Raw genomic sequence first — 42736 nt, forward strand, 5'->3', positions numbered from 1 at the left:
ACTTCCTTTAGCCATTTATGCGTCGTTGGTTTCAGTTCATTATTGATTTTCTTACGAATTTCGCTCTCTTTGACTGTGCGCTTCTCGTCGTTATAAATACGTTCACTTTCAGCCAAGAAATAATTGTAAGCCCATCTCGCAGTCCCCGCAGACTTCCAAAACAAAACCTCTTGTTCTTTAGTTGGTTTTAATCTTATCTTTGTCGCCACTATCATTGTTTTTCACCTCGTCAATCAATCGTTAGCTTTCTTAGACCGTTGACTGGATAATCTATTTTGTAAAGACCGTGACAATGAGTTACAACATTTACACCAACACGTTTAGCAAATTTCCCAATGGACATTAATTCCATGCGTACCACCTCTCTTTCACTAAGATACAATCACATTACCCTAATTAGAGAGGTTGCTAACATTTTTATATGTGTATATATTTTTCTTGTTCACATGAAGGCGCAACCCTTCATGCAGTCTTTCTCTCACGAGTAGACCTCTTATGCTTTCACATAAGCGCAGACTATATCTTCATCTTATCTTCTAAATAAGAGCCACATTTTTCTTCCGCCATTCGCTTGCGGTTTTACTCTCCCTCAAGGAGATAGTCGTTGAACGTCTTCCTTGTCTCATGAGAGATTTAGGAGTTCGCTGCTAAACATCCATTGTCAAAGCACTTAGCGCTACCGTTTTCCGTTGTCACGATGATCCTTTACGGACACTGAGTAATTTTTTTCAGCTTATGCCATCCTTGTTGTTTTTTCTGCTTTCGCACCGTTACGTCTGCCGTTTCCAGCTCCGCTTTGGTCACAAGGCTTTAGGAGTTAAAAGCAATTAACGTGGAGTTCGCACCAATCGCTTGATACGAAGGGTATTCTGTTAAAAAATCTATGCTTCTATACAGGTTTGTATAGGTTTGTCTAAATTTGTCGTAACAGTTTAGTTACCCATGTACGAATAGTAGGTGGAGAGGCTAATTGCCCAACTAGCTGACATAAAGTATCGTCTGTTGCAAAGGATTCTAGTGGCGATCTTTGCTTTGCGCTAATGGATTGATCGTAAAAACGCCAAATTGGCTGTTGTAATATACTTTTCATGATTGGAGCTCCTCTATTTACATCTCTTCTCTTTAGAATACATTATCTATGGAAGGTGTCAAATTCGTGAAATGCAATCATGAACTTAGGGAATTTGTACAAACTATGATAAACTAAAATTTGAATGGTATTCACTTATAAAGGAGTGTTTTTAATAATGAATGAAGCAGCAATTACTTTAGATGGTTGGTACGCTTTACATGATTTTCGCTCAATCGACTGGGCTTCATGGAAACTAGTTTCTGCTGAGGAACGCCAAGCAGCAGTAAAAGAATTCATTGCATATTTAGAAAAATTAAACGAAGCTGATATCGCTAAAACAGGTGCCCATGCATTTTACGCAATCGTTGGTCAAAAAGCTGACTTTATGATTATGACTTTACGTGAAACAATGGAAGAGCTACAAGAGCTTGAAGCTGAATTTAATAAATTAGCGATTGCTGATTTTACAATTCCTACATATTCATATGTGTCTGTTGTAGAGCTTTCTAACTATTTAGCAGGTGATTCAGACGAAGATCCTTACCAAAATCCACATGTGCGTGCTCGTTTATATCCTGAACTTCCACGTGCTAAGCATGTATGCTTCTATCCAATGGATAAGCGTCGTCAAGGCAATGATAACTGGTATATGCTTTCAATGGACGAACGCAAATCGCTAATGCGTTCTCACGGTATGATTGGACGTGGCTATGCTGGTAAAGTTAAACAAATCATTACTGGTTCTGTTGGCTTCGACGATCACGAATGGGGCGTAACACTATTCGCAGATGACGTACTACAATTCAAAAAATTAGTATATGAAATGCGTTTTGATGAAGTTTCAGCTCGCTACGGTGAGTTCGGTGCATTCTTCGTTGGGAACCTTCTTGATAACGAAAAACTAGTGAAATTCTTAACTGTCTAATTGAGAATGCTTTTAAATATAAAAATGCGAGTCCTTAGTAGCGGACTCGTATTTTTTTTACAATTCATTTTCTTCGCTGTTCTCTGATTCCAATATTAAAATAATTGTATGAATAAAAAAACCAGTTAGAATCATAAGGAAAACTAAATACCAATTATATGGTTGATGATAGTATTCTGCTATACCAATGGCCATGAATGCACTTATAATTATTGCTACAAACGTACCAAAAATATGCATTATAACACTCCTTCATGAAAGCAAAAAATAATTTTCTACTTTAGTATGTCACAGTTCATTTTTAATATACTTGCAAAACATTAGATTTCACCTACTTAATCAAAAAAAATTAACAAAAAAATAAGAAAGCGTCACCCACTAACGATGACACTTTCTTATTTTCATATTGCTGCAATGTACCTCAAGACCTTTCATCCTTAACCTTCAAAATTAGTATAATCGTATTGATAAAAAACCCAACTACGATTATTAATATAAAGAGATACCAATGGAGTGGCTGTCCGTAGAAACTCCCCACTAAAAATGCCAGCACAGCACTCAACAAAATACCTACCCAAACACCAATCTCCATACCTTGTCACCTCACATGTATTCAATACACATGCAATTTCCTATCTCACGTTCCCCATTATATTTTCTATTCTCTATTTACCCATTTTTATAAAATTGAGGATGAAATTTGCAAAAACGTATGAGTGGAAGCTGGGATACTCCTTGGGGATTCAGCGTCACATGGAGTGAGCGCAAGTAGAGAAACGAAGGTTAAAAGCAACACGACCCATGCAAATCAACCCCACGTTATGATAATGAAAAAAATTATTTAAAAACTTGGCCCTCTTTTACAAAAGACTCGTTATTACTAATATATGCCTAGCATTTTTAAATTGTGAATTTCTTTCAATCAATTATGCCTCGGCATAATTGCTCCGGAATCGGCTTTGTGCTTGCACAAAGCCGATTCCGTGACATCCGCCGGAGGCTTTAACTTCTTTCAGCAGGTGTTTAGACATCCACTGAAACAGTAACTTAAACCCGCATTCATCTCACCACCTGCTGACGCTTCGCTTTCGGTACAAAAGACATCTGCTGAAAAAAGTTAAAATTGAACATGTCTACAATACCATCATGCATATACTGTCTGCGAGGAGGAGTGAAAGTCGCCGTTAAAAAGACGAATGATGCACAAACATCCATGCTAGCAAGGCTTATGCACGCTGAGGCAGAAGGGGAAGGAAATTTAGGTATGTTGATGATCGGCAATGTGGGCGTCAATCGTGTACGAGCAGATTGTTTAAATTTTTCGGATGTTCGTACAATTGAACTAATGGTTTTTCAGCGTCCTGGGGGCTTTGAAGCGACACAAAAAGGCTTCTTTTATCAACGAGCACGTGATCAAGACCTTCGATTAGCAAAGAGAGTTATTGAAGGCGAAAGATTTTATCCAGCGACTCGTTCGCTATGGTTTTTCAGACCTGAGGGAGATTATCCAGCACAATGGTATGGTCAGTGGAACACGGGAAGATTCAAAGCACATTGCTTCTTCTCGCCAACCGAAGAAGATTGTCCTCAAATCTAAAAGAAAGAAGGTTGATAACTTATGATGCCTTATTATTGGACACCGACAACGCAACAACAAATGCCTCCACAGGTAATGCCTCCACAGACGACTGGAGCACGACCATCTGGACGGGAGCAATCGTATATTGAAAATATTCTACGTTTGAATCGTGGAAAACCTGGTACTTTCCATTTTTCCTTTGAGCATGCGGTTGAGCCAGGAAAAAACACGAAAATTGTACGAGGCGTTGTAGAAGCTGCTGGTCGAGATCACGTTATTTTACGTGAACTCAAATCGGATCATCGTTTCCTATTCCCAATGATTTACTTTGATTTTGCTGAATATGATGAAGAAATGGCTTATTTTAACCAAAATCCATAATTGAAATGAGTTGTTATACATTCATATTTTCTTATATGGTAAAATTCCACTCCTCTATATGCGAGTAAGATAAGAGCAAAAGGATGCTTCTTCGTTACGTTTTACTTATGCTGCGTAGCATCGTAAGATTCCCTTGACGCTCAATTGGGCTTCGTGTTCTTGCTTGCGCGGCAAATGTTTTTCGTATGAAACGAGGAATCTACGTGGATATTTGCCATTAGATCAAAAAAATTGGCATGTTAGGATACTTCCTAGTATGCCAATTTTTATTGAAAGCCTATGCCTTATGGAACTATTGATTTTCTTGTAAAAACTGCAATGTTGCTTTCCCTAATGTTTTGGCAGCAATCAACATTGCACGTTCATCAAAGTCAAAGCGTGCATGATGATGAGGATATGCTACTTCCCACTCCGGCTTTTTTGCACCCGTGAAGAAAAATGTACCTGGTACATTCTCTAAATAATACGCAAAGTCCTCACCAATCATAAATGGTGGGCACGTTATAATATTTTCTACTCCTGGTATATTTGCTGCAAGTTGTGCAATAAATTCTGTTTCTTTCGCATGGTTGTAAACAGGTGGATAGCCTCTTGTATAACGATAATCATAGCTTGCACCAAAGGCCAAACAAGTGGCATTTAACACTGCCTCAAGCTCTTGCTCCAATTGTCTTCGTACCTGCTCCTCAAAAGTACGGACTGTTCCAGCTAATATTACCCGTTCGGCAATAACATTGAAAGGATTAATCGCCTCAAAATGACCAATTGTTAAGACGGCCGATTTTAATGGATCAATACGTCGAGATATAAGCTGCTGTGCATTGATTACAAACTGTGATGCAAGAGTAACAGCATCAATAGAATGATGGGGCTCAGCACCATGACCACCTTTACCTTGAATCGTAATTTCCACCTTATCCGCAGCAGCCATAATTGCTCCATCTCTCACCAATATATCTCCCAATGGTGTTGGTGCCCATAAATGTGTACCGAAAATAACATCTACTCCGTCTAGACAGCCATCTTCAATCATAGGCTTTGCTCCACCTGGCGCCATTTCTTCTGCATGCTGATGAATAAATACTATATTGCCTGCAATGTCATCCTTTATTGCATTAAGTGCTTTAGCAAGCCCTAGTAATGTTGCAGTATGACCATCATGTCCACATGCATGCATTTTACCATCTACTTTTGACTTATAAGGGGCGTCATTTTCCTCCTGAATTGCCAATGCATCAAAATCAGCGCGCAACGCCACTGTTTTACCCGGCTTCCCTCCACGTAAAGTAGCAACAACACCACGTTCACCTACATGCTCACGAACCTCATGCCCTAACGCTCGATGAAAAGCAGCTACATACGACGGTGTCTCCACTTCCTCAAAGGATAATTCCGGATATTCATGTAGATGGCGACGAATCGCTACCATTTCATCATAGTTATGATCTAGTAAAGTAAAAAGCTTCTCCATATCCTAAAACCTCACTTCCTATTTGTCGAACCTATTTGATAATAACAGTGTACTATAAATCCTTACAAAAACAATAGGAATTAAAACTACCAATCTATAGAAATTATATTGTTGATTAGGAAGAAAAATTCTTTTGATCCTTTACAAGTAGTTACCTCTTTAAAAAGCAAAAACTCCCTCACACATAGTGTAAAGGAGTAACTTTGTAGAAATATCTATTGATTTTTTTATCGAGCATGTTTTAGGGCAGATACTATAATTAGCGTCCAGCCAGCTAAAAATAGAACACCACCAATTGGTGTGATGGCACCTAGAACTTTAACGCCGCTGATTGCCAGTACATATAAGCTTCCTGAAAAGAAAACAATACCTAGGTTAAAAAAGATTCCAGCTAAATTCAACTGCTTTACTTCACCTAGAAGTTTCGAGCTCATCAATATGCCAATTATAAGTAGACCCGTGGCATGAAACATTTGGTACTGAACAGCTGTCTCCCAAATCCCACGACCATAATCGTCTAGAACTCCTTTTAAAGCGTGTGCACCGAATGCACCCAATGCCACTGCTAAAAAGCCGTGGAGTGCACCTGTCACGATAAATTTTTTCATGTCATTTCCCCTACCTTTAATCATGATTAAAAGTCAAAAATTGAATCACCATTTGCTCCATCTTCTTCTTCAATTTTTGCTGTATATAAACTTGTTTGCTTCGGCTCCGTTACTAGCATTTGTGGCAGATGTTTTGACTGCGCTTTAGAGATGCCATCAGGTGAGTCTAATACTACATCACATAATGCTCGGATTGCTGTTAAGGTTTCACGAATTTGTTGTTCGTTTCCAGTATTTTTGACACCAGATAATTGTTTTTCAAGTTGTTGAATAACGGCTTGATAAGGAATCATTGCATTCTCCCACTTTCTACTTTTGGCACAAACTTTAGACAGTCCGTGCCAGAGGATTGTTTAACGACAACGGATGGTATTTGCTTCGTTTTAAAGCCGTATGCTACACAGGCCCGTGGCGTTTGTGGGTCCCATGTTACTTTGAAATATTGACATTTGAAACAATTTACCTTCATCGTTGTTCCTCACTTTCTTCTATTATTAACTGTAACATGAAACGGTAAGTGTATAAAGAATATGATTTGCAATCTAAGCTAGAGACCAATCAATTGGTTGCTCTCCCCATTCCACTAACTGCGCATTGATCTTCGAATATGGTTTACTACCGAAAAAACCTCGATAAGCACTAAGTGGACTTGGATGAGGTGCTTCTAAAATTAAATGCGGTGTAGAGTATTTACGAATTAATAGTTTTTTACGTTGTGCTGGTTTACCCCAAAGCACAAAAATAATGGGTTTATCTCTTGATGCTAATTTATCGATTACAGCATCCGTAAATTGCTCCCATCCTTGTTCCTTATGAGAATTCGCCTGTCCTGCTCGAACAGTTAATACAGTATTCAATAACATTACACCCTGCTGTGCCCATTTTGTTAATGTTCCGTTTTGAGGGATTGGACAGCCAAGATCATCCTGTAACTCCTTTAGCATATTTCGTAGGCTTGGTGGGTGTGGGATTCCCGGCATGACCGAAAAACTTAATCCATGCGCTTGATTTGGTCCATGATAAGGATCCTGACCTAAAATTACGACCTTTACGTCATGATAAGTCGTCGTATAAAATGCATTCATTACGTCATTCATCGGTGGATAAATTGTTTGTGTTGCATATTCATCTGCTACAAATTGACGTAGCTTTGTATAGTATGTTTTTTCTATTTCTTCTACAAGTATTTCTTGCCAGTCATTCGGGAATGCTTGTTTCATCGTAATATAAGCCCCTTTCTCTTCTTACAACGGTACAAAAAAATAATGTTGAATTCAAGCATCAGAAAAAGAAGTTAAACTGACCTTGTAAAAATATATAATTCTGACTATTTTTATGGAATCAGAATAAGACTATACTAGATGGTAATTATCAATTATGCCTCGGCATAATTGCGTCCGGATTCGGCTTTGTGCCTGCACAAAGAAGTACCTTTCCGAATCTGTGACATCCGCCGGAGCTTTAACTTATTTCAGCGGATGTTTGGACACCCACTGAAATAAGTTAAAACTTTCATCTATAAAGGAGATCTTCCACATGGCTCTTAAAAAAACTTTAACGATTGCTGGTTCAGATACATCCGGTGGCGCAGGTATGCAAGCCGATCTTAAAACATTCCAGGAGCACGGCACATATGGCATGGTGGCATTAACGGTTGTCGTAACAATGGATCCAAATGGTTGGACTCATAACGTAACTCCATTACCAACAGAGCTTTTGCAAAAACAAATTGATACTGCTCTTTCAACAGGCATTGACGCAATAAAAACTGGTATGCTGTCAACTGAAGAAATTATTCGTATCGCAGGTGATGCTATCGCAAAATCTGGTACGACAAATGTTGTCATTGACCCTGTAATGGTATGCAAGGGAGAAGATGAAGTGTTGAACCCCGGTAACACAGATGCAATGATTCAATATCTTTTACCATTAGCTGCAGTTACAACACCTAACCTGTTTGAGGCTGGGCAATTAGCTGGCACTGGAACACCAAAAACAATCGAGGAAATGAAAACAACTGCTCGTAAAATTCACGAGCTTGGTGCTAAAGCTGTTGTCATTAAAGGTGGAAAAGCGTTAGCTACTGAAAAAGCAACTGACTTATTCTTCGACGGTGAAAAATTCTACTTATTAGAATCTGAAAAAGTTGCTTCTACTTATAATCATGGAGCTGGCTGTACATTTGCTGCTTCAGTAACAGCAAACCTTGCAAACGGTCTTTCAGTAAAAGAGGCTGTAATTGAAGCAAAAGAATTCGTTTCAGCTGCAATCGCTCACGGTTGGGCGTTAAATGACTATGTAGGACCAGTTATGCACGGTGCAAAATCTCGTTTTGGCGCACCAGAAGTAACAGTGATAGAAATTTAAATATAAAGAGGCATCTGATTACTTATCAGATGCCTCTTTTACATATAGTAGTTCTTCATCATTACGAGCAATCCCATGGATCGTTCATCGATATGAATTGAGCCAATGCCTTACTTTCCTTTTTACGCTCTGCACGTGCTTTTGCTCGTTCAGCTGCAGTCTCATGTAGCTTTGTCTCCTCTACAGTTTCTGGAATGATAGATGGAACTGGGGTTGGTTTATTATTTTCATCTAATGCAACAAAGGTTAATAACGCTGTTGCCGCTACCTTACGTTCTCCCGTTTTCAAATTCTCAGAAATGACCTTTACGAAAACTTCCATTGAAGATGTCCCTGTCCACGTTACATAAGATTCGAAATAGACAGAATCGGTCTGGCGTATTGGATGCAGAAAATCTACAGAATCCGTTGAGGCCGTCACACAATCTCTACGACTATGCTTAGCAGCTGAAATTGAAGCTACTTGATCGATGTCACTCATTAATCGACCACCAAACAGTGTATTATGATTATTAATATCATTCGGAAAAACTCGACTTGTACGCATAACTCTAGATTCTTTACAATATTTAAAGTTCTTGTCCACATCTATTCCCCCTAAACAACTGTTCATTTCTACTATATTGCTCTATTTGCCCATAAAAATCAAACAATTTATTAGAAAATTAAGTTTTTTTAATTTTGACTGTGGTTTTTTTATTAATTCTTTGGACAAGATACGCTACTACTTCATATGCCATATATTAGCTGTATATGGGAGGGAGAAAAATGGCAAGACGTAGACAACAACAAGACCCAAATCCAAATACACAAGCAAGTTTCCTAGGTGCTCAAGAAGCAGGTCTCCTAGGTGAAGACACAGGTGTCCAAAGTGGAAATATAACCTCTACGAAAGTAGAATTAATATCTTCAATGGTTTTGACAATAGGGTATTCATTAGCAACCCTCTCCAACATTTTAGCATTGCAGGAAGAAGAGGCAATAGAACAATCAAGAACATCCGACGCGCAAAATCAAAATGTTTTATTTAGACAAATGCATAGACATCTATCACATCTCAACACTCGTCTAGATTCCATTGAACGAAAACTCAACCGATATTAATAAATACATACCCCAAAAACCGTTCATTATAAAAAGCCGCGATTCTCCGTCATAAAAGAGAATCGCGGCCTTTTTTACTATACTATGATAATGAGCTTTCAGTCTTCTTCCCTTTTTACAGCTATACATAACAATGTTGAAGGAACGTCATCTATTGTACCAAGATAGAATTCGTTATTACCTAGTTTAAAATTCCCTTCAACATTATGCGCTGCCTTTCCGTCATTTAAGGAAGAAATCATGGTTAGTATCTTTTCATTTGTGAAACCGCATACAATACAAAACGACACATTTTGTACAAAATTGCTTTCACACTCATTATATTGATATATTTCTATATTTTTTTCAAGAATATTGCTCGAAAAATCTTCATAGATTTAAAGATGCAATCAATTAAAAGAGCTTTATTACTTCTTCATACTCTTCCGTTGTGAATACTCTAGAGTTCGTAATGAAATGCATATTTTCAACACTATCTAAAGAAAAACTTGCACCTCTGCCCTCAATCGCATGAATAATCAATTGCGTATGCTTAAAATATTCATATTGCGCTCTATGAATGTAAAAGGGAACGTCATCTATTGTACCAAGATAGATATCGTTTTCACCAATTTTAAAATCTCCTTCTACATAACACATCGGTACAGAGCCATCACAGCAACCCCCAGATTGATAAAACATGATAGCGCCATGCCTACTCTTAATTAGCTCTATCAAATTTAAAGCCTCTTTTGTTGCAATCACTCGTTCTACCATGTCGTTATTCATCCTTTAGTATTAGAAAAATCCTTGTGCTTCTTTTTTGTAGCTCACTAAAAGACATTTAGTTTGTTGGTAGTGATCTAACATCATTGCGTGGTTTTCACGACCGATACCAGAAAGTTTGAATCCACCAAATGCAGCACCCGCTGGATATTGATGATAAGTGTTTGTCCAAACACGACCAGCTTGAATAGCTCGACCTGCACGGTAAGCAATGTCACCAGAACGTGACCAAACACCAGCACCTAAACCATATTCTGTATCATTTGCAATTTCCATTGCTTCATCGAAATCTTTGAATGTAGTCACGCCAAGCACTGGGCCAAAGATTTCTTCTTGGAAGATTCGCATTTTATTGTGACCTTTGAAAACTGTTGGTTTAATATAGTTACCTCCTGCAAGGTCGCCTTCAAGAATATTTTCTTCTCCACCTATTAAGCACTCGGCACCTTCTTCTTTACCAAGTTTTAGGTAAGAAAGGATTTTTTGTTTTTGTTCGTTAGAAGCTTGAGCACCCATCATGACTTCTGTATCTAATGGATTACCAATTTTAATAGCTTTTACGCGTTCTAATGCAAGTTCAATGAATTTATCGTAAATGGATTCTTGAACAAGTGCACGTGAAGGACAAGTACAAATTTCACCTGAGTTTAATGCGAACATCACAAAGCCCTCAATTGCTTTATTTAAATATTCATCATCTGAAGTCATTACGTCCTCAAAGAATACGTTTGGTGATTTACCACCTAGCTCTAATGTTACAGGAATAATATTTTCAGTTGCATATTGCATAATTTGGCGACCAACAGCTGTTGAACCAGTAAAAGCAACTTTTGCAATTCGTTTGTTCGTTGCAAGTGGTTTACCAACTTCAACACCAAAGCCGTTGACAATGTTAAGTACGCCTTTTGGTAGGATATCTTGAATTGTTTCTATTAACACTAATAATGAAACTGGCGTTTGCTCAGCTGGTTTCATCACGATACAGTTACCTGCTGCAAGTGCAGGAGCAATTTTCCAAGCAGCCATTAAGATCGGGAAGTTCCAAGGTATGATTTGGCCAACTACACCTAGTGGCTCTTGGAAGTGGTATGCAACAGTGTCGTTATCTAATTGTGTTGTACGGCCTTCTTGTGCACGGATAACACCTGCAAAATAACGGAAGTGATCAATTGCTAAAGGAATATCTGCGTTTAAAGTTTCGCGAACTGCTTTACCATTATCCCATGTTTCTGCAACAGCAATCATTTCTAAGTTTTCTTCAATGCGATCTGCGATTTTATTTAAAATAGATGCACGCTCAGTTGCACTTGTTTTACCCCATGCATCTTTTGCTGCGTGTGCTGCATCAAGGGCAAGCTCAATATCTTCAACTGTTGAACGAGCTGCTTTTGTGAAAACTTGACCTGTTACAGGTGTTTTATTTTCAAAATATTGACCTTTTACTGGAGGAACCCATTCGCCACCGATAAAGTTATCATATTTTTCTTTGAAATTTACTACTGCGCCTGGAGTATTAGGATTTGCATAGATCATAGTATCAATCTCCTCATATTTTATTTATGAAACCGCATACAAATTATAACGACACCATTCATATCAATCTGTTTCATGTGTCCTATATTGATACATTAAAATAGTTTTTTCAAGCAATCACACCTAATAATAGCAAAATAATAGTTTTTCAAAATAAAGAATTTTCTGTTTTTTTATCAATAACATTAATGATTAGCTTGGCAACAAAAGCCTTTCAATTTCCCTTTGTTATCTTTTTTGACTATACTTAAAATAGAAATAATCGAGAGGAGTGTTAAGATGCAAGAAGTACAAGTAAAGACGTTGCAGGAATTATTGAATTCTTTCGCCAACAAAGACGTTTATATTCATCTTGAGACGACGAACGGTTCTTATGCAGCACACTTTGATGAGAAATTTTTTAATGCTGGTGCTTTTATTCGCAATGCTAAAATCAACTATGAACTTGCTAAAGTGGTAGATGATTCACCCCATCGTGTCGGATTAAAAATGGCACATGGCTGGGTTTATGCTCAAGGCATCACACATTTTGAATTAGATGATTTAGGCCGTTTATTAATGGCTGGACTAGACTACTCGGGTAAATTGGCGATTGCACTTGAAATTAGCGAAACGCCGTTTACTTACTAAGGGGGACGACTTTTTGAATTTACAACCACAACGTCATATTTTAATTGTTTACCCTCACCCAGATGATGAGGCTTTTTCAGTTGCTGGAACAATTGCCTACTATACTAAGAAAATGAATACACCTGTTACATATGCCTGTTTAACTTTAGGCGAGATGGGGCGTAATTTAGGAAATCCACCTTTTGCAACACGTGAATCCTTGCCAGAAATTCGACGTAAGGAGCTTATCACAGCAGCAGAGGCTATGGGAATACAAGATTTACGTATGCTTGGTTTCCGTGATAAAACGATTGAATTTGAAGACGATGAAAAAATGGTAAAGCTTGTTGAAGGTTTAATAGAGGAGTTAATGCCTTCTCTTATCATTACATTCTTACCTGGTTTTGCAGTGCATCCTGACCACGAGGCAACAGCACGTGCTGTAGTAGAAGCTGTTCGTCGAATGCCAAAAGCCGCACGTCCACAAGTGTTCGGCTGTGCCTTTGCAAATGATACAATTGAAAAAAATGGTGAGCCACATGTTGTCGTCGATATTCGTGAAATGAAGACAGATAAAATTAAAGCATTACAAGCACACGCATCCCAAACAGCTTGGATGATGCAAGAAACAGAAAAACGTATTGATGACGGTGAGCCAATGAGTGAAAGCTGGCTTAATATTGAAAAATTCTATATTGTAAATCCTGATCAATATGTAAAATAATGTGCTACAGTGCTCGTTTACTTCCGACAAGCGCTTTAGCTTAGGCGAAAACGATGCCCTCTATAATAACGATAAAACGGTTCTGTCCTCTTTCCTAATTGAGAACAGAACCGTTTTATATTATGCGACCTTCATTTTTTTTAAGAAATGAATAATGAAAGTGATAGCAAAAATAATAATTAATACAATAAAAAACATATAATGTGGAACGTCAATACCGATGACACTGGCTAGCATTTTCAGTGCTATAATTCCAATAATAATAAATGCTGTTGCCTCTAATTCTGGTATTTTTTCAATAATGATTAAAAATAAGCCTGCAATCGTTCTCATCATTAAAATACCTAACATTCCCCCGATTAATAATATCCAAATTTGATTGGATATCGCAAAAGCGGCAAAAATCGCGTCAATTGAAAAGGCAATATCCATCAGTTCTACAGAAATAACCGTTGCCCAAAACGTTCCAAAAAGACGAACCAACAACCCTGTTTTTTTCATCTCCTTGGCACTATCCGCTTCTCCTATCTGTAAGAAATGAGCGACACATAGCCAACCTAAATACAAGGCTCCTAGCAATTTAATAAACCAAAATTCTACCAAATAAACACCTATACCGATAAATAAAAATCGAAAAAAATAAGCTCCCAACATACCGTACATTAATGCTCGTTTGCGTTGTTTGTTTGGCAAATGCTTCACTAACACTGCTAATACAAGTGCGTTATCTGCCGAGAGTAAACCTTCTATTATAATTAGTGTTGATATTAACCCCCAAGATACAGGGTCAGTTAAGATCTCTTTCCACATTTCCCAATTGAAAAATTGAATGTATGTAGATAGAATTCCTTGAATGATTTCCAATACATACCCTCCTACTTGTCCCAAGGTATTCTAGTATATGCTTGACCATTTTCGTTATGAGGAAATGTGTACATCCTTTATTTCTCCCAAAAATTCTCGAAGAAATCAATTTTGCATTAATCAGACACCGAAAATTTAGAATTTACTAAAAATTAATGACAAAAAGCTTATAAAATGTGCTATCATAGATAAATGTTTTATACGCATACGGAGGATGAATATTATGGAAGCTGCTGACACTAGAACTGTGCAAGTAGAAAATATCTTGATTGCACATCATTTCTTAAAAGACGTAGTGGTACACACACCACTACAAAAAAATGACTATCTATCCGAGAAATACGGAGCTAATATTTATTTTAAACGCGAAGATTTACAGCATGTACGCTCATTTAAACTTCGTGGTGCCTATTATAAGATTAAAAAAATTGAAGAAGAGGCTCGTAAAGTTGGCGTTGTTTGTGCAAGTGCGGGCAATCATGCCCAAGGTGTTGCCTACGCCTGTGCACAACTGAAAATTCAAGCAAGTATTTTTATGCCTCAAACAACACCTAAGCAAAAAATTGACCAAGTGCGTATGTTTGGTCGTGAATTTGTAGAAATTATTTTAGCTGGTGATACCTTTGATGATTCTGCAGAAAGTGCATTTGCTTACTGTGATGAACACGATAAAATCTTTATTCACCCATTTGATGATTTTGATGTCATCGCTGGACAAGGAACGGTCGCAGTTGAAATTATGAATGACATGGAGGAACCCATTGATTACGTGTTTGGTAGTATTGGTGGCGGTGGCTTAATGTCAGGTGTTTCTGCCTATGTGAAAAACCTTTCTCCTAATAGTAAAATTATCGGTGTAGAGCCTGCTGGGGCGGGCAGTATGAAGGCTGCATTTGCAGAAGGCGGTGCAGTGGCACTTGATTGGATTGACAAATTCGTAGATGGTGCTGCGGTAAAATGCGTCGGTAATCACACATATGATGTTTGTCGTCGCTACTTAGACGACATCGTACTAGTACCAGAAGGAAAAGTATGTACAACAATTTTAGATCTTTACAATAAACATGCCATTATTGCAGAGCCTGCTGGAGCATTATCAGTAGCAGCACTCGACTCTTATAAAGAGGAGATTAAAGGCAAATCAGTCGTTATCATCATTAGTGGTGGTAATAATGACATCGGTCGTATGCAGGAGATTAAAGAAAAATCTTTAATTCACGAAGGCTTACTCTACTACTTCATCGTCAGCTTCCCACAGCGTGCAGGCGCGCTTCGCCAATTCCTAACAAGCGTTGTAGGACCAAATGATGACATTACAACTTTCGAATATACAAAGAAAAACAACAAAGAAAGTGGTCCTGCCCTAGTCGGTATCGAGCTTGGCAACCGTGAAGACTACGAAGGATTACTAGCACGCATGAATGAATTCGGCTTCAAATACAAAGAAGTAAACAACGACATCCAACTATTCGGCCTACTAGTCTAAAATAAAGAGTCACACTTTTACTATATAAGTGTGGCTTTTTTAGGTTTATCGGGATAAATTTGTGATTTATCGGAACAATTTTGTGTTTTATCGGAACAATTTCGAGATTTATCGGAATGTTTCATCAACTTATCGGAACATTAGATAAAAACAGTCTATCTGACCGCTCTGATAGACTATACTATTTAATAATATACTTTCGATTCTTCTTTGCGCCTACTTCTTGAAGCTGTAACGACTTCAATATTTTATAAACTGTTTTAACGCAAGAGATACCGAAAAAATCTTGAAATAAACTGTTGGATATCAATTCTCCATACATATAACGGTAATCTTTCAGTGCATCATTGAATGCTTGATTATCTACCTCACCACACTTCTCACACTGCCACTTACCTTGACGATATTGCATGACAAATCGATAATCGCACTTAGAGCATAATACACCTTTCTTTAGTTCATCCATCCTCATATCGCATGTCCATTGTGTAGGTTTATGCATCTTTAGAATATGTGTTGAGAGTTCTCTTAAAACTTTTTCACTTAGATAGACTTGTTGATGTTGCGTGAACAGCTGTTCTACCTTCTCAGCCAACCCACTCACATGAATAATCGGTTGCGCAGACAAACTTGGTGTCATAATCATATTCGGATTTGCAGAGACGATCATATAAACAATAGGTATATGATAGCCAGCCTTTTGAAAAATCTGATGTAAAAACCTAGCATGTCGCTTCACTTGATCAAAGGGATTTCTAAAGCCATCTACTTTGCCATCAGAAGTAATTCGAATAAACTGATGATTATCTTCCATATATTCTACATGACCAACGATATTTTTAATTTCCACTATTAAAACAAAATTCCGTGACATCAATAATGTATCTATTTGATGGATTGATTCACCTTCAGCTTTAAGCTGTACATCATGCAATAAATAATGCGCATGCTCCAAATAGATTTCCTGCCATTCTCGATCTACTCTTTGCTCGCCTGCATACCCTGCTCTTGTTCTATTTAACATTTCTTGATAGTAAGTAGACTTTGGGTGAGATTTCGGTAACCGCCTTCCAAGCATTTCTAATGCGAGTTGCTTCGATGAGACTTCGCGCTTTTTCAGTAGCATATTTTCACCTCCTTTAGCTAGATTATAATGGACTTTATCGAAAGAGTTTGCTTATTTATCGAGAACTTTTGATTGTTTATCGACCAACTTTTTTAGTTTATCTACCAACTTTTTTAATTTATCACCCAACTTCCCAAAAATATCGACATCTAGCGAAAAAACGCCCACACCTATGTGTGAGCGTTTTATCATTTATTATCCTAGTAGCGCACGGTCTGAGTTCATTTTCTCACCGCGGATACGTTCGAACTCGGCCATTAAATCTGGGATGGTTAATTCATGCTTGCGATCCTCGCCAACCTCTAAAATGATTTGACCTTTATCCATCATAATTAGGCGATTTCCTAAGTCTAATGCTTGTTGCATATTGTGCGTGACCATCAATGTCGTTAAGTTGTCTTTCTCAACTAAATATTTTGTAATACGTGTGATTAACTCTGCACGAGATGGGTCAAGTGCCGCCGTATGCTCGTCTAGCAATAAAATCGAAGGCTTCGTAAATGTTGCCATTAAAAGAGACAAAGCTTGACGCTCCCCTCCCGAAAGTAAGCCAACTTTTGCAGACAATCGATTTTCCAGATTTAAGCCCAACATCTGCAATGATTCCTTGAAAAATTCTCGACGCTTTTTATCAACACCGATTCGCATGCCTCTTCTCTTATTACGTGAATAAGCTAATGCTAAATTTTCCTCAATCGTCATTGTTGGTGCTGTGCCAGCCATCGGATCCTGGAATACGCGGCCGATATAGTGAGAACGCTTATATTCTGGTAAAGTAGTAACCTCATTCCCATCAATTGAAACCGTGCCGAAGTCTGGTGTTAACGCGCCAGAAATCATATTCATCATGGTCGATTTACCAGCACCATTACTGCCGATAATTGTGACGAAATCCCCGGGCTTTAAGTGCAAATTAATTTCTGCAAGTGCTATTTTTTCATCAGGTGTACCTTCATTAAAAATCTTATTAATGCCGTTTAATTTAAGCAAGGCCTTTCCCTCCCTGCTCAACCGTCTTTACTTGTGTCCTCTCTGCTGCGCGCTTCACCTTACGTTTGCGCTCCTTACTCTTATTGATAAATTGAGGTAAAACCAACGCTATAATAACAATGATAGCCGTTATTAATTTCATATCTCCTGAATCAAGGAAATCTACTCGTAATGCTAATGCTAAAATAATGCGATAAATAATGGCTCCAGCAATGACAGCGAAAGTTGTGCGCATAATCGTTTTTGTACCGAAAATTGCTTCGCCGATAATAACAGATGCAAGACCAATCACAATCATCCCTATCCCCATACTGACATCTGAGAACTTCGAATATTGTGCGATTAGAGCTCCCGAAAATGCAACAAGTGCGTTAGAAAGCCCTAGCCCAAGAATAATAAGTGTATCTGTATTTGCCGAGAAGCTACGAATCATACGCTTATTATCACCAGTTGCTCGAATAGCCAGTCCGACCTCTGTTTTTAAGAACCAGTCTACAATGAACTTAATTAAAATCGTGATGATTAATACTACGATCACCGTACTCCATGTTGATGGTAGTTGCTGAACGCCGATGCCTTTTAATAAGTTATTTAATGCCGTATCGATACCTAAATTACTCCAAAATGCTTGAAACTTTGAAAATAAAGTCTCTGAATTCAATAGTGGAATATTCGGACGACCTATCGTATTTTCTGTAGTTGATCCCATTATACGTAGGTTAATAGAATACAAAGCAATCATCATTAAAATCCCTGATAACAGAGGATTAATTTTCCCTTTTGTGTGAAGAATTCCTGTCATACATCCAGCAATAAATCCAGCAACAATTGCCACTAAAGTCGCTAAGATTGGGTGGTAGCCAAGCAGAATCATCGTTGCCGCTGTAGCCGCCCCTGTTACAAAGCTTCCATCAACCGTTAAATCCGGAAAATCTAACACGCGGAATGTTAAATACACACCAAGTGCCATAATTGCATAGATGATTCCCTGCTCCATCGCGCCAAATATTGCTAAAAACATAGTTGAATCATCTCCTAATAATTTCTTAAAATATAATGGCTCACCACCATAACTTGTAGTTGATTTCCGTTCCGACTGGGCGCTTTCCTAGGGGCGTCCGATGAGCCGCTTCACTCGCTTCGCTCGCTCCAGGGTCTCATCTGTGACGCTGATCCCCAAGGAGTCGCCCAGTCTCCACTCCAATCAACTTATCCACATGACATACAACTTTCAATGAAAACCATAATTTTCATATAAATTAGTGTTCTAATAAGATGCCACTAAAAAAGATTGCCCAACACACTTGTGGATCAATGCATAATTCTTAAATGTATCCTATCCACTAACGAGCGGTGATTCTTCCTCATAAATGATTTCCTTTTTTATTCTAAAAGTAGATAAAGCGGGGGTAGTTTTAGTTCTCCCCCGCTTCGCTCCATAAGATGATCATGTCAGATCATTACTTTTCTAAAAGCTCTGCACCCCAAGAATCTTTAATGTCGATTCCTAAATTATCGGCTACTTTTTTATTGATTAATAGTTTTAGCTTTTGTGGATATTGCGCTGGTATATCGGCAGGTTTTGCTTCACCTTTTAGAATCTTCACAGCCATTTGCCCCGCTTCATAACCGATGTCATAATATTCAAAACCATATGCCGCTAAGCCACCACGTGCCACAGAGTCAAGCTCTCCAACAACTAGTGGTAATTTATTGGCATTCGCTACATCAATTACAGACTCAAGAGCCGAAACTACTGTATTATCAGTAATGATATAGAATGCATCTGCTTTACCGATCAATGATTCAGCAGCTTGTTTTACTTCCGCTGAAGTTGCTGCAGATGCCTCAACTACTGTTAGGCCTTGCTCACCCATGACCTTTTTCACTTCTTTTATTTGTGCTACTGAGTTTTGCTCACCAGCGTTGTAAACCATACCTACTTTTTTCGCGCCTAGTTCCTTTAAGAATGCCACTGTTTTCGAAATAGTATCAGGATGTAAATCGATCGTTCCTGTTACATTTTTCCCTGGTTTCTCCATAGAATCTATTAACTGTGCGCCAACAGCATCTGTTACAGAAGTGAAGACAATTGGAATTTCACTAGTAGCTGTCGCTGCCGCTTGTGCAGATGGTGTAGAATTAGCAAAGATTAAATCTACATTGGCACTTACTAGATTGTTTGCAATCGTCGTGTTAAGGCTATTATCTCCTTGCGCTATTTGTGGATCGTACTCAACTTTTAATCCTGAATCTTCAATCGCCTTTTTAAAGCCATCAGTTGCAGCATTTAAAGATGGATGCTCAACAATTTGAGTAATCCCGATTTTATATGTTTTGTCACTTGCATTGCCGCTCTCACTTGCATTATTCGTTTCTTTCCCCTTCGAATCCGATGAACTAGAGCCACTGCTACCACAAGCAGCAAGCATTAAAACTAACCCAAATAACAGGAACGAAAGCTTTTTTAAATTGCTTTTCACAAATAATCCCCCCGATATTATCTCTGATATTTATCACACTTTATCCAAACGAAGTGTGAACGTATCGCTATATTATCGTTATTATCGAGGTTCGTCAACAACATTATGAATGTTCTGACTTTTAAAATTTGCTAAATATTTTATCTTTTCATTTAATTTGTCGCTTTAAACCGCTAAACTACGCTGTTTGTATAAATTGATTTCTTTTTCTAACATAACAAAAATTTTTTTGACAATTTTGCGAAGTTATTTGATTTTTAAAGTAGTTTATGAAAAACCTAAAAAACCTGATTAGAAATGTCAGGTCCTCATAACAATTATCATTCACTCTTACTTTTTCAAGATATCTACTAACCAACTACTTTGGGGTAACGGGATATCTGGGAAGCATACGTGCGTTTGAGCAACACCTTGAATGGCTGAATAAAAACAACCTGCAAGTGCTTTAGAATCACCATCTCGTATTACTCCCTAATAAGATTTGATTGATATCTACAAATAATATTCCTTTTCAGTCTCCTTTTTTACATTTAATGCATATGATGCAAATGAGACTAGTGCTGTTCCCAAAAGGAGGAATACCATGAATAATGATGGAATGGATTTAAATCATCAACCTTCTTATTCAAAAGAGAAGCAAAATGCAAAAACAGGAGATATTGACACAATCATTTCTAATCTTTGTGACAGTCTATTCGAATTTGCTCTAGATTTTGCCTTAAATGCCTTAGAATATACAAAAGACCTAGATGAAGAACTAGAATATACGGATGAATTTAAAAAACAACTAGACGATCTAATTATTGAAATAGAAGAAATTAAAAATATTTTAGATGAGTAATTTCAAATCAGAACCCCTTACTACTTTCGCTCTAAGATATCCTCAAATATTAAAAAGTAGAGGTGTCTAAATGCAAAATCCCCAAGATATTTGTACAAAATTTGCTCAGATTGCAAACGGTAAAGCTTCTGTCAAACATGGCGTATGCTCAGTAAAACTTAATCGCAATCTTAATGTGAAGATTCAAGGTCGCCCAAGTCGTAGTGCACTTCATGCTGGAATAACATTCGAATCACTTGATATATATGGAAATGCACTTAACTTAGGTGAAGTTGTAGTACTAGAAAAGGAAATACCTTCATTTGTTAAGGTACTTGCAGAAAATAATTTGATTATAAGTGCTGTTCATAATCACTGGATATATTCGGACCCCGCTATTTTATACGTTCACTTTCAATCAATAGAGCCCCCATTAATCTTTGCTCAAAAATTTGCTCAAGCATTTAGTCTATTAAAAAACTACTGAAATGTTCACTTTAAAAGAACTGCTTAGAACAGTTCTTTTTTGATATGACTGGACTCTCCTTTAGTGCTTGCTTCTATAGTCCAATTTCAGCCCATCTATAAAGAAAAGTAGTACAAGCCCCCTTCTTATGGATTCAAAATTCGAATCCTGGTCACGCACACACATCTAATTAACGAGCAACGAACAAGAGCTAAATAATACCGTTAGCACTAAGAATTTCTACACTTTTTTTACTCATCGCTATTTACAAATAAGCATGAACATTGATATGATTGCATTTGCTTCACGTGGTTCGTAACCATCCCACGTAAAAAAACTAAGGAGAAATGAATATGAAAATAAAATTTTTAGCAACGAGCGGCATTATTGCAGCGCTCTACATTGCTGTTACATTATTAGTCGCACCATTCGGCTTTACAGAAGTGCAGTTCCGACTATCTGAAATGTTTAACCATCTAGTTGCCTTTAACCCTCGTTTTGCCGTTGGAATTATTATTGGTGTATTTATCTCCAATATATTTTCACCAAACGGCATTATCGATTTGTATTTTGGTGTAGCCCATTCAATGATTACCCTTGGGTTGTTCATTCTTATTTGTAAATTTGTCAAAAATATTTGGGCTCGTTTAGTCATCAATACATTGTTATTTACATGCACAATGTTCATCATTGCCTTAGAATTAAACATAGCATTAGAATTACCATTCTTTTGGACATGGTTGACTGTTGCTGCAGGTGAATTTGTTGTCTTAGCGGTTGGTGCACCGATTATGTATATATTGAATAAACGCTTAAACTTCAAAAATTTAATTTAAAAGACGGATCTTATTAGATTCGTTTTTTTATTTTCTTGATCCTTGACACTATTCTGAAAATACTTTACAATTCATTTCAATAAATGCTAGGAAAAAGAATAGTAGCAAGCGGTCGTACTTAAAGAGAGCTGATGGTTGGTGCAAATCAGTAGTACATACTTGTGAATGGACTTTGGAGCAGCCTCATCAAATGTGAGGACGAATTTATTCCCCGTTACCGGAGTACGAAAGCGCGCAATTTTTGCGAATGAAGGTGGCACCACGGTTACTCGTCCTTTTTACAGAAGGATTGAAGTGGCTTTTTTTTATGGAAAAATTAGAAAAGAGGAGTCGAGAAAAGATGAGTACAGTAGCAGAGAAAAAAGGATATTTCGGTGAATTTGGAGGTAGCTTTGTTCCTAATGAGCTTCAAAATGTATTAACTATTTTAGATGAAAACTTCCAAAATTATAAAGACGATGAAGACTTTAATAAAGAGCTAGATTATTATTTCCGTGAATATGTTGGGCGCAAATCTCCACTTTATTTTGCTGAAAATTTAACAAAACAATTAGGTGGCGCAAAAATTTATTTAAAGCGTGAAGATCTTAACCATACAGGTTCTCATAAAATTAACAACGTTCTAGGTCAGATTTTATTGGCAAAGCGCATGGGTGCTAATCGTATTATTGCCGAAACAGGTGCGGGTCAGCATGGTGTAGCAACAGCAACTGCTTGTGCAATGTTTGGGATGGATTGCACAATTTATATGGGCTTAGAGGATACAAAGCGTCAAGCATTAAACGTCTTCCGTATGGAGCTTCTTGGTGCAAAGGTAGTAGCAGTTGATAAAGGTCAAGGGCGACTAAAGGATGCAGTAGATGCAGCATTTGCTGATTTAGTAGAAAACTACGAGACAACTTTCTATTTACTAGGTTCTGCTGTTGGACCTCACCCATTCCCTTCAATGGTGAAGCATTTCCAATCAGTTATTAGCCGTGAAAGTCGCGAACAAATTTTAGAAAAAGAAGGAAAGCTACCAGCAGCAGTACTTGCTTGTGTCGGCGGCGGTAGTAATGCGATTGGTGCATTTGCAGAATATATTGCAGATGAAAATGTTCGCCTCATCGGTATTGAACCCGATAAGGCAGCAACATTAAATGAAGGAACACCGGGTGAATTACACGGCTTCAAATGTTTAGTCCTGCAAGATGCAGAGGGCAATCCATTACCAACCTATTCGATTGCCGCTGGATTAGATTATCCTGGAGCTGGTCCAGAGCATAGCTATTTAAAAACAATTGGTCGTGGAGAATATGTAACGGTGACGAATGAAGAGGTGCTTGAAGCATTCCAAGTGCTGTCAAAAGTTGAAGGAATTATTCCTGCACTTGAAAGCTCGCACGCAGTTGCTCATGCACTAAAGCTTGCGCCAACATTGTCTCCGGAAGAAAGCATTATTATCAATATCTCTGGCCGCGGAGACAAAGACGTGGAACAAGTATTTCAAATGTTAAATAAATGATGAAAAAATGAAAGAGCGACTTCCCTTAATGGAAATCGCTCTTTTAACTATACGAATGAACTTAATTTCGGATAAATTTCTGCCACATTATCGCGAAGCTTAGCTTTCAGGAATTTCCCAACCGATGTTTTTGGAATTTCATCTAAAAATACCACATCATCCGGCACCCACCATTTTGCAAATTGATTTTCTAAAAACGCAAGAAGCTCCGAGTCGGTTGCTGACTTTCCTTCCTTCAATACAACGCATGCTAGCGGACGTTCTTGCCATTTGGCATGCGGAATTGCGATAACCGCGGCTTCCAAAACAGCATCATGCGTCATTAACGCATTTTCTAAATCAACTGAGGAGATCCACTCCCCGCCTGATTTAATTAAATCTTTTGTACGATCTGATATTTTAATAAAGCCATCCTCTGATCGCACCGCAATGTCCCCTGTATATAACCAGCCATCACGATAGGCATCATTTGTACGTTCATCATTATAGTACTCGTGTGAAATCCATGGACCTCTTAAGCGTAATTCACCCATTGTCTCTCCATCCCAAGGTACTTCTCCATTATCATTAATAATACTCGATTCAATACCGGCCATCGTCATCCCTTGCATAGCTCGCGATTCAATTTTCTTTTCAATTGGCCAGTCATCCATCCAAGACATATAATTCGATAACGCTACAATCGGTGTTGTTTCAGTCATGCCATATACGACTATATATGGAATGCCATATTGCTCTTCAAATGTACGAATAAGTCGAGTAGGTGAAGCAGAGCCACCACAACAAATAGCTCGTAGCGAACTTATATCTCGCTCACGCTTCTCCTGTTCCTGCAACGCACCGATCCAAATTGTCGGTACTCCAGCTGTTAATGTAATCTTCTCCTGCTCCACTAAATCCAAAATAATTGCCGATGTAAATTGTGGACCTGGCAGTACTTGTGTCGCACCCACATTGACACTTGCAAACGGTAGACCCCATGCATTTGCATGAAACATCGGTACAATTGGCATCACGACATCACGCTCGGAAATGCCCATTGAATCAGACATACTCAGCATCATACTGTGTAACACTAGACCTCGATGTGAATAAACAACACCCTTTGGATTTCCTGTTGTAGCACTTGTATAGCACATGCCAGCAGGCTCCTCTTCCCCTATATCCTCTGGGAACTGATAGTTTTCATCTGCTGCTGCTAATAAATCCTCATATGATAATGCATTCGGTAATGTCGTTTCTGGTAAAGTATCCTCATCTGTCATAATAATATAATGTTTTACTGTCTTGAGCTCAGGCGCAATGTTTTCAATAATTGGTAGCAAGTCCACATCAATTATTAAAATCTCATCTTCTGCATGATTAATAATATAAATTAAATGCTCTTCTGATAAACGTATATTCACCATGTGCAAAATGGCGCCAGAACATGGTACCGCAAAATAAGCCTCTAAGTGGCGATGCTGATTCCAGGCAAAGGAGCCAATCTTCATTCCTCTTGTCATCCCCAGCTTTGTGAGCGCATCTGCTAAGCGACGTGTCCTTTTCGCCCATTCCCCATATGTTAAACGATGAATCTTCTGCGGGCTCGTCCTTGAAACAATAGTCTTTCTAGCAAAATAGCTTTCTGCTCTTTTAAAAAAGCTTGTTAATACTAACGGCGTTTGCATCATAAATACCATCCATCCTTTCGTCTTGTGAACTCCCTATCTTTGCCCTTGTGAAATATTAATAAAAAAATTAATCAAAAACTATTAATATTCTGAATATAATTATATTTAAAAACCATAAATTTAGCTATATATTCCAATAATTTTCTTTTTATTGTAAACTTTTTCTAGAATAACTCATTCACATAACGTGGAGTTGATTTCCGTTCCGACCGGGCGCTTTCCTGGGGGCGTCCAGTCTCCACTCCAATCAACTTATTTGCACGGAATATATTTCAAAATGACACCTTAACCTTCCGATGATGAACCAGAATATATTAGAAAATCCACTTGTATGGTCCATCACCATAACGTGGGTTGACTTCCGTTCCGACTAGGCGCTTTGTTGTTGCTGTCGCTACGCTTTCGCACAGAGCTTCCTGGCAGTTGGAACGAAGATCAAATGTCATTTCAAACTTGATTACCTGTCAAATAAAAAAAGACGAAGAAAACTAAATTCTTCGTCCGCTTTTTAGGTATTTTTATTTATGAACAGGCTTTCGTTTGTAGCTTGATTTTTAATTTTTCTAGCATATCAACTGTCATTTTTGCTAAGTCGTACTGTGCTTTAAAGCCCCATTCTTTCTGTGCCGCTTCTATATTTAAAGAATCTGGCCAACTATCTGCTATCGCTTGGCGTACTGGATCTACATTATAATCCATATGGAAATGTGGTAAATGCTTTTTAATTTCCGCCGCAATTTCAGATGGCTCGAAGCTCATTGCAGTGATATTAAAGGCATTGCGATGTATTAGTTTACTACTATCGGCTTCCATTAAATCTACAATAGCCTGCAATGCATCTGGCATGTACATCATGTCCATCTTCGTACCTTCTTGAATATAAGATGTGTACTTACCTTGCTCGATCGCCTCATAGAAGATCTCTACTGCATAGTCTGTCGTACCACCTCCTGGAGGAGTTACGTATGAAATTAACCCTGGGAAGCGTACACCGCGAGTATCTACACCAAAACGATTGAAATAATAATCACATAATAGCTCACCAGCAACTTTATTTACCCCATACATTGTTGTTGGACGCTGTAATGTATCCTGTGGCGTATTATCCTTCGGTGTCGATGGACCGAACGCTCCTATTGAGCTTGGCGTAAAAAATTGCAAGTTTAACTCACGCGAAACCTCCAACGCATTCATTAAACCACCCATATTTAAATTCCACGCCAGCAATGGATTTCTTTCTGCTGTCGCAGATAATAACGCCGCTAAATGCATCATTGTATCTGCACCAAAATCCTTCGCTAAATCATGCATTCTTTGTCCATCCGTCACGTCCAATACTTCAAATGGACCCTTAGAATGCTCAAGCTTCCGAATATCTGTCGCTAATATATTGTCCTCTCCATAAACACTACGAAGTTTTTCTACAAGCTCAGAACCTATTTGACCTAGTGCTCCTGTAACCATTATCTTTTTCATTTCTCCAAACCTCCACCTATGAACAATTGTACTTTTGGAATGTACAATAATATATAAACAAACATTGATTTAATAACACTTCCGATGAATTTCATTATAATTTGTTCACATTAAAAATACAACCACAATATTTTTAATTTTAAAAACAAGAACGTAAAATCCTTTATCATCAGTATATGAGACCTATAAAATATTGTGCTAACAAAACAAATAAAATACATATGTACTTCTCAAGAAGACACTTATTTATTTCCCCACATAGGCTCAGTAATAATTTTGTTCAATGAAATGATTCTTGCATCCACTAGCCAAAAAAAGAACCTTCTTTGTATACAAAGGAGATTCTATTTGTTCTAAATTGAGAAACGCTTTACGGCTATTTGTAAAACTTTTGATACCTTATGTAGCTCTCTAATATAATCATGGAATTGCTGCTGCTCGTTTAATTGATCGGCTGTTAAAGTAGCTACATGTTTAGTTGATGCTGCATTCGTATCTGAAAATGATGTTAACATCACCGCATCTTCACTAACCTTTTTCGTATGGTTGGCAATTTCTTGAACGGTTGCAGATACTTCCATTATATATGGCTTAATTGTATGTACTTTTTCTAAAATCTGATCAAAGCTTGTTGCTGTATCCCCTGTAACTTGCACACCCTTTTCAGTTGCAACTAACACACCCTCCATCATTTGCACAGCATAGTTAGAATCTAAATGAATGTTTTGTACAATGGACGTAATCGTTTGTGTTGAATGAACGGTTTGCTCCGCAAGCTTGCGAACTTCATTGGCCACAACCGCAAATCCTTTACCATGCTCCCCTGCTCTAGCAGCCTCAATAGATGCATTTAAAGCTAGGAGGTTTGTTTGCGCAGTAATTTTTTCAATCACCTCAACCATTTGATCGATTGTAGATGCTCTCTCAACAAGATTAAAAATGGCTGAATTCGATTGTTCAACTGCACGTTTAATAGCCTGTATTTGTGTTAAATTTGCCTGTACAATTTCCGTACCACTTCCTGCGTCACGTGCAGTTTTATGAGCAAAATTTTCTACAACCTGTACTTTTTCTAAAATTACTTGCACACCATTTAGCACTTCCTCTAGAGATGCTGTATTGGAAGCTAATTTTTGGGTAGAAGCAGCAGTTGAATCTGAAATGGACTGCACATCCTTTGCAATTTTGCGCGTCGTGTTAGACGATTGCTCGGAGGATTCTTCCAGTTTCCCTGTCATTTCTTCAACCTCATGTGCACTATTTGATACTGTATGAAGTAGTCTTTTCACCTCTGTTACCATTTGATTGTAAGACAATACTACCTCGCCAAGCTCATCCTGCGCCACATAGCTGGCATTCGCTGTGAAATCACCCTGCTCTGCCCGCTTTAATAATGACTTCAATTGACGTGTTGGTATATTCACAGCTTTTGTTGCTATAAATCCTATACAGATTACTAATAAAACAACAAATAAACATACTCCTCCTAATAGCCAATAACCAAATTGCACATCTTTCTGGTATGTCTGCTGCTGTTCCTCAGCTCTCTGAACCAAATAGCTTTGAGTTTCTTCTAATAATGAATGACTTTGCTTGCTTACAGGTAAATACGACTGAACATAAAATTGTTGTTGTTCATTTTGACCCAATTGCTTATAGCCATCAATCAATTCTACTTGCTGTGCTAGTAAAGTCTTAAATTTCTTCATCTGATAGTTCATCTTTTTATCAATCTCTAGACTTTCTAAATGATTGAAAGACTGCTCAGCATTTTTTAAAATGATAGTCATTTCTTGATAAGCTCCAGCTGAATCCACTAAATAATCTAATTGTCGTTGTGATTCCTCTAGTTGATTTAACCATCCGATCGGTACAAGTCCTTCTGTATAACTTTTACTTGCATGCCATGACATTTTCCGTAAATAATCAACACTAAAAATACCTAGCAACACGTTCGATAGTACACAAACAATCATCAGAACAAGTAACTTGTCCTTCACCATTATGTATCGAAAAAAATGCATCATCCTTGGCTCCTTCTCCAACTCTTACCAATAATGATAGTATGAAGATATAAAGCCAGTGTTATGTTTTTGTAAAGATTGTACGAAGAGTTGTGAAATTTATCCCATTACCCCTAATATAATAGGCGTATATCCTCCTCGGGGTAACGTGATATTAGTCCTCATAAAATACCTTCAGTAACGTGCAAATTCATCTACTCTTTCCCCGAGCTTCCGTACATAAATCAATCAAACGTCATCTTGGTAATCCTACGATTTCACTCATATCGCATCCAATGTAAAATTAACAAAATAGTAAAATTGGTTTATAATTTCTAATAATCATAATAATCATTCATCTTGCAACCTTCTACATTTCCAATCGTTGTCTATTAATAGTACCGTTTCCAATTGTTTTCTGTTGCGAAAGCGAAGCGGCAGCAACAAATGTTTTCTGTGCGAAAGCGAAGCGGCAGCAACAATTACGCTATTGATCAAAAGGGGGTGTTTGATTGTTACAGATCAATAAACTAGATAAAAGTTTAGTCATTAGCTTAGCATTGCTCGGTATCATTAGTTGTCTTTTTGTTCATTCCAGTAGTACGGTGTTTGAGCAGTATACAAGCTCGTTTATTAAAAAGCAGTTTTTTTATTACCTAATCGGATTTTTAATTATGTATGGAGTAGCAATGCTCGATATTGAGCAACTAAAAAAAATTGGCTGGCCATTTTATTGGGCGATGGTCTTATTAACATTTGGCTTATTTATTGCACCTGAAAGTATAGCCCGGACTGTAAACGAGGCAAAACGCTGGTACCAAATCCCTGTGTTAGGATCTATTCAGCCGTCAGAGTTTTTAAAGTTCGCGTTTTTAATCGTTGTCAGTAAGGTCATTGTTGCACATCGAGAGAAATATGAGCGCCCTACCTTTTTAACGGATATGCGGCTCCTCTTCATCATTGCTGTTATCACTATTCCACCTACGCTTGCTGTTTACAAGCAACCTGATACGGGCATGGTCTTGATTTATATGTCGATGATTGTACCGATGATTTTCTTTTCAGGTATACAAAGAAAATTGCTGATAATCTTTACAGCCATTCCCGTATCCATTCTCAGCGTTGTGGCTATTCTTTATGTAAAGTTTAATGATTTTTTCACAGATAAAATTTTAAATAAATTATCAGGACATCAAATTTCTCGAATTTATGGATGGTTGCAGCCTCATGAATATCCGGACTCATCTTTTCAAACTAGGCAGGGATTTTCAGCAATTGGTTCAGGACAGTTTACCGGAAAAGGTTACATGAAAAATGATGTCTATGTCGTGGAAAAGCATACAGATTTCATTTTTGCCAACATTGCTGAAGAGGTCGGGTTCATTGGAGCGGCATTTGTTATTACTCTTTTATTTTTTGTTATTTACCGTATTGTTCTCATTACAGTAGAAGCAAAGGATCCATTTATGACGCTGATGGGGGCAGGGATCGCTAGTTTATTAGCCTTCCAAATTACACAAAATATCGGTATGACAATTGGACTTTTACCTGTAACAGGTATGACATTGCCATTTTTAAGCTATGGCGGAAGTTCACTCATATCAAATTTCATGTTAATCGGCATTGTGATGATTATCTATAATTCTTATAACGGCTACATGTTTAAAACAACAAAAGAGTAGGTGAAGGTGTGTATGAACGATACTTTAAAAAAGAGAATTTTTATCTTCATTCAGTAGAAGATCCCTACCTTTGAAAGTGGTGAGCTGAATACGGATGTGGTTCCTTTTTAGCGAGCATCCAACACCTACTGAATGAAGATAAATCCTCCGGACGCAATTACGCCAAGGCGAAATTGATTATTATTCTTTCTAACAGGAGTTGTTTTGTTCATACTCATAGTTCGCCTCGCCTTTCTCATGCTATAAAACAATCAAAAAGCTGTCTCTTAATTTTGAACAAGAGACAGCTTTGGATTTAAATTTTATGAATACTATCAATGACAACTTTTATGATTGTATCAAGATCCTCTTGTACAATATTAAGTGGTGGAGATAATGTTAACACGTTATTAAAGCCTGCAACAGTAGCACCATTTTTACCTATAATAACACCCTGCTCTTTGCATGCGGCAATAACAGCATTTACTTTATCTACTGGTAAAGTTTCCTTCGACGTTTTATCTGAAACTAATTCGATGCCAATTAATAAACCTTTGCCTCGAACATCCCCAACATTCGGGTGATTACCCAATGCTTGCTGAAGTGCTTGCAAAGTAGCAGCTCCAACTTCACTAGATTTTTCGAATAATGCTTCTCGCTGAAGAATCTCAATATTTTTCAATGCGACCGCACATGCAACTGGTGATCCGCCAAATGTATTAACATGACGGAAATAACCGTACGCATCAGAGCCAGTAAATGCCTCATAAACTTCCCGTTTTACCGCTGTAGCTGATAATGGTAAATAGGCACTTGTTATCCCTTTTGCCATTGTAATAATATCTGGCTTTACACCGTAGTTCATGAATCCAAATGGCTTTCCTGTTCGACCGAAGCCACAAATTACTTCGTCTACAATCATTAAAGCCCCATGTTTTTTACACACTTCCTCAATGCCCCTTAAGTAGTTCTCCGAAGGCATAATGACGCCCCCACCTGTAATAATTGGCTCTAAAATCATTGCCGCTACTGTTTCACTTAGCTCCCATGTCATCGTCTTATCTACTGCCTTGACGCTTGCTAAATCTGTTGGGGCAAGTGTATCACTTTCATGTTCCCTATATTGATCAGGTGGTGCTACATGGATAAAGCCAGGAGATAATGGTTCATATTTATATTTTCGTTCCGCTTGCCCTGTCGCAGCCAATGCTCCAAAAGAACTTCCGTGATATGCACGGTAGCGAGAAATAATTTTATAACGAGAGCTTTCCCCTTTTTGTTGATGATACTGACGCGCAATTTTAAACGCAGTTTCGTTCGCCTCTGACCCACTATTAGAGAAGAAAATAACATAATCTCCACCGAGCATTTCATTAATCTTTTCAGCCAATTCAACTGCTGGTAAATGTCCCTGTGATAAAGGCGCATATGCGTTTTTCATCATTTGCTCATGTGCAACATCTGCTAATTCCTTACGTCCATAGCCTACATTTACACACCATAATCCCGCCATTGCATCGATGTATTCAACACCATCTGTATCAACAATCCTCGCACCATTTGATTTTTCTACTACATAGGTCGCTTGTGGATTGTAGGGTTTCATTGAATGCCAGACATATTGTTCATCTTTCTTTAAAATATCACTATTAAGATTTACTTGAACCATATCTATACACCCCTTTAAGTTTTTTCACTTATTCGCATCGTTATTGCTTGGGAACGCAAATGAACTTGTCGTATCCTCTGTTTCATCTGGCCAGCGTTCAGAAATCGTTTTTGCTTTCGTAAAGAATCGTGCTTGGTCTGGGCCAAACATATGCCCTTCTCCAAACTTAGATCGCTTCCATCCGCCAAAATTGTGATAGCCAACTGGAATTGGAATCGGTACATTAACGCCTACCATACCTACTTCAATTTCTTCTTGGAATTTACGCGCTGCCGAACCGCTGCTCGTAAACATCGTGACACCATTCCCAAGTTCATGGTCATTAATTAAATCAATCGATTCTTGTAAAGTTTCAACACCTACAACAATACGCGCAGGACCAAAAACCTCCTCTTTAAAAATAGTCATTTCTGGAGTTATATTATTTAACAATGTCGGGCCAAGATAGAAGCCTTTAGATGTTTCACATATTTTTGGATTTCGGCCGTCCGTTACAAGATTTGCTCCTTCCGCAATAGCACCATCGATATATCGAAGTATGGTATCTTTTGATTGCTGCGTAATGACTGGGCCAAAGTCTACTTCCTCATCTGTATATGGACCAACCTTTAATTTCAAGATTTTCTCCTTTACTATTTCTGTAAAGCGTTGTTCAGTATCTTTCCCAACGACGATCGCTCCTGAAATTGCCATACAACGCTGAGACGCTGCTCCATATGCTGCACCTAAAAAGGCATTAGCTGTTTGCTCTAGATTCGCATCTGGCATGACAATCATAAAGTTCTTCCCGCCACCAAACGCAGCGACACGCTTATTGTGCTTCGTCCCGGTTTGGTAAATATACTCCGCAACAGGTGTTGATCCAACAAATGAAATTGCTTGTATCTCTTTATTTTCTAGTAGTTCATTGACCGCCTCTTTATCGCCATTAACGACTGTCCAAATCCCATCTGGCAGTCCTGCCTCTTTCCATAACTTACTTAAAAATAATGCTGAGATTGGCACACGCTCAGACGGCTTTAAAATAACCGCATTTCCTACTGCAACCGCCATACTTGTAATCGCCAATGGCACCATAACAGGGAAATTAAATGGCGCAATTGTTGCAACAACTCCAAGTGGGGCTTTTGCAGAAAAGGCATTAATATCGCCGCCTACATTAACCGAATATTCCCCTTTCAGCATTTGCGGAGCACTTATTGCCATATCTACGGATTCAATGCCACGAACAATTTCGCCCTTAGCATCTTCCTTCGTTTTTCCACTTTCCTCACAAATCGCTTCAATAAGCTCATCCTGTCTTTCTACTAATAATTGACGGAAACGATGTAAAACCTCAACCCGTTTACCAATCGATGTTTTTTTCCATGCAGGGAAAGCTGCCTTAGCTTGCTGGATCGCCTGCTTCACCTCATCTCTAGTCGCTAACGGAACTTGCGCAATGACCTCTCCTGTTGTTGGATTATATACTTCCGAGTAACGACCACTAGTACCTGCTGTTTCAACACCATTGATAAAATGTGATAGCGTTCTCATTTTTTGCTGAACTGTCATAATTTCCCCACTCCTCATCTATTGTTGTTCAAAATCTAATTCTTCCTTTTGGAAAATAGAACTTGCTTCATCTACTGGGTCTGACGACTTTTTTCGTTGTGTAACTAAATAGAAAATCATCACGACTGCCACTACAACACATGTAAATAAAATTTGTGAGCGCATCGATTCAATAAAGAACATAGCGATCAGCAAAGCTGTAATAACCAATATTGTGAAATACGTTAAATATGGGAATAACCACATTTTCACTTTTAATAGCTCGGGGTTTTCTTTCTCCATTTTCCGTCGCATTTTTAATTGTGAAAAAGCAATGATTAAGTAAAGAATCAACGTGATTGCACTACATGAACTAAGTAAAAACATAAATACTTTATCTGGTGAAACATAGTTCATAATAACAGCAATATAAGAGAAGAATGTCGCTGTTAATATGGCATTAACAGGTGCTCCCTTTTTATTTAATTTCAAAAATGCTTTTGGGGCCTCCCCCTTCTCCGCTAAAGAAAATACCATTCGAGATGTAGCGTAAAGCGCGGAGTTTAAACACGATAAAACCGCAGTTAAGACAACAAAATTCATGATTTGTGCAGTTGCGGGAATGCCGATGTAATCCAATACTGCTACATAGGGACTTGTTAAAATATCTGAGGAATGCCAAGGTAATAATGTGACAACTACCGTTATCGATCCAACATAGAAAATCAAAATACGCCAAGTAATTGAATTTGTAGCTTTTGTCACCGCTGCTAACGGTTCGTCAGATTCCCCTGCTGCAATGGCAACAATCTCTGTGCCCATAAAGGAGAAAATAACAATGACAACACCCATCAAGACAGCACCAAAACCATTTGGTAAAAAGCCACCCTCACCGATTAAATTGGCAGTACCTACCGCATCAAAATTAGGTGCGATACCGAAAATAATAAATGCACCAAGTGCCAAAAAAGCTATAATACTTGTAACCTTAATAAGAGAGAACCAATATTCAAATTCACCAAAAGCTTTTACGGAAACAACATTTGTTAAAGTAAGTGCTACCGTTAATAAAAGACTTAGTAGCCATAAAGGAATCCCATCATACCAATATTGAATAATCGCAGCTGCTGCCGTTGCCTCTAAAGCAATGGCAACAACCCAGAAAAACCAATACAACCAGCCAATCATAAAACCAGCCCACGGACCAATTGCTTCATGTGCATAATGCGCAAAAGATCCACTTGTTGGATTGACAGCTGCCATTTCTCCAAGCATTCGCATGACAAGAATAACGATAATACCCGCAAATATATAAGATAAAATTGCGCCAGGGCCGGCTAAGTTAATCACTGAGCCACTCCCCATAAATAGACCCGCTCCGATAACCCCTGCAATAGCGATCATCGTCATATGCCTTTTCTTTAACCCTCTCTGTAAATGCGTCTGTTGCTCCATATCTGTTCACCTCTTTTAATCAATTATGCCTCGGCATAATTGCGTCCGGAATCGGCTTTGTACATGTACAAAGCACTCCTTTCCGATTTCCGTGACATCCGCCGGAGGCTTTTAACTTCTCTCAGCGGATGTTGGACACCCGCTGAAAGAAGTTAAATTGGATTACCGCTTACAAAAATTTTACCTGTTACATAGAAACGAAGTAATAGACAAACTGTAAAATTCTATACATTTGTTTTATACATAATGTAAAATAAACTAAAGATTCTTAAAATATTATATTTTCGTTTATTTAAGCAGAAATGATACATCAATAAGAAAACCAGAAGTTGGTCTATGTTAAAAGGAAGGTGGATAAAATGAGCCAATTTAAACTTCAAATGAAGGATGTATTAGAAAATACATACTTCCGAAGTGCTGAGGTCGTAGCTGGAGAGGATGGATTATTACGAATAGTAAAGTGGGCCCATGTCATTGAAATTATACAAGTAGATAATTTTCTAGCTGGCGATGAATTGGTTTTAACAACAGGGATAAGCCTTCAGCATAGCATAGAGGATTTTATATTTTTTGTAGAGTCTTTAATCCAAAAAAATTGTGCTGCATTGTGCATTGAATATGGGACTTCCATACAAACCATCCCAGAAGTGATTGTAGCTCTTGCTAACCGTCACAGCTTCCCTATTATCGTTTTTCATGACACGGTTCCTTTCGTCCGGATTACACAGGATTTACATAGTCAAATTATGAATCAACAATATTTAATGATCTCTACTTTAGAATCCTACTCTCAAACATTAAATAAAAATGCTCTATTAGGGCAAACCGCAGAAGAAATTTTACAAAATATGTATCATGAATTGAAGACACAAATTATCTTTTCTATTAAAGGTCGAGAGCCTATCTTTTCTCCAAATATGCCGCATAATAAGCGCCAACAACTAGTAACGATGAAAAAATCAGCACCCGTATTTAAAAATGAACCCATCTTTATTTTTGATCAACATTATGCAGATTTAACGCTTTATAGAGAGGATGGTCTATTCTCAGAATTTGAATTACTTATTCTAGACCGCACAGCTACTGCATTAGCACAGCTGTTAATGAGAGAATTTTATATTGAAGAGAAAAGGGACATTGAGGATGCCTCTATTTTAGCGGATTGGATCGATCAAAAACTATCGAAAGAGGAAATTTATAAATTTATCGTCACCTATCATTCTAACTATAAACTTTCTAGTGGGGCTGTTTTTATTTTAGCAACTCCTAATGCAATCTCTAAGGTACAAGAGGATATTATTTATAGTAAGCTCTACTATCGCAACCTTTTTGAGCAAAATGGATTTATACCATTTTTATTTGAAAGAAAAAGCTATGTCATTTTTATTTTGCTCCATACGAAGGATAGTAAATCGAGTCGCGAATTATTAAATACGTTAGTTTCTTCCGTTCAGAAAACTGATTTTTATAAAAAACAAATAGTCCAAAGTTATCAAATAGCCATTGGCAAAGTCGTTACAGCCGTAGAAGAAATACCAAAGAGCTATCAAACAGCCCTCGAAACATTGTATATTTGCAGTAAAGTACAAACAACATCTTATTTTTACGATGATTTACACCTGTATCACCTTATCTATAAATTACAGATGCAAGTCAATTTACAGGAAGTAATTCAAGATTATTTGCAGCCCGTCATTGAATACGACAAAAAATATAACAGTAAGCTACTAGAAACTCTCCAAGTATACTTGCAAACGAATGGCTCCAAACAGCAAACAGCAAAACAACTGTTTATCGTACGCCAAACACTCTACCATCGCTTAAAAAAGCTTGAAAGTCTCTTAGGGGAAAATTTCATGAAGGGACATAATCGAATTACACTTGAATTTATGTTGCTCGCTAATTCTTTGATTGAGGATAAAAATTAATTTCTTAGTTGTTGGCGGGTTTAGCGGCGATGTTCGCGGGTTTATCAGCGATGTTCACCTGTTAGCACGCTCAACATCGCTTCGCTCATTGAGCGTGCTATCAGATTTTAGTTTTCGCTAACGACTCCGCTATATAATCCAGGTCTGCGGTCGTCATAAACAGGAATTCGGTCTCGTACTTCATCGACAATCGAAAAGTCTACATCGATGACAGCTACTTCTTCGTCCTCTGCGCCAACCCACAGCACTTCGCCCCACGGTTGAATAATCATTGATTGACCATTGAAGTTTTCTACCTTTCTCGAAATACGATTAACAGCGATGACGAAGCATTGATTTTCAATGGCACGTGCTTGCAGCAATGTTTTCCAATGATCGATACGTGGTGTCGGCCATTGCGCCGGTACGAACAATACCTTTGCACCCTCTAAAGCGTGAGCACGTAGCCATTCAGGGAAGCGGATATCATAGCAAATCACACCTGCAGCCTCGATTTCTCCTAGGGCAAAGCGATTCATTTCATCCCCTGCTTCTAAATATAGATGCTCGTCCATCAAACGGAAAAGATGTGCCTTGTTATATTCACCTACTAACTCACCATTTTTATCAAATGTATACATCGTGTTGTAAAATTTATCGCCCTTTTTCGTTGAAACAGAGCCACCAACAATATGTATGCCAAGCTCTTTTGCTAGATTTGATAAAAATGCTTTCGAACGCTCTCCATCAACATCTGCAAGCTCAGGTAATTTTTCAAGTGCATAGCCTGTATTCCACATTTCTGGTAGTACGATCATTTCTGCACCTTGTTTTGCCGCTTCCCGAATTTTGTCCTCAGCGCGAGCAAAATTTTCTTCTACTTTGCCAAAGCCTACGTTTAATTGGATACAACCAATTTTCATTGCTATTCCTCCTCTAGACAGTACATTTCTATATTTTATACTACAATAAAACAACCTTACTTCCATGGATTTAGCTCAATATTTAGATTAACATTTCTCCACATAATACTCGAACTGCCGAACCCGCAATAGCAACATCTTTTATTTTTGGTGTAACGTACAATAATCCACCACGTTTTGAAAGCTGTTTGCTAACAATGCTTTCTTTTGATAATTTTGCACACCAGTAAGGTCCTAACGCACCATGAGTGGAACCATTTACATGGTCTTCATCAATGCCTTGTGCTGGAGAAAAAAATCTTGAGACAATATCAATCCCCTCATCCTTAGAACGACTTGTAATACAAACACCACGCACTGGGAACTGTTTCATCGCAGGAAAATTAGCTTTAAAATCTGCAATATACTCTTCGTGACTTAGCTCCACGATATAGTCCAATTCTGTTTTCCCTACATATACTGGTTTCATACCAAGCCATTCTTCAAGCTCCGCAGGACATTCAATCTCTTCTAACCGATACTTTTGAATTGTTATTTCAACTAGTTCATTCACCCAAATTGCTTGCAAAGGCCCACTTAAAGTTTGGAATGTAATGGAAGAGTTGACGGGTACAATGCCTTGTTTCCAGAGTAAAAAAGCACTAGCAATTGTTCCATGTCCACAAATCGGTATTTCCTTTGCTGGTGTAAACCATCTAAGATAAAAATCATTATCCTTCTTTTGGACAAAAGCTGTTGTTGGTACGGGTATCTCCCGAGCAATTTTCTGCATGGTCGACTCAGGTATTGCTGAATCAAGTAAACATACTGCTGCGGGATTTCCCTTGTAAAGCTCTGTAGTAAAAGCGTTAACGATAAAATATGAGACTTTGTTCAATTTTTCTCACCTCACTTACTTATTAGAAATGATTAGGTCTCTTTAAAAGGCTCTAGACAATTACTAAAAAAAGTAATATTATATGCAACATACCTTTAATAATTATTATATTCTGAAAAAGGTGGACGTGCATGGAATTCTCAAAAAAACTACAGCAACTCCCAACTCAATTTTTTGCAGCACTTGTGCAAAAAGTAAACGCTGCTCTAGCTGAAGGGCGTGATGTTATTAATCTTGGTCAAGGTAATCCAGACCAACCCACTCCTCCACACATTATTAAAGCATTACAGGAGGCAGCAGAAAACCCTCAAAATCATAAATACTCTGCATTTCGTGGCATAGCAGAATTACGCCAAGCAGCAGCAAGCTTCTTTCTTTCTTCAATCCTTCACTTCGGGGTAGCTTTCCGTCGTTCTGTCTTCTATCCGTCGCTTTGACTCTTCTTTCCATCACTCTGTTCGGGGCTATCCATGATTTTGGCTGTTCTATCCACGACTTTGACGATTCTATCCACGATTTCGGCTGCTCTATCCACGACTTTGACGATTCTATCCGTCGCTTTGACGTTTCTTTCCGTCACCTTGGCTCTTCTATCCGTCACTTTGGCCCTTCTATCCGTCGCTTCGCTGGTTCTTTCCGTCGTTCTGTCTTCTATCCGTCACTTTGACTCTTCTTTCCATCACTCTGTCGGGGCTATCCATGATTTTGACTGTTCTATCCACGACTTTGAGATTCTATCCACGATTTCGGCTGCTCTATCCACGACTTTGACGATTCTATCCACGATTTCAGCTGCTCTATCCACGACTTTGACGATTCTATCCGTCGCTTTGGCCCTTATATCCGTCACCTCGACCTTTCTATCCGTCTGAATCTAAAAAAGGGCTACCTCACAATTTGAGGTAGCCCAATTTCTTACTGAATAACGCCTAGTTCACGGCCAACTTTTTCATAGATTGCTAGAGCGTCGTCCAGCATTTCTTTTGTATGTGCCGCTGTAGGCATGTTGCGAACACGTCCTGTGCCTTTTGGAACCGTTGGGAAAACGATTGATTTAGCGTAGACACCCTCTTCAAATAGGCGACGTGAAAATTCCTGCGTAAGCTTTTCATCGCCAATAATACATGGTGTAATTGGCGTTTCCGATGCACCAATATTAAAGCCAAGCTTAGCAAGACCTGCTTTTAGATAATCGCCATTTTCCCACAGCTTATCATGAAGCTCAGTGGAGTCAATCAGCATTTGTACTGCCGCTGTAATAGCAGCTACATCACCTGGTGGTAATGCTGTTGAGAATAAAAATGGACGAGAACGTACTTTTAGCCAGTCAATTAAATTTTTCTTACCTGCTACATATCCACCAACAACACCAATTGCTTTTGAAAGTGTACCTATTTGGAAGTCGATTTCTTTTTCTAAACCGAAATGCTTCACAGTACCCTTTCCTTTACCTGTTACACCTGATCCGTGTGCATCATCGACGTATGTTATTAAATCAAACTCTTTCGCAATCTCAACGATTTCTGGTAATTTTGCAATATCACCGTCCATTGAGAATACGCCATCAGTAATGACCATGACTTTATTGTATAAGCCTGATTCTTTTGCTTCCTTTGCCTTTGCACGTAGATCGTCCATATCTGAGTGATTAAAGGCAATGATTTTCGCACGTGATAAACGACAGCCATCAATAATCGATGCATGGTTTAATTGGTCTGAAAGAATCGCATCATTTTTATCCATAACAGCTGAAATAGCTGCCATATTACAGTTAAAACCTGATTGGTAAGAGATAGCTGCTTCTGTTCCTTTAAATTCAGCGAGCTTTTCCTCCAATTTTACGTGTAAATCAAGTGTGCCGTTAATCGTACGGACTGCTCCAGCCCCCACACCGTATGTCTCAATTGTTTCTTTGGCAATACGCTTTAAATCTTCATTCGTTGCTAAACCAAGATAGTTGTTTGAGGATAGATTAATTAGATTTTTGCCACGTACCTGAATAATTGGGCCATTTGCTCCCTCTACTGGATCAATTTCATTGTATAAGCCTTGATCGTGTAAGGCTTTTAGGTTCTCATCTAAAAATGCATTCAATACTTTTGACAAGCGTATCATCCTTTCCTAGGAACACTATTCTAGTTCCTAGTGTAGCACAAGCATGCTATTAGAAAAATTACTTTGTTAATCTTTCGAATAGTGGGGCAGTTTTTTCTCGCCAAAGAGATGATGATACACAATTATCTATTAATCGACGGACAGTATACTCTGCTTCCGCATAACGCTTCGAATAACCCATTGCATCCTGCATTGCTTCTTTATATTTTGCCCGAATATCTTCAATTTGAACTTCTGCTTCCTGTGAAATTGCGCAATGTTTCCCTATATCGAAAATTTCATCCCCTAGTCTTCCGTCCTGTGGGTCAAAGATATGAGGCTCTGTACTATCAAAGATACAGAAATTCAATTCCGGGATAATAACCATATCAACAGAGTTTGAATCCAAGCCGCACCAAATAATTTGTACATCGAGCCCTCTCGTATTTGCTTCGTCTGCTAAACCTTTCATCAAAGAAGATTTACCTGTACCTGGCTTCCCTTTGATCATCAATCTTCGAGCTACATTTTTCGTTATGCTATCTACTGTATTTTCGGCCCCTCTCGGTGTTAATGTTCCGAGTAAGCGATGTGTGCGCATTCCTGTTTTATTTAAGACGATCGATTGGAAAACATCTGTTTTTAGATTTTCAACCTGGTCATTTAATGCCTGCCAGTTCATACAGCTCTGTGTGACTACTTCCCAATCATCATGGATCTTTATAGCACTATTCAGCTTCGAAATACACTTCTCACGCCATGACTCTCGTTCCGTCATTGCATCAGCGAGCTGTTCGCCAACCCTTTCAAGCTGGTTTTCTTCTAAGCAATCATAAAATGACAGCACCCGATGCTTTGTGCCAAGGAAAATCGGTTCAATCCCCCACCCCGATGACCATACAAATAGTCGATCACATCCTTGAACATACACCGCCTCAACAATATCCTCCAGCAAAGCATGCTTAAACCACTCTACCGCAAAGCCTTGCTTCACATAAAAATACCCAAGTTCTTTAAGAAGCTCTGATCCTTTAAATGTCGGTGCACCCTGCAAAATATAAACTAATTCAGCCTCATCCATCATTTCTTTATATAAATGTTTAACTCCCTGCCCAGTCAGTGCGTGTCCAAAATAATAGGTCACATTTCCGTTCAATAACGCTCCCCCTTTATCTTATGCCTTGCATTATATGAAGGAACCTTAAAAAAAATGAAGAGCTACTTTTATTTTTTACAAATAAAAGTAACTTCCTGTTGTTGAAAAACTATTGTGTCAATGAAATTAAGGTGTGGTATTAAATAAAGTATGACTCTTCGGCAAACGAGGGGTTGATTTCCGTTCCGACTAAGCACTTTCCTGGGGGCATCCGATGAGGCGCTTGGGCCAACAGATGTTTTTGTACGAAAGCGTAGCGGCAGCAACAGATGTTTTTTGTGCGAAAGCGTAGCGGCAGCAACAGATGTTTTTTGTGCGAAAGCGAAGCGACAGCAACAGATGTTTTTTGTGCGTAAGCGTAGCGGCAGCAACAGCACGATATTGGTCACGAATGCGTTATCACTTTACGTGATGTGATGCGATGCGATGAACACTGTAAATAAATAACATACACGGTATAATTGCGGCTCATCACCAAAATCCAGGGATGACAAAATCAATGACCTGTTTCCAAACGTGAACGGAGGAAAAGATGGGCATCATTTCGGTAGCCAAAACCACGTCTTTTGATGAGCTTAATTTTATTATTTGTGCCT

Annotated in this window: 41 protein-coding genes, 2 pseudogenes, 1 riboswitch and 1 other annotated feature; of the genes and pseudogenes, 16 read left to right on the top strand and 27 right to left on the bottom strand. The window is 38.3% G+C overall.

Translation table 11 applies throughout. The features are described from left to right. From AMS59_RS14775 to AMS59_RS24355, 3 genes and pseudogenes are all read right to left on the bottom strand, one after another. The coding region (locus AMS59_RS14775) for a helix-turn-helix domain-containing protein (RefSeq protein ID WP_156304687.1) at positions 1-215 on the bottom strand (215 nt) is incomplete at its 3' end. 14 nt (positions 216-229) lie between these two features. Next, complete coding sequence (locus AMS59_RS26715; RefSeq protein ID WP_255350019.1) at positions 230-352, bottom strand: hypothetical protein; 123 nt, start codon at positions 350-352, stop codon at positions 230-232. Positions 353-937: 585 nt separating this feature from the next. Beyond that, positions 938-1090: pseudogene (locus tag AMS59_RS24355) on the bottom strand (octanoyltransferase); the annotation flags it as partial. Between the two features lie 157 nt (positions 1091-1247). On the opposite strand from AMS59_RS24355, the gene hemQ reads away from it, so the two are divergent. Continuing rightward, the gene (gene hemQ, locus AMS59_RS14780) at positions 1248-1997 is read left to right on the top strand and encodes a hydrogen peroxide-dependent heme synthase (protein ID WP_053484506.1); all 750 of its coding nucleotides are present in this window, start codon (positions 1248-1250) and stop codon (positions 1995-1997) included. A gap of 57 nt (positions 1998-2054) precedes the next feature. Here the strand turns inward: hemQ and AMS59_RS14785 are convergent, their stop codons facing one another. Further along, positions 2055-2237, bottom strand: a complete 183-nt coding sequence (locus AMS59_RS14785; protein ID WP_053484507.1) for a hypothetical protein — start codon at positions 2235-2237, stop codon at positions 2055-2057. A 931-nt stretch (positions 2238-3168) separates the two neighbouring features. On the opposite strand from AMS59_RS14785, the gene AMS59_RS14790 reads away from it, so the two are divergent. Together AMS59_RS14790 and gerQ are read left to right on the top strand one after the other, a co-directional pair. Beyond that, positions 3169-3594 carry a cell wall hydrolase gene (locus AMS59_RS14790; RefSeq protein ID WP_082337525.1) on the top strand — a complete coding sequence of 142 codons (426 nt, stop codon included), beginning with the start codon at positions 3169-3171 and terminating at the stop codon, positions 3592-3594. Positions 3595-3615: 21 nt separating this feature from the next. After that, on the top strand, positions 3616-3957 hold the full coding sequence (gene gerQ, locus AMS59_RS14795; RefSeq protein ID WP_053484509.1) for a spore coat protein GerQ: 342 nt from the start codon (positions 3616-3618) through the stop codon (positions 3955-3957). 292 nt (positions 3958-4249) lie between these two features. Here gerQ and AMS59_RS14800 read toward each other — a convergent pair whose 3' ends face one another. From AMS59_RS14800 to AMS59_RS14820, 5 genes are all read right to left on the bottom strand, one after another. Next, positions 4250-5428 carry a M20 family metallopeptidase gene (locus AMS59_RS14800; RefSeq protein ID WP_053484510.1) on the bottom strand — a complete coding sequence of 393 codons (1179 nt, stop codon included), beginning with the start codon at positions 5426-5428 and terminating at the stop codon, positions 4250-4252. Between the two features lie 227 nt (positions 5429-5655). Further along, positions 5656-6036 carry a DUF423 domain-containing protein gene (locus AMS59_RS14805; RefSeq protein WP_053484511.1) on the bottom strand — a complete coding sequence of 127 codons (381 nt, stop codon included), beginning with the start codon at positions 6034-6036 and terminating at the stop codon, positions 5656-5658. Between the two features lie 26 nt (positions 6037-6062). After that, a complete protein-coding gene (locus AMS59_RS14810; protein ID WP_053484512.1) occupies positions 6063-6329 on the bottom strand; it encodes a YwdI family protein in 267 nt (88 codons plus the stop codon). Next, a complete protein-coding gene (locus AMS59_RS26380; RefSeq protein WP_053484513.1) occupies positions 6326-6505 on the bottom strand; it encodes a hypothetical protein in 180 nt (59 codons plus the stop codon). Before AMS59_RS26380 ends, AMS59_RS14810 begins: the two co-directional genes overlap by 4 nt. Before the next feature lie 73 nt (positions 6506-6578). After that, positions 6579-7256, bottom strand: coding sequence for a uracil-DNA glycosylase (locus AMS59_RS14820; protein WP_053484514.1), 678 nt, complete (start codon positions 7254-7256; stop codon positions 6579-6581). A gap of 316 nt (positions 7257-7572) precedes the next feature. Here AMS59_RS14820 and thiD point away from each other — a divergent pair, with 316 nt between their 5' ends. Continuing rightward, positions 7573-8403, top strand: coding sequence for a bifunctional hydroxymethylpyrimidine kinase/phosphomethylpyrimidine kinase (thiD, locus tag AMS59_RS14825; protein WP_053484515.1), 831 nt, complete (start codon positions 7573-7575; stop codon positions 8401-8403). A gap of 61 nt (positions 8404-8464) precedes the next feature. On the opposite strand, the gene AMS59_RS14830 is transcribed toward thiD, so the two are convergent. Continuing rightward, entirely contained in the window at positions 8465-8989 is a 525-nt protein-coding gene (locus AMS59_RS14830) for an acyl-CoA thioesterase (protein ID WP_369814335.1), read from the bottom strand. A gap of 182 nt (positions 8990-9171) precedes the next feature. Here AMS59_RS14830 and AMS59_RS14835 point away from each other — a divergent pair, with 182 nt between their 5' ends. Then, positions 9172-9507 (top strand): hypothetical protein, encoded by a 336-nt coding sequence (locus AMS59_RS14835; RefSeq protein ID WP_234007803.1) that lies wholly within the window; start codon positions 9172-9174, stop codon positions 9505-9507. Positions 9508-9900: 393 nt separating this feature from the next. Here AMS59_RS14835 and AMS59_RS14840 read toward each other — a convergent pair whose 3' ends face one another. Beyond that, positions 9901-10263, bottom strand: a complete 363-nt coding sequence (locus AMS59_RS14840; protein ID WP_053484517.1) for a DUF779 domain-containing protein — start codon at positions 10261-10263, stop codon at positions 9901-9903. Positions 10264-10284: 21 nt separating this feature from the next. Further along, a complete protein-coding gene (locus AMS59_RS14845) occupies positions 10285-11805 on the bottom strand; it encodes an aldehyde dehydrogenase family protein (RefSeq protein WP_053484518.1) in 1521 nt (506 codons plus the stop codon). A gap of 279 nt (positions 11806-12084) precedes the next feature. Between AMS59_RS14845 and AMS59_RS14850 the strand changes: the two genes are divergently transcribed. Continuing rightward, the gene (locus tag AMS59_RS14850; protein ID WP_053484519.1) at positions 12085-12435 is read left to right on the top strand and encodes a YojF family protein; all 351 of its coding nucleotides are present in this window, start codon (positions 12085-12087) and stop codon (positions 12433-12435) included. A gap of 13 nt (positions 12436-12448) precedes the next feature. Next, on the top strand, positions 12449-13138 hold the full coding sequence (bshB2, locus tag AMS59_RS14855; protein ID WP_053484520.1) for a bacillithiol biosynthesis deacetylase BshB2: 690 nt from the start codon (positions 12449-12451) through the stop codon (positions 13136-13138). Positions 13139-13258: 120 nt separating this feature from the next. On the opposite strand, the gene AMS59_RS14860 is transcribed toward bshB2, so the two are convergent. After that, positions 13259-14002, bottom strand: coding sequence for a DUF475 domain-containing protein (locus tag AMS59_RS14860; RefSeq protein ID WP_053484521.1), 744 nt, complete (start codon positions 14000-14002; stop codon positions 13259-13261). 223 nt (positions 14003-14225) lie between these two features. On the opposite strand from AMS59_RS14860, the gene ilvA reads away from it, so the two are divergent. Continuing rightward, on the top strand, positions 14226-15488 hold the full coding sequence (gene ilvA / locus AMS59_RS14865; protein WP_053484522.1) for a threonine ammonia-lyase IlvA: 1263 nt from the start codon (positions 14226-14228) through the stop codon (positions 15486-15488). Between the two features lie 181 nt (positions 15489-15669). Here the strand turns inward: ilvA and AMS59_RS14870 are convergent, their stop codons facing one another. The 4 genes from AMS59_RS14870 to AMS59_RS14885 all read right to left on the bottom strand — a co-directional run bounded on the left by AMS59_RS14870 (position 15670) and on the right by AMS59_RS14885 (position 20087). Further along, positions 15670-16614, bottom strand: coding sequence for an NERD domain-containing protein (locus tag AMS59_RS14870; RefSeq protein WP_053484523.1), 945 nt, complete (start codon positions 16612-16614; stop codon positions 15670-15672). A 195-nt stretch (positions 16615-16809) separates the two neighbouring features. Continuing rightward, the gene (locus tag AMS59_RS14875) at positions 16810-17604 is read right to left on the bottom strand and encodes an ABC transporter ATP-binding protein (RefSeq protein WP_053484524.1); all 795 of its coding nucleotides are present in this window, start codon (positions 17602-17604) and stop codon (positions 16810-16812) included. Next, the gene (locus AMS59_RS14880; protein ID WP_053484525.1) at positions 17597-18625 is read right to left on the bottom strand and encodes an ABC transporter permease; all 1029 of its coding nucleotides are present in this window, start codon (positions 18623-18625) and stop codon (positions 17597-17599) included. Before AMS59_RS14880 ends, AMS59_RS14875 begins: the two co-directional genes overlap by 8 nt. Before the next feature lie 439 nt (positions 18626-19064). Continuing rightward, positions 19065-20087 carry an ABC transporter substrate-binding protein gene (locus AMS59_RS14885; RefSeq protein WP_053484526.1) on the bottom strand — a complete coding sequence of 341 codons (1023 nt, stop codon included), beginning with the start codon at positions 20085-20087 and terminating at the stop codon, positions 19065-19067. 583 nt (positions 20088-20670) lie between these two features. On the opposite strand from AMS59_RS14885, the gene AMS59_RS14890 reads away from it, so the two are divergent. The 4 genes from AMS59_RS14890 (at position 20671) to trpB (ending at position 23713) form a co-directional block, all read left to right on the top strand. Further along, the gene (locus AMS59_RS14890) at positions 20671-20928 is read left to right on the top strand and encodes a hypothetical protein (protein WP_053484527.1); all 258 of its coding nucleotides are present in this window, start codon (positions 20671-20673) and stop codon (positions 20926-20928) included. A gap of 70 nt (positions 20929-20998) precedes the next feature. Continuing rightward, positions 20999-21394 (top strand): DUF1259 domain-containing protein, encoded by a 396-nt coding sequence (locus tag AMS59_RS14895; RefSeq protein WP_053484528.1) that lies wholly within the window; start codon positions 20999-21001, stop codon positions 21392-21394. A 281-nt stretch (positions 21395-21675) separates the two neighbouring features. Continuing rightward, a riboswitch (PreQ1 riboswitch) is annotated at positions 21676-21720 on the top strand. Between the two features lie 6 nt (positions 21721-21726). Beyond that, on the top strand, positions 21727-22209 hold the full coding sequence (locus tag AMS59_RS14900; protein WP_053484529.1) for a QueT transporter family protein: 483 nt from the start codon (positions 21727-21729) through the stop codon (positions 22207-22209). Positions 22210-22288: 79 nt separating this feature from the next. After that, positions 22289-22489 (top strand) — a binding site (T-box leader). Between the two features lie 60 nt (positions 22490-22549). Continuing rightward, positions 22550-23713 carry a tryptophan synthase subunit beta gene (gene trpB / locus AMS59_RS14905; RefSeq protein ID WP_053484530.1) on the top strand — a complete coding sequence of 388 codons (1164 nt, stop codon included), beginning with the start codon at positions 22550-22552 and terminating at the stop codon, positions 23711-23713. A 47-nt stretch (positions 23714-23760) separates the two neighbouring features. Here the strand turns inward: trpB and AMS59_RS14910 are convergent, their stop codons facing one another. The 3 genes from AMS59_RS14910 to AMS59_RS14920 all read right to left on the bottom strand — a co-directional run bounded on the left by AMS59_RS14910 (position 23761) and on the right by AMS59_RS14920 (position 28886). Further along, complete coding sequence (locus AMS59_RS14910) at positions 23761-25386, bottom strand: long-chain fatty acid--CoA ligase (protein ID WP_053484531.1); 1626 nt, start codon at positions 25384-25386, stop codon at positions 23761-23763. A 522-nt stretch (positions 25387-25908) separates the two neighbouring features. Beyond that, positions 25909-26862 (bottom strand): L-threonine 3-dehydrogenase, encoded by a 954-nt coding sequence (locus AMS59_RS14915; protein ID WP_053484532.1) that lies wholly within the window; start codon positions 26860-26862, stop codon positions 25909-25911. A gap of 353 nt (positions 26863-27215) precedes the next feature. Next, positions 27216-28886: a methyl-accepting chemotaxis protein gene (locus AMS59_RS14920; protein WP_053484604.1), complete on the bottom strand. Its 1671-nt coding sequence runs from the start codon at positions 28884-28886 to the stop codon at positions 27216-27218. 491 nt (positions 28887-29377) lie between these two features. Here AMS59_RS14920 and AMS59_RS14925 point away from each other — a divergent pair, with 491 nt between their 5' ends. Next, positions 29378-30547, top strand: a complete 1170-nt coding sequence (locus AMS59_RS14925) for an FtsW/RodA/SpoVE family cell cycle protein (protein ID WP_053484533.1) — start codon at positions 29378-29380, stop codon at positions 30545-30547. Between the two features lie 295 nt (positions 30548-30842). On the opposite strand, the gene AMS59_RS14930 is transcribed toward AMS59_RS14925, so the two are convergent. Genes AMS59_RS14930 through AMS59_RS14940 form a run of 3 tightly spaced genes read right to left on the bottom strand, consistent with a single transcriptional unit; the run spans position 30843 to position 35183 of the window. Then, complete coding sequence (locus tag AMS59_RS14930; protein WP_053484534.1) at positions 30843-32195, bottom strand: aspartate aminotransferase family protein; 1353 nt, start codon at positions 32193-32195, stop codon at positions 30843-30845. Positions 32196-32219: 24 nt separating this feature from the next. Then, complete coding sequence (locus AMS59_RS14935; RefSeq protein WP_053484535.1) at positions 32220-33749, bottom strand: CoA-acylating methylmalonate-semialdehyde dehydrogenase; 1530 nt, start codon at positions 33747-33749, stop codon at positions 32220-32222. Positions 33750-33767: 18 nt separating this feature from the next. Then, the gene (locus tag AMS59_RS14940; RefSeq protein ID WP_053484536.1) at positions 33768-35183 is read right to left on the bottom strand and encodes an amino acid permease; all 1416 of its coding nucleotides are present in this window, start codon (positions 35181-35183) and stop codon (positions 33768-33770) included. Positions 35184-35542: 359 nt separating this feature from the next. On the opposite strand from AMS59_RS14940, the gene AMS59_RS14945 reads away from it, so the two are divergent. Further along, entirely contained in the window at positions 35543-37111 is a 1569-nt protein-coding gene (locus AMS59_RS14945; protein WP_053484537.1) for a PucR family transcriptional regulator, read from the top strand. Between the two features lie 107 nt (positions 37112-37218). Here the strand turns inward: AMS59_RS14945 and AMS59_RS14950 are convergent, their stop codons facing one another. Both AMS59_RS14950 and AMS59_RS14955 read right to left on the bottom strand, forming a co-directional pair. Then, positions 37219-38013, bottom strand: coding sequence for a carbon-nitrogen family hydrolase (locus tag AMS59_RS14950; RefSeq protein ID WP_053484538.1), 795 nt, complete (start codon positions 38011-38013; stop codon positions 37219-37221). A gap of 82 nt (positions 38014-38095) precedes the next feature. Next, positions 38096-38890 carry a PhzF family phenazine biosynthesis protein gene (locus AMS59_RS14955; RefSeq protein ID WP_053484539.1) on the bottom strand — a complete coding sequence of 265 codons (795 nt, stop codon included), beginning with the start codon at positions 38888-38890 and terminating at the stop codon, positions 38096-38098. A 131-nt stretch (positions 38891-39021) separates the two neighbouring features. On the opposite strand from AMS59_RS14955, the pseudogene AMS59_RS14960 reads away from it, so the two are divergent. Next, positions 39022-39264, top strand: a pseudogene (locus AMS59_RS14960) (aminotransferase class I/II-fold pyridoxal phosphate-dependent enzyme); the annotation flags it as partial. 59 nt (positions 39265-39323) lie between these two features. Then, the gene (locus AMS59_RS25315; protein ID WP_156304677.1) at positions 39324-39557 is read left to right on the top strand and encodes a hypothetical protein; all 234 of its coding nucleotides are present in this window, start codon (positions 39324-39326) and stop codon (positions 39555-39557) included. A gap of 248 nt (positions 39558-39805) precedes the next feature. Here AMS59_RS25315 and AMS59_RS14970 read toward each other — a convergent pair whose 3' ends face one another. Both AMS59_RS14970 and AMS59_RS14975 read right to left on the bottom strand, forming a co-directional pair. Continuing rightward, positions 39806-41005, bottom strand: a complete 1200-nt coding sequence (locus tag AMS59_RS14970; protein WP_199777766.1) for a glycine C-acetyltransferase — start codon at positions 41003-41005, stop codon at positions 39806-39808. A 58-nt stretch (positions 41006-41063) separates the two neighbouring features. Then, positions 41064-42140 carry a nucleotide kinase gene (locus AMS59_RS14975; protein WP_053484543.1) on the bottom strand — a complete coding sequence of 359 codons (1077 nt, stop codon included), beginning with the start codon at positions 42138-42140 and terminating at the stop codon, positions 41064-41066. Positions 42141-42736: the final 596 nt, after the last annotated feature.

Source organism: Lysinibacillus sp. FJAT-14745 (assembly GCF_001275675.1).
GTDB lineage: Bacteria > Bacillota > Bacilli > Bacillales_A > Planococcaceae > Lysinibacillus.

Excerpts from the sequence above, each read along its gene's own strand:
- AMS59_RS26715 (WP_255350019.1), bottom strand. The coding sequence starts at position 352 with ATGGAATTAATGTCCATTGGGAAATTTGCTAAACGTGTTGGTGTAAAT.
- hemQ (WP_053484506.1), top strand. The coding sequence starts at position 1,248 with ATGAATGAAGCAGCAATTACTTTAGATGGTTGGTACGCTTTACATGAT.
- AMS59_RS14785 (WP_053484507.1), bottom strand. The coding sequence starts at position 2,237 with ATGCATATTTTTGGTACGTTTGTAGCAATAATTATAAGTGCATTCATG.
- gerQ (WP_053484509.1), top strand. The coding sequence starts at position 3,616 with ATGATGCCTTATTATTGGACACCGACAACGCAACAACAAATGCCTCCA.
- AMS59_RS14800 (WP_053484510.1), bottom strand. The coding sequence starts at position 5,428 with ATGGAGAAGCTTTTTACTTTACTAGATCATAACTATGATGAAATGGTA.
- AMS59_RS14805 (WP_053484511.1), bottom strand. The coding sequence starts at position 6,036 with ATGAAAAAATTTATCGTGACAGGTGCACTCCACGGCTTTTTAGCAGTG.
- AMS59_RS14810 (WP_053484512.1), bottom strand. The coding sequence starts at position 6,329 with ATGATTCCTTATCAAGCCGTTATTCAACAACTTGAAAAACAATTATCT.
- AMS59_RS26380 (WP_053484513.1), bottom strand. The coding sequence starts at position 6,505 with ATGAAGGTAAATTGTTTCAAATGTCAATATTTCAAAGTAACATGGGAC.
- AMS59_RS14820 (WP_053484514.1), bottom strand. The coding sequence starts at position 7,256 with ATGAAACAAGCATTCCCGAATGACTGGCAAGAAATACTTGTAGAAGAA.
- thiD (WP_053484515.1), top strand. The coding sequence starts at position 7,573 with ATGGCTCTTAAAAAAACTTTAACGATTGCTGGTTCAGATACATCCGGT.
- AMS59_RS14835 (WP_234007803.1), top strand. The coding sequence starts at position 9,172 with ATGGCAAGACGTAGACAACAACAAGACCCAAATCCAAATACACAAGCA.
- AMS59_RS14840 (WP_053484517.1), bottom strand. The coding sequence starts at position 10,263 with ATGGTAGAACGAGTGATTGCAACAAAAGAGGCTTTAAATTTGATAGAG.
- AMS59_RS14845 (WP_053484518.1), bottom strand. The coding sequence starts at position 11,805 with ATGATCTATGCAAATCCTAATACTCCAGGCGCAGTAGTAAATTTCAAA.
- AMS59_RS14850 (WP_053484519.1), top strand. The coding sequence starts at position 12,085 with ATGCAAGAAGTACAAGTAAAGACGTTGCAGGAATTATTGAATTCTTTC.
- ilvA (WP_053484522.1), top strand. The coding sequence starts at position 14,226 with ATGGAAGCTGCTGACACTAGAACTGTGCAAGTAGAAAATATCTTGATT.
- AMS59_RS14870 (WP_053484523.1), bottom strand. The coding sequence starts at position 16,614 with ATGCTACTGAAAAAGCGCGAAGTCTCATCGAAGCAACTCGCATTAGAA.
- AMS59_RS14880 (WP_053484525.1), bottom strand. The coding sequence starts at position 18,625 with ATGTTTTTAGCAATATTTGGCGCGATGGAGCAGGGAATCATCTATGCA.
- AMS59_RS14890 (WP_053484527.1), top strand. The coding sequence starts at position 20,671 with ATGAATAATGATGGAATGGATTTAAATCATCAACCTTCTTATTCAAAA.
- AMS59_RS14895 (WP_053484528.1), top strand. The coding sequence starts at position 20,999 with ATGCAAAATCCCCAAGATATTTGTACAAAATTTGCTCAGATTGCAAAC.
- AMS59_RS14900 (WP_053484529.1), top strand. The coding sequence starts at position 21,727 with ATGAAAATAAAATTTTTAGCAACGAGCGGCATTATTGCAGCGCTCTAC.
- trpB (WP_053484530.1), top strand. The coding sequence starts at position 22,550 with ATGAGTACAGTAGCAGAGAAAAAAGGATATTTCGGTGAATTTGGAGGT.
- AMS59_RS14910 (WP_053484531.1), bottom strand. The coding sequence starts at position 25,386 with ATGATGCAAACGCCGTTAGTATTAACAAGCTTTTTTAAAAGAGCAGAA.
- AMS59_RS14915 (WP_053484532.1), bottom strand. The coding sequence starts at position 26,862 with ATGAAAAAGATAATGGTTACAGGAGCACTAGGTCAAATAGGTTCTGAG.
- AMS59_RS14920 (WP_053484604.1), bottom strand. The coding sequence starts at position 28,886 with ATGCATTTTTTTCGATACATAATGGTGAAGGACAAGTTACTTGTTCTG.
- AMS59_RS14930 (WP_053484534.1), bottom strand. The coding sequence starts at position 32,195 with ATGGTTCAAGTAAATCTTAATAGTGATATTTTAAAGAAAGATGAACAA.
- AMS59_RS14935 (WP_053484535.1), bottom strand. The coding sequence starts at position 33,749 with ATGACAGTTCAGCAAAAAATGAGAACGCTATCACATTTTATCAATGGT.
- AMS59_RS14940 (WP_053484536.1), bottom strand. The coding sequence starts at position 35,183 with ATGGAGCAACAGACGCATTTACAGAGAGGGTTAAAGAAAAGGCATATG.
- AMS59_RS14945 (WP_053484537.1), top strand. The coding sequence starts at position 35,543 with ATGAGCCAATTTAAACTTCAAATGAAGGATGTATTAGAAAATACATAC.
- AMS59_RS14950 (WP_053484538.1), bottom strand. The coding sequence starts at position 38,013 with ATGAAAATTGGTTGTATCCAATTAAACGTAGGCTTTGGCAAAGTAGAA.
- AMS59_RS14970 (WP_199777766.1), bottom strand. The coding sequence starts at position 41,005 with ATGATACGCTTGTCAAAAGTATTGAATGCATTTTTAGATGAGAACCTA.